54 protein-coding genes, 2 tRNA genes and 1 other RNA gene (1 of these 57 only partly in view) are annotated in these 55746 nt (G+C 71.9%); 22 read left to right on the forward strand and 35 right to left on the reverse strand.

The genetic code is table 11. The annotated features are described in order from the left end of the window. From ABCS02_RS31960 to ABCS02_RS31975, 4 genes are all read left to right on the forward strand, one after another. Window positions 1-887 (forward strand): VOC family protein (locus tag ABCS02_RS31960; RefSeq protein ID WP_345839759.1); only part of this gene is annotated, 887 nt, incomplete at its 5' end. Beyond that, window positions 884-1900 carry an alpha/beta hydrolase gene (locus tag ABCS02_RS31965; RefSeq protein ID WP_345839760.1) on the forward strand — a complete coding sequence of 339 codons (1017 nt, stop codon included), beginning with the start codon at window positions 884-886 and terminating at the stop codon, window positions 1898-1900. The genes ABCS02_RS31960 and ABCS02_RS31965, both read left to right, overlap by 4 nt. Window positions 1901-1914: 14 nt before the next feature. Continuing rightward, window positions 1915-2511 (forward strand): isochorismatase family cysteine hydrolase, encoded by a 597-nt coding sequence (locus tag ABCS02_RS31970; protein ID WP_345839761.1) that lies wholly within the window; start codon window positions 1915-1917, stop codon window positions 2509-2511. Window positions 2512-2543: 32 nt separating this feature from the next. After that, window positions 2544-3086, forward strand: a complete 543-nt coding sequence (locus ABCS02_RS31975) for a DUF2127 domain-containing protein (protein ID WP_345839762.1) — start codon at window positions 2544-2546, stop codon at window positions 3084-3086. On the opposite strand, the gene ABCS02_RS31980 is transcribed toward ABCS02_RS31975, so the two are convergent. Next, window positions 3065-3140: transfer RNA gene (locus tag ABCS02_RS31980), tRNA-Lys, on the reverse strand. The two genes, ABCS02_RS31975 and ABCS02_RS31980, sit on opposite strands and share 22 nt — an antisense overlap. A 76-nt stretch (window positions 3141-3216) precedes the next feature. Between ABCS02_RS31980 and ABCS02_RS31985 the strand changes: the two genes are divergently transcribed. Genes ABCS02_RS31985 through ABCS02_RS32000 form a run of 4 tightly spaced genes read left to right on the forward strand, consistent with a single transcriptional unit; the run spans window position 3217 to window position 7668 of the window. Then, window positions 3217-4077, forward strand: coding sequence for an inositol monophosphatase family protein (locus ABCS02_RS31985; RefSeq protein WP_345839763.1), 861 nt, complete (start codon window positions 3217-3219; stop codon window positions 4075-4077). Then, complete coding sequence (locus tag ABCS02_RS31990) at window positions 4074-4634, forward strand: hypothetical protein (RefSeq protein WP_345839764.1); 561 nt, start codon at window positions 4074-4076, stop codon at window positions 4632-4634. Before ABCS02_RS31985 ends, ABCS02_RS31990 begins: the two co-directional genes overlap by 4 nt. Before the next feature lie 19 nt (window positions 4635-4653). Beyond that, window positions 4654-6624: a chorismate-binding protein gene (locus ABCS02_RS31995; protein ID WP_345839765.1), complete on the forward strand. Its 1971-nt coding sequence runs from the start codon at window positions 4654-4656 to the stop codon at window positions 6622-6624. A gap of 30 nt (window positions 6625-6654) precedes the next feature. Then, complete coding sequence (locus ABCS02_RS32000) at window positions 6655-7668, forward strand: MBL fold metallo-hydrolase (protein WP_345839766.1); 1014 nt, start codon at window positions 6655-6657, stop codon at window positions 7666-7668. A gap of 6 nt (window positions 7669-7674) precedes the next feature. On the opposite strand, the gene ABCS02_RS32005 is transcribed toward ABCS02_RS32000, so the two are convergent. Next, complete coding sequence (locus ABCS02_RS32005; protein WP_345839767.1) at window positions 7675-8181, reverse strand: hypothetical protein; 507 nt, start codon at window positions 8179-8181, stop codon at window positions 7675-7677. 8 nt (window positions 8182-8189) lie between these two features. Then, the gene (locus ABCS02_RS32010) at window positions 8190-9305 is read right to left on the reverse strand and encodes an AI-2E family transporter (RefSeq protein ID WP_345839768.1); all 1116 of its coding nucleotides are present in this window, start codon (window positions 9303-9305) and stop codon (window positions 8190-8192) included. An 88-nt stretch (window positions 9306-9393) separates the two neighbouring features. On the opposite strand from ABCS02_RS32010, the gene ABCS02_RS32015 reads away from it, so the two are divergent. Further along, window positions 9394-10974 (forward strand): MFS transporter, encoded by a 1581-nt coding sequence (locus ABCS02_RS32015; protein WP_345839769.1) that lies wholly within the window; start codon window positions 9394-9396, stop codon window positions 10972-10974. 12 nt (window positions 10975-10986) lie between these two features. On the opposite strand, the gene ABCS02_RS32020 is transcribed toward ABCS02_RS32015, so the two are convergent. Together ABCS02_RS32020 and ABCS02_RS32025 are read right to left on the reverse strand one after the other, a co-directional pair. Continuing rightward, on the reverse strand, window positions 10987-11385 hold the full coding sequence (locus ABCS02_RS32020) for a hypothetical protein (RefSeq protein ID WP_345839770.1): 399 nt from the start codon (window positions 11383-11385) through the stop codon (window positions 10987-10989). Between the two features lie 115 nt (window positions 11386-11500). Continuing rightward, window positions 11501-11698 (reverse strand): hypothetical protein, encoded by a 198-nt coding sequence (locus tag ABCS02_RS32025; RefSeq protein WP_345839771.1) that lies wholly within the window; start codon window positions 11696-11698, stop codon window positions 11501-11503. A gap of 120 nt (window positions 11699-11818) precedes the next feature. On the opposite strand from ABCS02_RS32025, the gene ABCS02_RS32030 reads away from it, so the two are divergent. Then, entirely contained in the window at window positions 11819-14398 is a 2580-nt protein-coding gene (locus tag ABCS02_RS32030; protein ID WP_345839772.1) for a LuxR C-terminal-related transcriptional regulator, read from the forward strand. Between the two features lie 17 nt (window positions 14399-14415). Here ABCS02_RS32030 and ABCS02_RS32035 read toward each other — a convergent pair whose 3' ends face one another. Together ABCS02_RS32035 and ABCS02_RS32040 are read right to left on the reverse strand one after the other, a co-directional pair. Next, entirely contained in the window at window positions 14416-15432 is a 1017-nt protein-coding gene (locus ABCS02_RS32035; protein ID WP_345839773.1) for an aldo/keto reductase, read from the reverse strand. Window positions 15433-15459: 27 nt separating this feature from the next. Continuing rightward, on the reverse strand, window positions 15460-16509 hold the full coding sequence (locus ABCS02_RS32040; protein WP_345839774.1) for an alcohol dehydrogenase catalytic domain-containing protein: 1050 nt from the start codon (window positions 16507-16509) through the stop codon (window positions 15460-15462). A 179-nt stretch (window positions 16510-16688) separates the two neighbouring features. On the opposite strand from ABCS02_RS32040, the gene ABCS02_RS32045 reads away from it, so the two are divergent. Further along, window positions 16689-17093, forward strand: coding sequence for an aldehyde dehydrogenase (locus ABCS02_RS32045; RefSeq protein ID WP_345839864.1), 405 nt, complete (start codon window positions 16689-16691; stop codon window positions 17091-17093). Window positions 17094-17100: 7 nt separating this feature from the next. Here the strand turns inward: ABCS02_RS32045 and ABCS02_RS32050 are convergent, their stop codons facing one another. Further along, window positions 17101-17355 carry a nuclease gene (locus tag ABCS02_RS32050; protein WP_345839775.1) on the reverse strand — a complete coding sequence of 85 codons (255 nt, stop codon included), beginning with the start codon at window positions 17353-17355 and terminating at the stop codon, window positions 17101-17103. Between the two features lie 297 nt (window positions 17356-17652). Between ABCS02_RS32050 and ABCS02_RS32055 the strand changes: the two genes are divergently transcribed. Beyond that, window positions 17653-18447: a type II CAAX endopeptidase family protein gene (locus ABCS02_RS32055; protein ID WP_345839776.1), complete on the forward strand. Its 795-nt coding sequence runs from the start codon at window positions 17653-17655 to the stop codon at window positions 18445-18447. 37 nt (window positions 18448-18484) lie between these two features. On the opposite strand, the gene ssrA is transcribed toward ABCS02_RS32055, so the two are convergent. Further along, window positions 18485-18855: a transfer-messenger RNA gene (gene ssrA / locus ABCS02_RS32060) on the reverse strand. 125 nt (window positions 18856-18980) lie between these two features. On the opposite strand from ssrA, the gene ABCS02_RS32065 reads away from it, so the two are divergent. Beyond that, a complete protein-coding gene (locus ABCS02_RS32065) occupies window positions 18981-19634 on the forward strand; it encodes an SIMPL domain-containing protein (protein ID WP_345839777.1) in 654 nt (217 codons plus the stop codon). 10 nt (window positions 19635-19644) lie between these two features. Here ABCS02_RS32065 and smpB read toward each other — a convergent pair whose 3' ends face one another. From smpB to prfB, 4 genes are all read right to left on the reverse strand, one after another. Then, window positions 19645-20121 carry an SsrA-binding protein SmpB gene (gene smpB, locus ABCS02_RS32070; protein ID WP_345839778.1) on the reverse strand — a complete coding sequence of 159 codons (477 nt, stop codon included), beginning with the start codon at window positions 20119-20121 and terminating at the stop codon, window positions 19645-19647. A 163-nt stretch (window positions 20122-20284) separates the two neighbouring features. Then, window positions 20285-21199 (reverse strand): permease-like cell division protein FtsX, encoded by a 915-nt coding sequence (gene ftsX, locus ABCS02_RS32075; RefSeq protein WP_345839779.1) that lies wholly within the window; start codon window positions 21197-21199, stop codon window positions 20285-20287. Further along, window positions 21196-22227, reverse strand: a complete 1032-nt coding sequence (gene ftsE / locus ABCS02_RS32080; RefSeq protein ID WP_345839780.1) for a cell division ATP-binding protein FtsE — start codon at window positions 22225-22227, stop codon at window positions 21196-21198. Before ftsE ends, ftsX begins: the two co-directional genes overlap by 4 nt. Window positions 22228-22288: 61 nt before the next feature. Next, window positions 22289-23398: a peptide chain release factor 2 gene (gene prfB / locus ABCS02_RS32085; RefSeq protein WP_345839781.1), complete on the reverse strand. Its 1110-nt coding sequence runs from the start codon at window positions 23396-23398 to the stop codon at window positions 22289-22291. A 98-nt stretch (window positions 23399-23496) separates the two neighbouring features. Here prfB and ABCS02_RS32090 point away from each other — a divergent pair, with 98 nt between their 5' ends. Continuing rightward, entirely contained in the window at window positions 23497-24735 is a 1239-nt protein-coding gene (locus ABCS02_RS32090) for an MFS transporter (RefSeq protein ID WP_345839865.1), read from the forward strand. A 164-nt stretch (window positions 24736-24899) separates the two neighbouring features. On the opposite strand, the gene ABCS02_RS32095 is transcribed toward ABCS02_RS32090, so the two are convergent. Then, the gene (locus tag ABCS02_RS32095) at window positions 24900-25889 is read right to left on the reverse strand and encodes a PHP domain-containing protein (protein WP_345839782.1); all 990 of its coding nucleotides are present in this window, start codon (window positions 25887-25889) and stop codon (window positions 24900-24902) included. Between the two features lie 79 nt (window positions 25890-25968). Here ABCS02_RS32095 and ABCS02_RS32100 point away from each other — a divergent pair, with 79 nt between their 5' ends. Genes ABCS02_RS32100 through panB form a run of 4 tightly spaced genes read left to right on the forward strand, consistent with a single transcriptional unit; the run spans window position 25969 to window position 28829 of the window. Continuing rightward, window positions 25969-26709, forward strand: a complete 741-nt coding sequence (locus ABCS02_RS32100) for a DUF2520 domain-containing protein (RefSeq protein WP_345839783.1) — start codon at window positions 25969-25971, stop codon at window positions 26707-26709. 1 nt (window position 26710) lies between these two features. Next, window positions 26711-27559: a pantoate--beta-alanine ligase gene (gene panC / locus ABCS02_RS32105; RefSeq protein WP_345839784.1), complete on the forward strand. Its 849-nt coding sequence runs from the start codon at window positions 26711-26713 to the stop codon at window positions 27557-27559. An 11-nt stretch (window positions 27560-27570) separates the two neighbouring features. Continuing rightward, complete coding sequence (gene panD, locus ABCS02_RS32110; protein WP_345839785.1) at window positions 27571-27951, forward strand: aspartate 1-decarboxylase; 381 nt, start codon at window positions 27571-27573, stop codon at window positions 27949-27951. Continuing rightward, the gene (gene panB, locus ABCS02_RS32115; protein ID WP_345839786.1) at window positions 27948-28829 is read left to right on the forward strand and encodes a 3-methyl-2-oxobutanoate hydroxymethyltransferase; all 882 of its coding nucleotides are present in this window, start codon (window positions 27948-27950) and stop codon (window positions 28827-28829) included. The genes panD and panB overlap by 4 nt, the downstream gene beginning before the upstream one ends. A 205-nt stretch (window positions 28830-29034) precedes the next feature. Here panB and ABCS02_RS32120 read toward each other — a convergent pair whose 3' ends face one another. The 7 genes from ABCS02_RS32120 to ABCS02_RS32150 are packed head-to-tail and all read right to left on the reverse strand — an operon-like array spanning window position 29035 to window position 33435. Beyond that, a complete protein-coding gene (locus ABCS02_RS32120) occupies window positions 29035-29448 on the reverse strand; it encodes a pilus assembly protein TadG-related protein (protein ID WP_345839787.1) in 414 nt (137 codons plus the stop codon). A gap of 5 nt (window positions 29449-29453) precedes the next feature. Beyond that, the gene (locus ABCS02_RS32125) at window positions 29454-29915 is read right to left on the reverse strand and encodes a TadE family protein (RefSeq protein ID WP_345839788.1); all 462 of its coding nucleotides are present in this window, start codon (window positions 29913-29915) and stop codon (window positions 29454-29456) included. Then, the gene (locus ABCS02_RS32130; RefSeq protein ID WP_345839789.1) at window positions 29890-30276 is read right to left on the reverse strand and encodes a TadE/TadG family type IV pilus assembly protein; all 387 of its coding nucleotides are present in this window, start codon (window positions 30274-30276) and stop codon (window positions 29890-29892) included. The genes ABCS02_RS32125 and ABCS02_RS32130 overlap by 26 nt, the downstream gene beginning before the upstream one ends. Window position 30277: 1 nt before the next feature. Further along, the gene (locus ABCS02_RS32135) at window positions 30278-30466 is read right to left on the reverse strand and encodes a hypothetical protein (protein WP_345839866.1); all 189 of its coding nucleotides are present in this window, start codon (window positions 30464-30466) and stop codon (window positions 30278-30280) included. Window positions 30467-30512: 46 nt separating this feature from the next. Then, window positions 30513-31430 (reverse strand): type II secretion system F family protein, encoded by a 918-nt coding sequence (locus ABCS02_RS32140; RefSeq protein ID WP_345839790.1) that lies wholly within the window; start codon window positions 31428-31430, stop codon window positions 30513-30515. Continuing rightward, window positions 31427-32287 (reverse strand): type II secretion system F family protein, encoded by an 861-nt coding sequence (locus ABCS02_RS32145; RefSeq protein ID WP_345839791.1) that lies wholly within the window; start codon window positions 32285-32287, stop codon window positions 31427-31429. The genes ABCS02_RS32140 and ABCS02_RS32145 overlap by 4 nt, the downstream gene beginning before the upstream one ends. Then, window positions 32284-33435, reverse strand: a complete 1152-nt coding sequence (locus tag ABCS02_RS32150) for an ATPase, T2SS/T4P/T4SS family (protein ID WP_345839792.1) — start codon at window positions 33433-33435, stop codon at window positions 32284-32286. Before ABCS02_RS32150 ends, ABCS02_RS32145 begins: the two co-directional genes overlap by 4 nt. Window positions 33436-33508: 73 nt before the next feature. Between ABCS02_RS32150 and ABCS02_RS32155 the strand changes: the two genes are divergently transcribed. Further along, window positions 33509-33590, forward strand: a tRNA-Leu gene (locus ABCS02_RS32155). On the opposite strand, the gene ABCS02_RS32160 is transcribed toward ABCS02_RS32155, so the two are convergent. Next, window positions 33557-34408: a helix-turn-helix transcriptional regulator gene (locus tag ABCS02_RS32160; RefSeq protein WP_345839793.1), complete on the reverse strand. Its 852-nt coding sequence runs from the start codon at window positions 34406-34408 to the stop codon at window positions 33557-33559. The genes ABCS02_RS32155 and ABCS02_RS32160 overlap by 34 nt on opposite strands. A 139-nt stretch (window positions 34409-34547) precedes the next feature. On the opposite strand from ABCS02_RS32160, the gene ABCS02_RS32165 reads away from it, so the two are divergent. Together ABCS02_RS32165 and ABCS02_RS32170 are read left to right on the forward strand one after the other, a co-directional pair. Beyond that, window positions 34548-35297: an SDR family NAD(P)-dependent oxidoreductase gene (locus ABCS02_RS32165; RefSeq protein ID WP_345839794.1), complete on the forward strand. Its 750-nt coding sequence runs from the start codon at window positions 34548-34550 to the stop codon at window positions 35295-35297. 128 nt (window positions 35298-35425) lie between these two features. Continuing rightward, window positions 35426-36067, forward strand: coding sequence for a winged helix-turn-helix domain-containing protein (locus tag ABCS02_RS32170; protein WP_345839795.1), 642 nt, complete (start codon window positions 35426-35428; stop codon window positions 36065-36067). 19 nt (window positions 36068-36086) lie between these two features. On the opposite strand, the gene ABCS02_RS32175 is transcribed toward ABCS02_RS32170, so the two are convergent. From ABCS02_RS32175 to ABCS02_RS32235, 13 genes are all read right to left on the reverse strand, one after another. Further along, the gene (locus tag ABCS02_RS32175) at window positions 36087-37484 is read right to left on the reverse strand and encodes a glycoside hydrolase family 30 beta sandwich domain-containing protein (RefSeq protein WP_345839796.1); all 1398 of its coding nucleotides are present in this window, start codon (window positions 37482-37484) and stop codon (window positions 36087-36089) included. 9 nt (window positions 37485-37493) lie between these two features. Beyond that, complete coding sequence (gene araA / locus ABCS02_RS32180) at window positions 37494-39014, reverse strand: L-arabinose isomerase (protein ID WP_345839797.1); 1521 nt, start codon at window positions 39012-39014, stop codon at window positions 37494-37496. A 29-nt stretch (window positions 39015-39043) separates the two neighbouring features. Then, complete coding sequence (locus ABCS02_RS32185) at window positions 39044-40666, reverse strand: FGGY-family carbohydrate kinase (protein ID WP_345839798.1); 1623 nt, start codon at window positions 40664-40666, stop codon at window positions 39044-39046. Next, window positions 40663-41391 (reverse strand): L-ribulose-5-phosphate 4-epimerase, encoded by a 729-nt coding sequence (locus ABCS02_RS32190; protein WP_345839799.1) that lies wholly within the window; start codon window positions 41389-41391, stop codon window positions 40663-40665. Before ABCS02_RS32190 ends, ABCS02_RS32185 begins: the two co-directional genes overlap by 4 nt. Window positions 41392-41466: 75 nt before the next feature. Continuing rightward, window positions 41467-42468 carry a LacI family DNA-binding transcriptional regulator gene (locus ABCS02_RS32195; protein WP_345839800.1) on the reverse strand — a complete coding sequence of 334 codons (1002 nt, stop codon included), beginning with the start codon at window positions 42466-42468 and terminating at the stop codon, window positions 41467-41469. Between the two features lie 11 nt (window positions 42469-42479). Next, the gene (locus tag ABCS02_RS32200; protein ID WP_345839801.1) at window positions 42480-44900 is read right to left on the reverse strand and encodes a glycoside hydrolase family 2 TIM barrel-domain containing protein; all 2421 of its coding nucleotides are present in this window, start codon (window positions 44898-44900) and stop codon (window positions 42480-42482) included. Between the two features lie 72 nt (window positions 44901-44972). Then, window positions 44973-45869 (reverse strand): biopolymer transporter Tol, encoded by an 897-nt coding sequence (locus ABCS02_RS32205; protein ID WP_345839802.1) that lies wholly within the window; start codon window positions 45867-45869, stop codon window positions 44973-44975. Further along, the gene (locus ABCS02_RS32210; RefSeq protein ID WP_345839803.1) at window positions 45866-46897 is read right to left on the reverse strand and encodes a Gfo/Idh/MocA family oxidoreductase; all 1032 of its coding nucleotides are present in this window, start codon (window positions 46895-46897) and stop codon (window positions 45866-45868) included. The genes ABCS02_RS32205 and ABCS02_RS32210 overlap by 4 nt, the downstream gene beginning before the upstream one ends. Beyond that, on the reverse strand, window positions 46894-50337 hold the full coding sequence (locus tag ABCS02_RS32215) for a glycoside hydrolase family 3 C-terminal domain-containing protein (RefSeq protein ID WP_345839804.1): 3444 nt from the start codon (window positions 50335-50337) through the stop codon (window positions 46894-46896). The genes ABCS02_RS32210 and ABCS02_RS32215 overlap by 4 nt, the downstream gene beginning before the upstream one ends. Next, a complete protein-coding gene (locus ABCS02_RS32220; protein WP_345839805.1) occupies window positions 50334-51179 on the reverse strand; it encodes an ATP-binding cassette domain-containing protein in 846 nt (281 codons plus the stop codon). The genes ABCS02_RS32215 and ABCS02_RS32220 overlap by 4 nt, the downstream gene beginning before the upstream one ends. Then, on the reverse strand, window positions 51176-52972 hold the full coding sequence (locus ABCS02_RS32225) for a dipeptide/oligopeptide/nickel ABC transporter permease/ATP-binding protein (RefSeq protein ID WP_345839806.1): 1797 nt from the start codon (window positions 52970-52972) through the stop codon (window positions 51176-51178). The genes ABCS02_RS32220 and ABCS02_RS32225 overlap by 4 nt, the downstream gene beginning before the upstream one ends. Next, a complete protein-coding gene (locus tag ABCS02_RS32230) occupies window positions 52969-53910 on the reverse strand; it encodes an ABC transporter permease (RefSeq protein WP_345839807.1) in 942 nt (313 codons plus the stop codon). The genes ABCS02_RS32225 and ABCS02_RS32230 overlap by 4 nt, the downstream gene beginning before the upstream one ends. 67 nt (window positions 53911-53977) lie before the next feature. Beyond that, a complete protein-coding gene (locus tag ABCS02_RS32235) occupies window positions 53978-55501 on the reverse strand; it encodes an ABC transporter substrate-binding protein (RefSeq protein WP_345839808.1) in 1524 nt (507 codons plus the stop codon). A gap of 79 nt (window positions 55502-55580) precedes the next feature. Here ABCS02_RS32235 and ABCS02_RS32240 point away from each other — a divergent pair, with 79 nt between their 5' ends. Continuing rightward, window positions 55581-55746: the 5' end (the start) of a TetR/AcrR family transcriptional regulator gene (locus tag ABCS02_RS32240; RefSeq protein WP_345839809.1), read on the forward strand. It continues 476 nt past the right edge of the window; the window shows 166 of its 642 coding nt (coding positions 1-166); its start codon is at window positions 55581-55583; its stop codon lies off the right edge, out of view.

A 55746-nucleotide genomic window follows, 5' to 3' on the forward strand; every position in this document is an offset into this window, starting at 1 on the left:
CGGTTATGCAGTTGGGTTATGTGTCGATCGGTGCTTCTGACACGGTGGCGTGGCGTGATTTCGCGGAGAAGTTTCTTGCGGTGGAGGCGTCGTTCGCCGGTGAGGTGGGTGGGGATCTGTTGCTGCGGATGGATGATCGGCGGTTGCGGTATCTGATCCGTCCGACGGGTGAGGACGATATTCGGGAGATCGGGTGGGAGGTCGCGGACAGTGTGGAGCTGGCCGGGATCCGGGACCGGTTCGTGGAGCGGGGGATCCCTTTGTTGGAGGGGGAGTTCGATACGGCGTCGTTGTTGGCGCCGGATGAGTTTCTCGTGTTCGAGGATCCGGCGGGGGTGCGGGGTGTGGTGTACACGGCGCCGCTCGCGGCGCAGGGTCCGGTGCGGTTGCAGCGGGGGCATCAGGGTTTCGTGACCGGGGATTTCGGTGCGGGGCATGTGGTGATGCTGGTGGAGCCGTACACGGAGGTGTTGGACTTCTACACGAACGTGTTGGGTTTCCGGGTCAGTGATTACATGCGGAACGAGCAGGTGCGGTCTTGTTTCCTGCACTGCAATCCGAGGCATCATTCGTTGGCGATCGCGGGGTTGAAGAGCCCGAAGCTGTTGAACCACATCATGTTGGAGTGTCGTGCTCTGGAAGATGTCGGGATCGCGATGGACGAGGCGAAGAAGAACGGGATGCCGATCACGGGCGAGCTGGGCAAGCACGCCAACGATCTGATGACCTCGTTCTACGTGAACTCGCCCTCCGGGTTCGAGATCGAATACGGGTGGGGCGGCCGGATCATCGACGACGAGACCTGGACCACCGCGTCCTACGGACCCGGAAACCAACAGATCTGGGGCCACGCACGCCAAAAAGCCCACGAAAGCGTCGTGAAATGACTCTCACCGAGGAAGGCCTCATGCCCGTGCCGGGCATGCTGAGCCGGTGGGTTCGCCTCCCGGGCGGCACGAAGGCGCACTACATGACCTCCGGGGAGACGGGGCCCGCCGTGGTCCTGCTGCACGGCGGCATCGCGGGCTCGTCCGGCACCGCCGGCTTCCGGTTCATGGCCCCGTTCCTCGGCGCGCACGGCTTCCGTGTCTACTGCCCCAGCCAGCCGGGATACGGGCTCACCGAGGACCCCGCGGAGTTCTACACGGCCGACGAGGCCGGGCACGTGGACTTCATCCACGACTTCACCTCCGCGCTGTGCCTCGACCGCTTCCACCTCGGCGGCAATTCGATGGGCTCCAACAACACGGTCAACTACGTGGTCGCGCATCCGGAACGCGTCCTGAGCTTCGCGCTCATCCCCGGCGGGGTCGGTGACCTCGTGGACATGCGGGAGACGTTCAGCCCCAAGAACAACATCGAGTCGCGCGGGTGGAAGGACGGCACGGGCTTCGACGGCACGGCGGACTCGATGCGCCGCTCGATGACCTCGGTCGTGCTCGATCCCGCGAAGGTCACCGACGATCTCGTCGAGATGCGCACCGCGGTGGGCCAGCGCAGCCGCGAAGCCTACGAGCGGTACATGGCGAACATCATGCCGCGGCTGACCGGCGAGCGCATCGACCCGAACTACGAGGCGCGGATGCGGACCAAGGGGCGGCTGGACGAGATCACGATCCCCGGCATCTATGTCTGGGGGACGCAGGATGTGCTGATGGCGCACGACGTGGACGGCTACCGCCAGGAGGACGCGCTCCCCCGCGTGCAGTTCTTCTACCCGGAGAACGCCGGGCACCAGGGCCAGAACGACCAGCCGGAGCTGTTCAACGACGTCTTCCTGGAGTTCTTCCGCGACGGAAAGGTGAGCTGGGAGACGGCGCAGCGTGCCGGCATCTCGCAGCGCAGAGCGCCGAACCCCGACATCGTGGCCGCGCCCGCGGCCGCGCCGAGCCCGAGATGAGGAGTGATCACGCCATGACCGGCTATCCCGTGGACGCGCTGCTCGTGGTCAACGTGCAGAACAGCTTCTGCCATCCGGACGGCGCCATGTACGAGCCCGCGCGACCGCCGCTGCACGACGTCGAGCACGTCCTGCAGAACATCGCCGCGGCCCTGGCCGCCGCCCGCGCCGCCTACACACCGGTGTGCTTCGTGCGACAGTGCTTCCAGCCCGGCTACGCCGACTTCGGCCATCGGATGCCCCGGCTGCGCGACCAGCTCGCGATGCGCGGCGGCCTCCTGGCGGGCAGCTGGGACGCGGATTTCGTCGACGAGGTATCCCCGAACCCCGCAGACCTCGTGATCGACGCCTGCCGGGCAGACGCGTTCTACAACACCCCGATGGAGTCGCTGCTGCGCAGCATGGCCGTACGCCGACTGGCGGTCGTCGGCGTGACGACCAACGGCGCGGTCGAGACGACCGCGCGGTCGGCGGCGCTGCGCGACTTCGACGTCACCGTGCTCGCCGACTGCACGACGAGCAGAACCGCGCAGGATCGCGACACCTCGCTGGAGCTCCTGGCGGCGTACGAGATCGCCGACGTCGCGCTCGCGAGCCCCGACCTCTTCTGAACCGGGCCCCTGACCGTCGTCGGGAGGATGCGATGAAAGAGCGCCTGCTCGACCTGGCGTTCCTCGTCGGCGTCCTTCTCAAGGGCATCGACGGGCTGGTCGAACTGATGGGCGGCGCGCTCCTGCTGTTCACGACCCCCAGCGAGCTCACCGGCGCCGTCAACGCGGTCACCGCCGAGGAACTCGCGGAAGACCCGCACGATCTGATCGCCAACCTTCTGGTCAACGGCATCTCGCATCTCCACGCCAGCGCCGTGTGGTTCGTCACGGCCTATCTTCTGCTCCACGGCGTGGTGAAGATCGCGATCGTGATCGCCCTGCTCGTCGGCTCGCGTCGGGTCTACCCATGGGCGATGGTCGCGCTCAGCGCGTTCCTGATCTTCCAGCTCTACGAGCTGGTCGCGAAGCCCTCGATCGGTGTCGCGATCCTCACGGTCTTCGACGCCGTGATCATCTGGCTGACCTGGCGGGAGTGGCGGCGCAACCGTGAGCTACGCGTCACCTGGCGCGAGACCGTCGCCTGGATCTTCCGGCGACGGCCCGCGGTAGGCAATGGTGCGCCCCCTGGGACTTGAACCCAGAACCCATTGATTAAGAGTCAATTGCTCTGCCTATTGAGCTAGAGGCGCGAACCGACGGACCACGTTACCACCCGCGCGCGGGCGCCCGCGAATCGAGCCGGCGGGGCCCGGGTATCCTCGATCCATGCCCGCAGCCTCGGACGAGCTCGACGTCGCAGCGCCCTTCGAGGGGGATCTCACCGACGATCTCGCCCTCGCGCTGCGGCTCGCGGATGCCGCGGATGCTGTCTCGATGGCGCGCTTCGACGCGCCGGGGCTCGACATCCGCCTCAAGGCCGACGCGTCGCACGTGACGGAGGCGGACCTCGCCACCGAGCGCGCGATCCGGGGCATCCTCGCCGCCGAACGACCCGGCGACGGCGTCTTCGGCGAGGAGTTCGGCGCCGAGGGCACGACGGCGCGGCAGTGGATCGTCGACCCGATCGACGGGACCGCGAACTACCTCAAGGGCATCCCGATGTGGGCGACGCTCATCGCCCTGGCGATCGACGGCGTCCCCCGGGTCGGGGTCGTGAGCCAGCCCGCCATCGGCCGACGGTGGTGGGGCGCGACGGGCCTCGGCGCGTGGACGAACGGCGCCGACGCGCCCCGACGCCTCGCCGTCTCCGCCGTCTCGGACCTGTCCGCGGCGAGCGCGAGCTTCCAGAGCATCGGCCAATGGGACGACGCGGGCGAGCTCGACGCGCTCCTCCGGCTGACGCGCGCCGTCTGGCGCGACCGCGGATACGGCGACGCGTGGCCCTACATGCTCCTCGCGGAGGGCCGGCTCGAGTTCGTCGGCGAGTTCGACGTGAAGGAGTACGACGTCGCCGCCCACGTCCCGATCGTCCGCGAGGCGGGGGGCCGCGTCACCGCGTACGACGGCGAGGACTCGATCGCGCGCCGTTCGATCGTGGCGACGAACGGCGTCCTCCACGACGCGTTCCTCGACCTGCTCGGCCGAGGCACGGGCCGTGGCGCGGGCGCGACGGAGCAGACCGGATGACCCGCCGCGGTCTCCTCGCGCTGGCCGCCGGTCTCGCCGCGGCCGCGGGGCTCCTCGCCGGGTGCTCCGCGCCGGGCGCATCCGACTCCGGCGCCGCCCCCACGGCGCCCGCCGCATCGCCGACCTCGACACCGGTCGCGAGCGCGTCGCCGCAGGCCGCCCCCACGTGCGCCACGATCATCACGCCGACCCTCGCCGACACGTTCGCGACGCAGGGCTGGACCTTCCGGCAGGATCCGTTCATCGCCGGCTCGCAGACGATCCCGGGCGGCCTCCTGTGCACGTGGGGCGACTTCTCCGCCGCGAGCGACCGCGTCCAGGTCTTCGGCTGGGCGCCGACGACGACCGCGCAGCAGGACGCGATCCGCGCGGGTCTGCTCAGCCAGGGGTGGCGTCTCGTGGACGGGGCGGGGTCGACCTACCTCACCGCCGATCCGAAGACCTCGATCTCGAAGGACGCGGACGGTTACGGCTCGACGTACGAGTTCGGCGACGGCTGGGTGCGGTTCGCGGACACGAAGCAGAGCCTGCTGCTCGTGGAGTGGCCGCGCTCCTGAGAGCGGGCCGGAGCGCACCGTGTCCTCGATCCTCGTCGTCGACAATCACGATTCGTACACCTACAACCTGGTGCAGGCGCTCGACGCGCTGAGCGGAGTCCGGAGCGACGTGGTGCCGGTCGACCGCTTCCGTCTCGCGGATCACGAGCGCTACGACGCGGTCGTGATCTCCCCCGGTCCCGGGCATCCCGCGCAGCTCCCCGAGTTCGCGGTGTGCCTGGAGCTGCTGCAGCGACGCACACGTCCGACGCTCGGGGTCTGCCTCGGTCATCAGGGCATGATCGTGGCCCACGGCGGCGCGGTCGCCCGGGTCGAGCCCGCGCACGGCGTGGTGGACCGGCTTCGCCACGACGGGAGCGCGCTGTTCGCGGGCGTCCCGCAGGACTCGGAGGTGGTGCGGTACCACTCGCTCGCCGGTGTGCGGGTCCCCCTGGGCCTGCGCGTGACCGCGACCGGGCGCGACGGCCTCGTGATGGCGGTCGCGCACGAGTCGCTGCCGCAGTGGGGCGTGCAGTTCCACCCGGAGTCGATCCTCACGGATCAGGGCCGGCGGATGCTCGGCAACTTCCTCCAGCTCGCGAACGCTCCCGTCCACGCCGCGGCCCCGGCTCCCCCACCGCCCGCCGAGGCCCCCGTGTCGTTCGCGGGGATGACCGCGTACCCGCGCTGGATCGAGCCGGATGCGGTCGCGCCGACGCTCCTCGGGGGGCGGGAGCGCGCGTTCTGGCTCGACAGCGCCGATCCGCGGCCGTGGTCGGGGCGCTTCTCCGCCATGGGGTATCTCGATCAGACCGACCGCAGCGTTGCCGTCGGACCGGCGGCCGACCGGGACGGCGCGCGCGAAACGGTTCCCCGGGCGGGGTTCCTCGCCCGGCTGCGGGAGCTGGAGGCCGACACCTCGGGCGCCGCGGACGGGCCGCCCGCGGTCGGCGGCTGGGTGGGCGTGGCCGGCTACGAGACCCAGGAGCTTCTGCCGGATGCGGCCCCCGGCACGGACGCGGACGGCTTTTTCCTCCGCGTGAACCGCGCGGTCGTGTGGGATCACGAAGCCCGCCGCGTGTACCTCCGGGCTGACACCGATGCCGCCCTCGCGGACCTGCGCGCGGGCCTGGACACCGCCGCGATCGCGCCGCTCCCGGCCCCGGATCCCCTCCCCGACCAGCTCGCGGCATCCGCCCACCACCTCGCGTTCGGGGACTATCGGGGGCGCTTCGAGCGCCTGCAGGAGGCGCTGCGCGCGGGCGACACGTACGAGGCGGTGGCCACGTTCCCCGTCCAGACCTGGACGGATGCGGACCCGCTCGCGCTCTACCGGGCACTGCGCCGCCGGAACCCGGCCCCGTACGCCGCCTACCTCCGCCACGACGACCGGATCGTCCTGTCGACCTCGCCGGAACGGATGTTGCGGGTCACGGCCGGCACCGCCGAGGTGCGCCCGATCAAGGGGACGCTCCCCCGCTCGCCGGATCCGCAAACCGACGCGCTCCACCGCTGGCGGCTGGGAGCCGAGGACACGTACCTGCGCGAGAACCTCATGATCGCGGATCTCGTCCGCAACGATCTCGGTCGCGTGAGCCGGCCGGGATCCGTCGCGGTCACGCAGTTCCTCGGGGTCGAGGAGTACGCGACCGTGTTCCAGCTCGTCACCGCCGTGCAGGGCCGGCTCGACGACGGCGTCTCGGCGATGGACGCTCTGCGCGCCGTCTTCCCCGCGGGCTCGATGACGGGGGCCCCGAAGCGGCGGACGATGGAGCTCATCGCCGAGGTCGAGTCCGCCGAACGCGGCATCTACTCCGGCGCGCTGGGCTGGTTCGGCCCCCAGGGCGCCGACTTCTCGGTCGTCATCCGGGCGTGGACCGGCGCCCGCGGCGACTACCGGATCGGTGCCGGTGGCGCGATCCTCATCGACTCCACCGCCGCCGCGGAGTACACCGAGGCGCTGACGAAGGCAGCCGCCGTCCTCCCGGGTCTGTCCACACAGGTATCCTGACCGACGCGGCAAGGCCGCGGAGGAGGCGGGATGCCCGACGCCACGATCGAGCCGGTCAGCGAGCAGCAGTTCCTCGCCGCGACACGAGGAGGCATGCCGGAGCCCGAGGCCATCGGCGCGGGCCTCTGGTCGCTCCCGATGCCGATGCCCGGCGGATCCCTCGCCTACACGCTGGCCGCGGTCCACGTCGACGCGGGCGGCGCCGTCACCCTGATCGACCCGGGCTGGGACCTGCCGGAGTCGTTCGAGCGTCTCCGGGAGTTCCTCCGCTCGATCGGTCGTGACGTCGAGGACGTTCGGACCGTCGTGGTGACCCACGCGCACCAGGACCACCTGGGGCTCGCGGCCGTCGTCCGCGAGGTGAGCGGCGCCGCCGTGATCCTGTCCGCGCGGGAGAAGCGCTCCGCGGAGGCGTTCGCGAGCGCCTCCCTCGACCCGGTCGCGCTGCTCGCGGACTGGGGCGTGCCGCCGTCGGTCGCCGAGCCCCTCGTCGAGCGACGGCGGGGGCGCGCGAGCCACGTGCCGGAGGTCGACGCCGACGCGGTGCTGCTCGAGGACGGGGACGCGATCCCCGTCCAGGGCGCGGACTGGCGCGTGCTCCTCACACCGGGCCACACCGCCGGGCACCTGTGCATCGTCGACGCGGAGCGCCGCATCCTGTTCTCCGGCGACCACGTCATGCCCACCGTGTTCCCCGGCATCGGCCTCGGCGGACGCCTCGAGACCAACCCGGTCGCGGACTACCTCGCCTCGCTCGACCGCCTGGAGCCGTACGACGACTATGAGGTCGTCCCCGGTCACGGCTACCGGTTCCGCGGACTCCGCCGGCGGCGGACGGAGGCCTCCGACCACATCCGGCGACGGGCCCGGGAGGTCGCCGCCGTGGTGGCGACCGAGCCCGACGCCTCGACGTGGACCATCGCCTCCCGGCTCACCTGGACCGCCGGATGGGAGCGGCTCACGCGCAGCTCGATGCTCCTCTCCGCCCTCGCCCAGACCGAGCTCTACCGCGACTTCGTCACGCAGGAGACGGGCGCCGACTGACCGCGGTCAGTGGCCGACGATCACCTTCACGATGTAGAGCGCGCCGCCGAAGCCCGCGGCGATCGCGGCGCCGACGAGACGGGCCAGCCAGTGGGTGCTCCACCGCGCCACGGCCACCCAGCCGAGCGCGGCGAGGATCAGGGTGTCGGCGATCAGCGCGACCCAGAGCGCGGTGTCGTCCTCGATGACCCGTGTGGTCCCCAGCAACAGGATCACCAGCGGCGCGACGCTCGCGAGCAGCATCCCGGACGAGTTCTTCGCCGCGGCCCCGATGCTCGCGCGGAACCCGGAGGCGCCCTCGCTCCCGGCGAGCCGCGCCAGGGCGCCCGCGTAGACGTGGGCGGCGAAGAAGACGATGACGGTCAGGAAGACGTTGACGAACGTCTGGAGCGCAGTGGCATCCGCCGTTCCGCTCGCCACGAGGACGGCCGAGACGAGGATGAGCCCGTAGATCGCGTCCTCCGCCATCAGCGCGCGCGTGACCCGCGGGCTGATGTGCGCGGAGTCCGTCATCGACGGCCTCACGAGGTCTTGAGATTCTGCTGCGGGACGATCACTTCCCGGATGACCAGCAGGATCGACGCGGTCACCGGCAGCGCGACCAGCACCCCGATCACGCCCATGAGCGTCCCCCCGACCAGGGCGCCGATCAGCACGAGCGCGGCCGGGATCGCGACCGCCCGGTTCATCACCCGCGGGCTGATCACGTAGGTCTCCACCTGGATGTAGATGAGGTACGCGATCGCGAAGATGAGCGCCTGCGTCGGGCTCGTGAACAGCGCGATACCGGTCCCGAGGACGAGGAAGATAACGGATCCGAACAGCGGGATCAGCGTGACCACGAAGGCGATCACGGCCATGAGAGCGGGGTACGGGAGACCGATCGCCCAGTGCAGGACGAAGACGGCCGCCGCGTTCAGCGCGGCGAGGATGACGGAGCCGATGATCGCGCTTCCGACGGACGCCGTGATGCGCTCCGTGAGGTCGGCGAGTCGCGGCCGGTTGTGCGCCGGGGCCAGGGAGTAGAGCGCCTTCTTCGCGGCATCCAGCGAGGCGAGGAAGTAGAGGGTGAGCGCGACGACGATGAAGCTCGCCGACACCCCTTCGACGAGCGAGACACCCGCCGCGAGCAGGCCCTTGCTGACCGCCGCGACCGTCGACGGCGCGGCGATCCACTCCGCCAGCCGGTCGAGCCCGCCCAAGACGGCGGCCTGCGTGTTCGCGTCCAGCCGGTGGAACCAGTCGGACTGCGGCACCGCGGCGATCGCCTGCGGGATGGCGTCGACAAACTCGCCGATCTGGGCGAGGACCGGCGGCAGCACCCAGATGACGAACGCGGCGAACAGGAGGACGAACGCTGTGAACACGATCGCGATGCCGAGGGGCCGCTTCACCCGGTGCCGCTCGAGCAGGCGGACGACGGGATCCAGGCCGAGCGCGAGAAACATCGCGAGGACGATCGACAGGATGATCATCGAGATCGACGTGAACGCGACGCCGAGCAGCAGCGCGCCGAGGACGCCGATCGCGGCGAGGAAGCCTCCGGTCAGCGGATGATCGAGCACCGCATGGATGCCGAGGCCACGGCGCACCGTGCGCGGGCGCTGCCGCCCGTCCCCCGCATCCGCACCGCTCATGCGCGCAGCCTGCACCCCGCGGCGGCGCCCTCGCGTCACCCGAACCGGGGGATCCGAGCCGCGGAGACTCTGTGCTTGGCTTCCGACCATGAGCGCCCCCGACGCGCCGGGACGGTTCAACGGCCGCCTGGCGATCCTTCTGGCCATGGCGATGTTCGTGCTCGTCGTGGACACGTCCATCATGAACGTGTCGATCTCGGCCGTTGTCCGGGACCTCCACACGACGGCGAGTGCCGTGCAGAGCACGATCGCGCTCGAGGCTCTGGTCTCGGCCGCGTTCATCCTCATCGGCGGGAAGGCCGGCGATCTCATCGGTCGCAAGCTCGCGTACATCCTCGGGCTCCTCGGATACGCGGTCGGGGCCGTCGCGATGACCCTGGTGAGCAACATCGCCGGTGTCATCGTGTTCTGGGCGATCATCGGCGGGCTCGGGGCGTCGCTGCTGCTGCCCTCGATGCAGTCGCTCGTCCACGGCAACTTCGCGGGCGTGCATCGCACCCGCACCTACGCCCTGATCGGCGCCTCCGCCGCGATCGCCGCCGCCGTCGGCCCCCTCCTCGGAGGCGTCATCACGACCTTCCTCTCCTGGCGGGTGGCCTTCCTCCTGGAAGCGCTCGTGATCGGCGTCGTGCTGCTCGGGATCCCGCTCGTCAAGGACGTCAAATACACGGGCCCGCGCACGGTCGACCCGATCGGCGCCGCGCTCTCGATCATCGGCATGGGCGGGGTCGTGCTCGGCATCCTGCTCTGGCAGGAGGGCGCCGGATTCGTCGGGCTCACGATCGCGGTCGGTGTCCTCGCCCTCGTCGGGCTCGGCTTCTGGCTCGTCGCGCGCCACCGCCGACACCGCGCTACGCTGCTCGATCCGGAGCTCTTCCGGTCGGCGGGATTCCGCACCGGCGCGACCGGCCAGCTGCTCCAACAGGTGACACTCGGGGGAACGATGATCGTGATCCCGCTCTACCTGCAGATCATCCTCGAGTACAACGCCTTCCTCGCGGGCCTCTGCATCGCCCCGCTCTCGCTGACGATGTTCGCGGTCGCGCTCCTCGCGGGGCGCCGCACCCGAGGCCGCCCGGCGAACAAGATCCTCCTCGGGTTCGCGCTGGCGGGCGCCGGTCTCGTCGTGCTCGTGCCGATCGTGCCGCTCGCCACCAACGGGTGGTACCTCATCGTGCCGCTCATCCTGAGCGGGAGCGGCCTCGGGCTGCTGGTCTCGCAGCTGAACAACTACACGCTCTCCCCCATCCCCGAGGAGCGGGTGAGCGAGGCCGCCGGCGTCAACTCGGCCGCCGGGTCGTTCGGGCTCTCGTTCGGCCTCGCCGTCGCCGGTGCGGTCCTGCTCGCGACCCTGGCGGCATCCTTCACGAGCCTGGCGAACGCGAGCACGGTGCTGAACGCCGAGCAGAAGACGCAGGTGGCCGCGGTGCTCGAGGAGGATGCCGAGCTGATGTCGAACACGGCGCTCGCGCAGGCCGTGGCCCACCAGCCGCCGGACGTGGCGGCCGAGATGCTGCGGATCAACTCCGAGGCGGGCCCGTTCGCGCTTCAGATCGCGCTGCTCGTGCCGATCCTGTCGGCGGGGCTGGGCCTCGTGAACGCCCTGCGTATGCGGCGACTGCCGGACCCGCCCGCAGCCGGCGCCGACGTTGCCGCCGGCGCCGGCTGAGTCACCGCGGTATCAGTCCTGCAGCTCGCGACCGTGCACGAGGAGCGCGTAGATCACGAGCACGTCCACCGCGATGATGATGAGCGACCACCAGGGCTGCGCCGGCAACATGACGAGCTGCCCGAGGGCGCTGAGAACCGCGAGGACGACCGCGACGACGCGCGCCCAGGTCTGGCCCGCGAACAGCGCGAGCGCGGTGAGAACCAGCAGTGCCCCGACGATCAGGCTCCACCAACCCCACCCGTTCACGTTGAACAGCCAGAGGCCTCCACTCGAGGCCACGAAATACTGGTTCGGGCCGATGATCGCCATCAGGCCCTGTAGGACGCTGAACAGCCCCGCGACGATCAGGACGACGCCCGCGAAGACGACCCATCCCACCCATCGGCTGCTCGTTCTCACTGTGCTCATGTCCGTCCCCCTCCGGGTAACGTCCGGGCCGCCGTCTGCGGCCCGTTGACGTCGGAAATCTATGACCAGGCGAGATCGCACGCATCCCCCGGTTCGGGTGACGGCGCGCGGCGGGTCAGAACGGGCCCTCGACGGGATTGACCGAGACGACCTCGACATGGAGCGCGTCGAACATGGCGAGCAGCCCGAAGAGCTGCGACTGGTCCGTGACCGTCCCGGTGATCCGCGTAAGCCCTTGTGCGGTCGCGACCACGAAGCCGTCGAGCGCTGCCCTGAGATCCGGTCCCAGCGCACCGCGGACGACAATGGCCATCCGACGCCCCTCCACCCCCTCATTGTCCGTGCGCCCTCTCGCGGCGGCGTCACCCATGTGGGATGATCCGGACATCGCGGACGTTCCGAACCCGGACAAAGGCCAGGATTCATGAACAGAATGCGCAGGATCCCACCGCACGCCATCGACCGACCTGCACTGCGGCAGCTCCTCGACAGCGGATTGGATGCACCGCTCTCCCTGGTGGTGGCGCCCGCGGGCTCGGGGAAGTCCGTGCTCCTCGCGCAGTGGCTACAGTCGCGCGACGACGTGACCGGCGCCTGGTTCGACATCTCCGCGGACGACGCCGCCGCGGCCGCCTTCGCCGCGCGCCTCCGGGAGACGCTCGTGGCCCTCATCCCGGACTATCCGGCCCCCTCGGCACCCGTCGACACGACGGACGGATGCCTCGGCGCACCGTTCCTGGAGGACTTCGCCGGAAGCCTCGCCGACGCCGGACCGATCGTGCTCGTCTTCGACGACCTCGACCGCCTCGCAGGAAGCCCCGTCCTGACGGATCTCTGGCGGCTCGTCGACCTGCTGCCCCCCAACGCGCACGCGGTCTTCTCCTCGCGCGTCGACCTCCAGCTGGGGTGGAGCCGGCATCGCGTGCAGCACGGGCTGGTCGAGCTGCGACAGCGCGAGCTCGCCTTCGACGACGAGACGACCGCGCTCGTCATCGAGCGGATCGCCGGGCACCCGATCAGCGATCGGGCGCTCGCCGCCGTCGCCGCCCGTACGGAGGGGTGGGCCGTCGGCGTACAGCTCACGGCCCTCGGCCTCCGCCTCTCCGAGGACCCCGACCGCATCGTCGGCACCCTGCTCGAGACCGACCGTCTCGTCGTCGAGTACCTCAGCGCGGAAGTCCTCGACGCGTTGGCGCCCGCCCGGCGCGACGCCCTGACCCGACTCGCGGTGCTCGACGAGCTCTGCGCGGGCCTCGTGGAGCGCGTCGCGGGGGTCGCCGGCGGGGCTGAGTTCCTCGCAGAGCTGGAGCGCGACTCCCTCTTCATCCTGGCCGTCCCGGGGCGGCGCGGGTACTTCCGCTTCCACCCGCTGTTCCGGGATCTGCTGCGATACCGCCTGCGCGCGACGCATCCCGGCGCGGAGACCGCGCTTCTCGAGGCCGCCGCCGACTGGTTCCTCGCCGAGGGCGAGTATGAGCGCGCGATCGACGAACTGCTGCGGGCCAAGAGCTGGGAACGTGCGCTCGCGGAGATCCTGGCCGGCGGGCGGGAGCTCCTCGACACCGCACGGCCGACGACGATCGCGCGATGGCTGCGGCGGATGCCGCCGGACGTGCGCGCCCGCCATGTCGAGGCTGAGCTCCTGCTGGCGCTCCTCGACGAGCGCGCGGGCCACGGCGCGACGGCGGTCGACGAGCTGCGCGCGCTCCTCATCGACGAGCGGCTCACGGTCGGGCAGCGTCAGGTGGCGCTCGCCCACCTGGCCGCGGGCGTGCAGTTCCAGCCGCACGCGGAGACCTTCCGCGATGCCGCGTCGGCCGCGCTGGATCTCCTCGCCCAGGACCCCGACGCGGCTCGGCCGGACCTTCTCGGCATGTCCGGACACCCGGTCCTGAGGTTCACGAGCCGACTCTCGCGGGGGCGCGCGTACCTCTGCCTCGGCGACCTGGTCGCCGCCCGGCGTGAACTGGAGGAGGCCGTGCGGCTCTCGGAGTTCGCGCCGACGTCCAACCACGTCGAGGCCCTCGGATGCCTCGCCCTCATCGACGCGTTCCGCGGCCAGCTCGTCGAGGCGACGCGCCTCAGCGACGACGCGCTCGAGACCGCGCGGGAATCCCGACTGCTGTCCCATCCGTCCCCGGCCGAGGCCTATCTCGCGCGCGCGGTCACCGCCATCCAGCGCGGCGAGCCGGATGTCGGGGCGCTGGCTCTCGCGGAGGCGGCCGTGCGGGCGGCGGCGGACCAGCGCACGCAGCTGCAGTGGATCGCCTACTTCGCCGGCCTCATGATCGAGCCGGTCGCCGAGCGCGCCGTCCTCGCTGCCCCGCACGGCCCCCCACCCCCGCTCGTGCGCCGCGGCATGACCGCCTTCGAGATGGAGCGCGCACGATACGGCGGTACACCGACCGCGCCGCCGGCCGGGGCGACGGAGTGGTCGCCGCTGGCGTTCGAGGAGGTCGCCGCGCTGCTCGCGGAGGAGCGCACGATCGAGGCGCGCGCCCTTCTGTCACGCCTTTCCTTCGACGCGAACCTCGCGCTCCCGGTCGGGGCGGTGGAGTGGGAGCTGCTCACCGGCTGGGTGTGGAAGCTCGAGGGTGACCTCGGGAAGGCCGAGCAGCGTCTGGCGAACGCGCTCGACCTCGCCGCGCCGCAACGGCTCGTGCATCCGTTCGTCCGCGCCGGGGCCGACGTGGTCGACCTCATCGAGCCCCTGCTCGACGCCCACCCCGACTTCGCGCGCCACGTCGTCCGCCGCATCCGTGCGTCGTCGGCGCCCCGTCACGTCGAGCTCGCGGACGAGCTGACGCCGCGCGAACTGGAGCTCCTCGCGTTCCTGCCGACCCGCATGACCACCGCGGACATCGCCGCCCGCTGCTACGTGTCGACGAACACGATCAAGACCCACCTCGCGCACATCTACCGGAAGCTCGAGGTCGCCGGCCGGAAGGCGGCGATCGAACGCGCCGCCGCCCTCGGCCTCCTCGACGTCCCCGACCTCGTGGCCACCCCCTGAGTCCGTGGTGCGGCGCGCTATCGACGCCGCGCAGCCTTCGTCAGCTCCGCCATCCCGTAGCTGTTGTCCTCAGGGTTGAGGGTGACGCCGGGTGCGACGAGCTCGTCGATGCGATCCAGGACCTCGGCCGAGAGCCTCACGTCGAGCGCCGGCAGGTACGAGTGCAGCTGCTCCATCGTGCGCGGTCCGACGATCGCCGCCGTGACCCCGGGGTGGTTGATGACGAAGGCGATCGCCAGCTCGATGAGCGTCAGGGCGTTCTCCTCCGCGAGCTTCGCGAGCTCCTCGACGATGTCCAGCTTGCGCTGGTTCGCCGGGAGGCTCAGGTCGAAGCGCACGCTGGGCCGGGCCGACGAGGTCGGTCGCGACGCGGCATCCTTCCGCCACCGTCCGGACAGCCACCCGCCCGCGAGCGGGCTGTAGGTAAGTGTGCCCATCCCGTGCCGGATCACCGTCGGGAGCACGTCCTCCTCGATCCCGCGGACGAGGATCGAGTACGGCGGCTGCTCGGTCACGAAGCGCTCGAGGTTGCGATCGCGGGAGGCCCACTGCGCCTCCACGATCTGGGAGCCGGAGAACGAGGACGAGCCGATGTAGCGCACCTTGCCCTGGTGGACGAGATCGCTGAGCGCGCCGAGCGTCTCCGCGATGTCGACCGAGAGGTCCGGCCGGTGCACCTGGTAGAGGTCGATCCAGTCGGTCTTCAGCCGCCGCAGCGAGTTCTCGACCTCCTGGATGATCCATCGACGCGAGCCGCCGCGGTGGTTCCGGCCCTCGTCCATCGGCATGAAGAACTTCGTCGCGAGGAACACGTCGTCGCGGCGCCCCTGCAGGGCGTCGCCGACGATCTCCTCGGACACTCCCCCGGAGTAGATGTCCGCCGTGTCGACGAAGTTGATCCCGGCATCCAGCGCCGCGTGGATGATGCGGATGCTGTCCGTGCGATCGTCGTTGCCCCAGGGGCCGAACATCATCGAACCGAGACAGAACGGGCTGACCTGCACTCCGGTGCGGCCGAGCTGACGATACTCCATGAGCTTCTCCTTATCGCGGGGCGGCGACTACGGCGTCACCATGACCTTGAGGGCGGTGCGGTCGTCCATGGCGCGATAGCCCGCCGGCACATCGTCGATGGCGACCGTGCGGTCGAAGACCAGGCCGGGGTTGATCTGCCCCGACAGGACCTGCGGGATCGCCGCTTCGAGGTAGGCGCGGACGGGGGCCGGACCGCCGGCGAGGCGGGCGTTCTTGCCGAACAGCGAGCCGAACCCGATCGGCGCCTCCTCGTACTGGGGAACGCCGACGCGGGAGATGATCCCGCCCGGGCGCACGATCCCATACGCCTGCTCGTAGGCGGGCATGTGCCCGACCGCCTCGAGGACGATGTGCGAGCCCTCGCCGTTCGTGAGGTCGAGGACCTCCGCGACACCTTCCGCACCGCGGGCGGCCACCACGTCGGTCGCGCCGAACCGGATGCCGAGGTCGGTGCGGACCGTGTGGCGGCCCATCAGGATGATCCGCTCGGCGCCGAGCTGCTTCGCCGCGAGCACCGCGGACAGCCCGACGGCGCCGTCGCCGATCACGGTCACCGTCTTGCCCGGCTCGACCTGGCCCATGTGGGCAGCGTGGTAGCCGGTGAGGTACACGTCGGACAGGGTCAGGAGCGACGCGAGCAGGCCCTCGTCCGCGGTCGCGGGGTCGACGTCCGGCACCTTCACGAGCGACCCGTCCGCGAGCGGGACCCGGGCGAGATCCGCCTGCAGGCCGCCGGTCTCCGCGCTGCCGTACCAGCCGCCGTGCAGGCACGAGGTGTGCATCCCCTCGCGGCAGAACACGCAGGTGTTGTCCTGGAACGCGAACGGCACGACCACGAAGTCGCCGGGCTTGATGGTGCGGACCTCGGAGCCGACCTCCTCCACGACCGCGATCAGCTCGTGGCCCATCGGCCGGCCCTCAGCGGTCCTCGGCGCCGAATGGTAGGGGTGCAGGTCCGAGCCGCAGATGCAGGACCTCACGGTGCGGACGATCGCATCCGTCTGATCCACGATCACCGGATCCGGCGCCGTCTCGACTCGAACATCACCAGCGCCATACATGAAAGCCGCACGCATACGTCTACTCCTCGATCGTCGGGATGCCTCCAGCCAACCGCACGAAGCTGGCGCCCGGCAATGTCCGTCATCCCTGGTACTGGCAGACCCTCCCTCGCGGCGGTCTAATAGGGGATAACGGCGGGACTCCCCGCACGGCCGAATCACCGAGGAACGATCTGGAGATCGACGTGGACACGATGGAGATGATGAAGTCCATGTCCATGGACTCCATGCCGGAGGGCATGAAGGCCATGGACATGGGTCAGATGCAAGCCTGCATGATGAGCATGAACGCCTGTTCGATGGCGGCGACGATGTGCGCGGCCAGCGACATGGGCATGGGGATGGACATGGCGAAGTGCTGCGCGATGTGCAGCAACATGGCCGACATGGCCGACGCCGGGATGCGCATGATGATGCGCCCCGTGGGCATGGACATGGACATGATGCAGGCGATGCTCGCGGCCTGCGTCACGATGGGGAAGGCCTGCTCGGCGGAGTGCATGATGCACGCCGAGATGAGCGACATGTGCCGCTACTGCGCCATGGCGTGCGACGACATGGTCGCCAAGTGCGAGGCGCTGATGGCGGCGATGGTCTGAGTCGGACTCAGCGCCGCGCGGTGGTCGCGACGCGACCGTTCGAGAGGACCTCCGCGACCCCGTGGTAGGCCACCGGGTCTCCGGCGGCGAGTCCCACCTCGGGACCCACCAGCTGGAGAGTCGCCACGGTGTCGTCGAGGAACGCGACGACGACGGCGTCGGACTCGACGGCGACCACGATGCCGTCCGTCCACGACAGGGGCGTCGCCTGCGCCATCGCGCGCTGGATGGGGAGGACAGTCGACGTGAACGTCGTGGACATGCGGTACACCTTCTTCCACCGGAATCGAATGCGTCGACTGTACGAGGCATCCGTCCGATGACGAAGCCGGGCGTAACACGCCGTTAAGGAAGCCGCCCGCTCCCCCGTCCTTCCCCTTCACCTGTCGCCTCCGACCTCTGCGGGTGGTCGGTCGCGACAGGTGAGTCGTGGGCTCACCCGTTCACCCGTCGCCACCGACGGCCGCGAACGCCGATTGCGCCAGGTGAGGCCGGCCACCACCACGCCGCCTGACGAACCGGGTCCGCCGCTCCCGCGGGTCGCTGGCAAGCTGTCACCGTGGCCCCTCCCGTCGAGCATCAGCGTGTCGCTCTATTCACCGCGATCCTCGGCCCGATCGTGGTGTTGCTCGCGGGGGCCTCGCTGTCGTTCGCCACGAACCCCGCCGTCACCGTGGTCGTCGTTGCGGGACTCGGCGCTGCGGCGGTCTTCGGGTGGCGACGGCTCCCTCCTCAGCTTCTGGATGCGATCGTGCTCGTCGCGGCGATGTGGATTGCGCTCTTCCTGCCGTCCACCGGGCTCTGGCCCATTCCTGCCGCCCTTGCACTCGTCGCCACCGTCGTGGTTGCCTTCGCGGCGGGAAGACTCCCCCTCTGGCGCGCCTGGCTTCGCCGCGGGCGCATAACGCGCCTGGATGGGCTCTTCTTCCTCGGAATCGTCGCGCTCACGGCCATCGGCCTGTTCCTCTGGCAGCGAGTCACCGACGCCCCGCTCCCCGCTGCGTATGCCCAGCTCGCGGGAGAGTTGCCGCTGCCGGTCGTCGCGATCGGCGCCTTCCTCTTCCTGATCGTGAACGGGGCAATCGAGGACAGCGTCTGGAGCGGAGTCCTGCTCACCGCCGCAGAACGGTCGCTTCCCACTTGGCTCGCCGTCGCGGTCACCGCGGTGTCGTTCGGACTCGCACATGTGAACGGAGTGCCGAACGGTCCCGTCGGCGTCATCATGGTGACGGCCTGGGGCGTGGTCCTCGCAACGTTGCGAATACGCACGGGAGGCATGCTCGCCACATACGTCGCCCACGTGCTCGCCGACCTGACGATCGTGCTGCTGCTCCTGCCATCGGCGGTGCAGTGAGACGGCGCGCGACAAGCTCCTCAGTGCGACAGCGGCGTCGTGGAGATGGGGGGAATCGAACCCCCGTCCATCGCTGGGTCTCCGCGCCTTCTCCGGGCGCAGTCTGTACGAGCGTTCTGCTCGGCCCCGACCTTTGTCACAGACACCTAAGTCGACAGGCCCAGTCTGGAAAAAGTCCCGGATGACGTCCAGACGCCGTCACCCAGCGAGATCCCTAGATGACGTCAAGACCCGTAGCGGGATCAGCTACGGAATGACGGACTCGGGCTCGCTGCTCAGGCAGCGAGGGCGAAGTCAGACTGCGTCTTATTGGCAGTTATTGGTTTGCAGGGGGCGTTAACGAGATAACCCCGCATCCTCGGCCCGCTTCTCGCGAATTCGCAGGCGATGTCGAAACCGATCATCCCCGTGATCCTTCTTCCGAAGGGACCGCTGTCGCACTGTGGAGTTGCCATGCTCGTCTACCGAAGCATCCGAGCCACTCAGCATACAACGGATGCCGCGTCCCGAGCATTCCTCGTAGGCTCGGGGGCATGAGCGAGGTGACGATCACCGTCCGTGGCGAGTACGAGGAGCGGGTCGCTCCGGAGGAGGCCGTCGCCCACATCGTGGTGCGGGCCGAGGGCCCGGAGCGGGCGCCCGTCGTCGACCTGCTCTCCTCGCGGTCGGCACCCATCGGGGCCGATCTGACGGCGCGCCAGGCGCAGGGCGCGCTCCTGCGCTGGTCGAGTCAGCGGATGTTCGTCTGGTCCGAGCGCCCGTGGGCCGACGGCCGCCGGCTCGCCCCCGTCCACCACGCATCCATCGAGCTCGCGGCGGTCTTCGCGGACGCCCCCACCCTCTCCGCCTGGCTCGGGGAGGTCGCCGAGCGCGACGGCATCGACATCGGCGCCATCGAGTGGCAGCTCAGTCGAGAGACCGCGAAGCAGGTCGAGAGCGCGGTCGCCGCGCGGGCCGTCGAGGTCGCCGTCGAGCGCGCGACCGCCTACGCATCCGCGATCGGCTGCACGCACGTCGTCCCGCTGGAGATCGCGGATGCCGGACTCCTCGGCAACCCGGACGGGACGCCCGCCCCGCGGATGCTCCGCGCGGCCGCGATGCTCGCCGACGGCGGCTCCGCCCTCGACCTGCGGCCGGAGGACATCACGGTCACCGCGACCGTGGAGGCCCGCTTCTTCGCCCGTTGAGCCCGCGGGCTCAGTCACCGAGACGGTTGCGGGTGCGCATCGCGCGCTCGGCCTCGCGCTTGTCCTCGCGTTCGCGGATCGTCTGCCGCTTCTCGAACTCGCGCTTGCCCTTCGCGACCGCGATCTCGACCTTCGCCCGGCCGTCCGAGAAGTAGAGCCGCAGCGGAATGAGCGTATAGCCGCCCGCAGACACCTCGTGCGAGAGCTTCACGATCTCCTCCTTGTGTAGGAGGAGCTTGCGCGTGCGCTTGGCGGAGTGGTTCGTCCAGTGCCCCTGCGAGTACTCCGGGATGTTGACGGCGTCGAGGTAGGCCTGTCCCCCGTCGATGAACGCATACCCGTCGGAGAGGTTGGCGCGGCCCTGCCGCAGCGACTTCACCTCGGTGCCGGTGAGCACGAGCCCCGCCTCGTACGTCTTCTCGATGGCGTAGTCGTGGCGCGCGCGACGATTGGTCGCGATGACCTTCTCCCCGCGTTCCCTGGGCATGGCGTGCTCCCTCGATCCCCCGTCATCCTCCGCGAATGACAGCCCCCCAGTTTATCCACCCCCCACGCGAGAACGCGCTTGTGTCCTGGAAATGGCCCCATTTCGGGACATACCCGCGTTCTCACGTCGGAGGTGGACCGGGGGGCGGGCGGAGCGGGGTGGGTCAGGCGCGGAGCCAGCGGCGGATGGCGAAGCCGGCGGAGACCGCCGCGAGCACGACGCCGATCACGATGAGGACCGGGATCACGATGGCGATGTCACCCGCCCCCACCCACGTGGTCACGAAACTCACGCGCGACGTCAGATAGTCGCCGATCCCGAACCGCACGCCGGCCCACACCGCGACGCTCGCGAGGGCCGATCCGATCAAGGCTGCGAACACGCCCTCCAGAACGAACGGGGTCTGGATGAACCGGTTGGATGCGCCGACCAGCCTCATGATGCCGATCTCGCGTCTTCGCGCGAACGCGGACAGCCGGATCGTCGTCGCGATGAGCAGGACCGCCGCCACGAGCATGAGCGCGGCGATCCCGACGGCGACGTAGATCGCGATCGTGAGGGCGGAGAACAGGGGTTCGAGGTACTGCATCTGATCCTTCACCTGTTCGACGCCGGCCTTACCGCTGAACGCCTCGGCGATCACGTCGGACTGGGTCTGGTCGTTCAGGTTGATCCAATACGTCGCGTTGAACTGGTCGGCGGACAGGATGCCCTGATAGCCCGAGCCGAGCTGCTGCAGCGCCGACTGGTACGCGTCCTGGTTGGTCTCGAACCGGTAGTTCTTGATGAACGGCGACAGGGCCGGCCCGTCGAGCTCCGCCTTCACCTGATCGATCTGGTCCTGGGTCGCCGCACCGCCCGTGCAGGTCGGCGTATCGGACACGGAGGAGCAGAGATAGATCCCGACCTGGGCCCGGTCGACCCAGAAGTCGCGCATCTTCACGATCTGCATCTGCATGAGCATCGCCGCGCCGACGAACGTCAACGACACGAACGTCACGAGCACGATCGAGACCACCATCGACGCGTTCCGGCGCAGGCCGGTGAACGCCTCGGAGAGAACGAGACCGAACCTCATCGCGTCGGCCCCACTTCGTCGTCACGTCCGGAGAGACCGAGGCGGTCGGCGAGGCCGAGCTCCTCGAGGTCGATCGGCCCGGTCTGCAGCGGAGCCGGACGGTTCTGCGCGGGCGCGGATGCCGCGGGCCGCAGGGCCTCGGGCGGCGGAGCCGCCGCGGGCTGCCGCGCGGGCGCGGGCTGGGGCGCGGCCGGAGCCTGCGCCGCCGGGGCCTGCGCGGGTGCGGGCGCGGGCTCGACGGGACCGGCGTCGGAGACCTCGCGGTGCAGCTCGAGCACGGCGGTGAGGGCCGCGACCGCGGCCGCGCCCTTCTCCACCTGCGGGGCGAGCCGCGGGATCCCGGACGTGTCGCCGTAGCCGCCGTGCCGCTCGTCGCGGACCATCTCGCCGTCGCGCAGCTCGATCACGCGCCGCTGCATCTGGTCGACGAACCCGGCCTCGTGCGTGGCCATGACGACCGTGGTGCCGTTCGCGTTGATGCGCGCGAGCAGCTGCATGATGTCCGTCGAGGTGGCGGGGTCGAGGTTTCCCGTCGGCTCGTCCGCGAGGAGCACCTGCGGCCGGTTCACGAGCGCCCGCGCGATCGCGACGCGCTGCTGCTCACCGCCGGACAGCTCGTGCGGCATCCGCTTCTCCTTGCCGGAGAGGCCGACGAGCGCGAGCGCCTCGGGGACCGCCTGCTGGATGAAGCCGCGCGATGAGCCGATCACGCGCAGCGTGAAGGCGACGTTCTGGAAGACCGTCTTGGTGGGCAGGAGCCGGAAGTCCTGGAACACGGCGCCGACATGCCGGCGGAAGTAGGGAACCTTGCTGTTGGGCAGGGCGCGCAGGTCGTGCCCCAGCACGATCACCCGCCCCTCGGAGGGGATGTCCTCGCGGAGGATCAACCGCAGACACGAGGATTTCCCGGAGCCGGAGGCTCCGACGAGGAAGACGAACTCCCCGCGCTGCACCTCGAAGTCCACGCCCTGGAGAGCGGGCCGGGAGGTGCCGCGATACCGCTTGGTGACGTTCTCGAACCGGATCATGGCGTGATGAGCCTAAGCGCCGGTTTGCGGCATCCCGGGTGCGACACCCGGGTGTCCCGGGTCAGTCGTCCGTGGGGCGCTTGCGCCAGCGGATGCCGGCGGCGATGAAGCCGTCGAGGTCGCCGTCGAACACGGTCGCGGGGTTTCCGACCTCGTAGCCGGTGCGGAGATCCTTCACGAGCTGCTGCCCGTACAGGAAGTAGGAGCGCATCTGGTCGCCCCAGCTCGCGGTGATCGTGCCGGCGAGCTCCTTCTTTTTGGCGGCCTCCTCCTCGCGCTTGAGGAGGAGCAGGCGCGTCTGCAGGACGCGCATGGCGGCGGCGCGGTTCTGGATCTGCGACTTCTCGTTCTGCATCGACACGACGATGCCGCTCGGAAGGTGGGTGATCCGCACCGCGGAGTCGGTCGTGTTGACGGACTGGCCGCCGGGCCCCGAGGAGCGGAAGACGTCGACGCGGATGTCGCCCTCGGGGATGTCGACCTCGACGGCCTCCTCCATGACCGGGATCACCTCGACCGCGGCGAAGCTCGTCTGGCGCTTGTCGGCCGAGCCGAACGGGCTGATGCGGGCCAGGCGATGCGTGCCGGCCTCGACCGAGAGCGTGCCGAACGCATAGGGGGCGTCGATCTCGAACGTCGCGGACTTGATGCCCGCGCCCTCCGCGTAGGAGGTGTCCATGACCTTCACCGGGTACTTGTGGCGCTCGGCCCAGCGCAGATACATGCGCAGCAGCATCTCCGCGAAGTCGGTCGCGTCGTCGCCGCCCGCCCCGGAGCGGATCGTCACGACGGCCGAGCGGTCGTCGTACTCGCCGTCCAGCAGCGTCTGCACCTCGAGCTGGCCGATGACCCCCTCGAGATCGGCGAGCTCGCGCGTGGCCTCCTCGACCGAGTCGAGGTCCTCCAGCTCGTTCGCGAGCTCGACGAGCACCTCGAGGTCGTCGAGGCGCTGCGCGACGTCGGTGACCCGCTTGAGCTCCGCCTGGCGGTGGCTCAGGGCGCTCGTCACCTTCTGCGCGTTCTCGGTGTCGTCCCAGAGGTTCGGCGCGCCCGCCTCCTCGCTCAGCCGCTCGATGTCGGCACGGAGCGCATCCACATCGACAACGGCCTGGATGTCGGCGAACGTCGAACGGAGCGCTTGGATCTGGGCGGAGGGATCGAAGTCGAGCATGACGATCCAGACTAGCGGGCCGGACCGAGCAGCGGCCCGGACTAACGTGGGTGACCGTGACCGACAGCGCCGCGTCCGTGCTGCGGCGGTTCGCGCCCATGATCTACGGGCCGACGGTGCTGTTCTCCCTCGGCGAGGGTGCGGTCATCCCGCTCATCCCGGTCGTCGCGTCGCAGCTCGGCGGCGACGTCGCCGCGGCGGCCCTCGTCACCTCGTTCCTCGTGGTCGGGCAGCTCTGCGGCAACCTGCCGGCCGGCTGGGCGGTCACGCGCTTCGGCGAGCGCATCACGATGGCGCTCGGCAGCGGCATCGCCGCGATCGGCGCGGTCGGCGCCCTCCTCGCCACGAACCTCGTCATCCTCTCGGCCGCCGTGTTCCTTATCGGCTTCTGCGCCGCGATCTTCGGCCTCGCCCGGCACTCGTTCATGACGACGCGCGTGCCGCTCTGGTTCCGGGCGCGCGCCCTGTCGCTGCTCGGCGGCGCGTTCCGTCTCGGCGTCTTCGTCGGCCCGTTCGTCACGGCGGTCCTGCTCGCGATCTTCGGCGCCGAGCAGGCCGCCATGTGGTTCTTCCTCGTGATGCTCGTCGCGGTGGCGGCGCTCGTGCTGTTCGGGCCCGACCCGGAGCGGCGGGCGGCGGACGCCGACCCGCCCGCGGCGACGGACGCGGACGAGGATGCCGTGGAGGTCGAGGACACCGGCGAGCCGGTGACCGGATCCATCCCGACCGCCGAACGCGTCGGCATCCTGCGCACGATGTGGCGCCATCGCGCGGTCCTCACGCGGCTGGGGGTCGCGGCCGCGTCGCTGTCGGCGCTGCGGTCGGCCCGCCAGGCGGTGCTGCCGCTGTGGGGCGTGTCGATCGGACTCGACGCGCAGACGATCGCGCTCGTCGTCGGCATCTCGGGCGCGATCGACTTCGCCCTGTTCTACGCGAGCGGGCAGGTCATGGACCGCTTCGGCCGCCTGTGGGCCGCGCTTCCGGCGACGGTGGTCATGGCGCTCGGCTTCCTCGCGCTCTCGTTCACGCACGACCTGTCCTCCGCGGCGATGTGGTACGCCATGTTCGCGGCCGTCCTCGGCGTCGGCAACGGGCTCTCCAGCGGTATCCTCCTGACGCTCGGCGCCGACGTTGCCCCGCGCGCCGACCCGGCCCCGTTCCTCGGGTCGTGGCGGACGCTGACGGACGCCGGGGGCGCCGCGGCGCCCCTGATCATCACCGCGATCACCGCCCTGACCTCGCTCGCGGTCGGGACCGGCGCGATCGGGGTGATCGGGCTCCTCGGCGCGGTCGGGTTCATCCGGTGGGTGCCCCGCTTCGTCCCGCGCCGCCGCTGATCCCGCCCCCCTCCCCTCTCCTCCCTCCCTCCCATTCCCGCGAACCCACCCCCTCCTCGCGAGACCACCCCCTTATCGCGTCGTGAAGGCGTGTGTTCGCGAGGAGGAGGTGGTCTGGGGATGGATGGGGCGCGGGGCGCGGGGGGATGGATGGGGGGCGGGGGTCAGCGGGCGGTCCAGGCGAGGAGCTCGCCCAGGGGCCAGGTCGTGACGATGCGCTCGGGCGGGACGCCGAGGCGCTCGGCGCGCTCCGCGCCGTAGTCGAGGAGGGAGAGCTGGCCGGGCGCGTGGGCGTCCGAGTCGATCGAGAAGAGGCATCCGGCGTCGAGGGCCTGGACGATGAGCTCGTCCGGCGGATCCTGCCGCTCGGGGCGCGAGTTGATCTCGACCGCGACGCGGCGCTCGGCGCACGCGTCGAAGACGGCCTGCGCGTCGAACGTCGCGCCCGGCCGTGTGCCGCGCGAGCCCTCGACCAGCCGCCCCGTGATGTGGCCGAGGACGTCGGTGTGCGGGTCGCGCACGGCGCGCAGCATCCGCTTCGTCATCTCCGCCGGATCGGACTTCAGCTTCGAATGCACGCTCGCGACGACGACGTCGAGCTGGTCGAGCATCTCGGGCGTCTGGTCGAGGGTGCCGTCCTCGTTGATGTCGACCTCGATGCCCTTCAGCAGCGTGAAGCCGTCGCCGCGGAACCTCTCCACGACCGCGAGCTGCTCCGTGAGCCGCTCGGCAGACAGCCCCCGCGCGACCGTGAGCCGCGGCGAATGGTCCGTCAGCGCGAGGTAGTCGTGGCCGAGCCTCCGGGCGCTGCGCACCATGAGGTCGATCGACGTCGTGCCGTCGGACCACTCCGAGTGGGAGTGCAGGTCGCCGCGCAGGGCCGCGCGCAGCGCGCTCTTCCGCGCAGGGCCGAGCCGCTCACGGAGGTCCGCGAGGTAGTCGGGGACCTCCCCCGCGAGCGCCTGCTGGATCACCGTGAACGTGGAGTCGCCGATGCCCGGGGTCTTCTTGAGGCGCCCGGGATCCCGCAGCACGTCCTCGTCGAGGGCGGCTACCGTCTCCCCCGCGCGCCGGAACGCCTTCGCCTTGTAGGCGTTCGACCGCTCCCGTTCGAGGAGGTAGGCGATCTCGGTGAGCGCATCGACGGGGTCCACGGGGTCACCCTAGTCCCGTCCCGCGGAACGCCGGGCGGGTGCCGTTCGGGGAGCGGCTAAAATCGGGATCACCCTTCCTATGTCTCCTCTCTCGCTGCCGAACGGTCGCTCCCTCACGAGCGTGAGCGTGGTCGGCCGGGGACGCCTCGGCCCGGTGCTCGCGCGCGCCCTCGTGCGCGCGGGGATGACGGTGCACGGGCCGAGCGGTCGCGGCGAGCCCATCGCCCCCGCCGACGTGGTGCTGCTGTGCGTGCCCGACCGCGAGATCCCGGATGCCGCCTCCGCGGCCGCCGGGCACGGAGCCTTCCTCGGCCACACGTCCGGCGCCACGGCCCTCGACGACGTCGACTTCGGCCTGCATCCGCTGCAGACGTTCGCTGGCGGGCCGGCCGACCTCGACGGGATCGGCTGTGCCGTCGGCGGGCGGACGGCCGAGGCTCTCGACGTCGCGCGCGGGCTCGCCGGCCTGCTCGGGATGCGCGCGTTCGAGATCGCCGACGGCCGTCGCGCCGCCTATCACGCGGCCGCGACGTTCGCCTCGAACTTCCTCGTGACGCTCGAAGCCGCCGCGGAGCGGCTGTTCGCGGCCGCCGCCCCGACGGCGGACGGGCGTGCGCTCCTCGTGCCGCTCGTGCGGCGTACCCTGGAGAATTGGGCAGCGCAGGGTCCGGAGGCGGCTCTCACCGGACCGATCGCGCGAGGCGACCACGAGACGGTCGCGCGGCAGCGCGCGGCGGTGGAGTCGCACGCGCCCGAGCTGCTGCCGATGTTCGACGTGCTGGCCGACCGCACCGGCGCCCTCGCAGGAAGGAACGAGTGACATGAGAATCGTCCGCTCGGTCTCCGACGTGCGTGCCGCCGTCCGCGAGGCGCGTGCGCAGGGCGCCACGATCGGGTTCGTTCCGACGATGGGCGCCTTCCACGAGGGCCATCTGTCGCTCATGCGCGCGGCGCGCGCCGCGCACGATCTCGTCGTCGTGTCCCTCTTCGTCAACCCCACCCAGTTCGGGCCCAGCGAGGACCTCGCGGCCTACCCGCGGGACGAGCAGCGCGACGCGCAGCTCGCCGAGAGCGCGGGCGCCGACATCCTCTTCGCCCCCTCCCCCGCCGAGATGTACCCGGACGGGTTCGCGACCAGGATCCACGTCGCCGCCGTCACCGACGTGATGTGCGGCGCATCCCGCGGGCCGGAGCACTTCGACGGCGTCGCCACGGTCGTCGCGAAGCTGTTCGGGATCGTCGCGCCGGATGCCGCGTACTTCGGGCAGAAGGACGCGCAGCAGATCCTCGTGGTGCGGCGGATGGCGCGCGACCTCGACATCCCGGTGGAGATCGTCGCGTGCCCGATCGTCCGCGAGCCGGACGGGCTGGCGATGAGCTCCCGCAACGTCTACCTCGACGCGCCGGCGCGCGAGCGCGCGACCGCGTTGCACCGCGCCCTCGCCGCCGCCGAGGCCGCGGTCGCGCGGGGCGACGTCACGGCGGACGCGGTGCTCGGCGCCGCCCGCGCGGAGCTCGCCGCGGCGGACATCCAGCCCGAATACCTCGATCTGCGATCGCCCGACGACCTGACCGAGGTCGACGCCGTCGCCCCGGTCGCCCTGCTTGCCGTCGCCGCCCGGGTGGGCGCGGCGCGACTCATCGACAACACGATCCTGGAGAGCCACTGATGCGCCGGACGATGCTGAAGTCCAAGATCCACCGCGGCCGGGTGACCGGCAGCGACCTCAACTACGTCGGCTCGATCACGATCGACCCGAACCTGCTCGAGGCCGCCGACATCCGCGAGAACGAACAGGTGCACGTCGTCGACGTCGACAACGGCGCGCGCCTCGTGACCTACGCGATCGCCGGTGCGCGCGGGTCCGGCGACCTGCAGCTCAACGGCGCCGCCGCGCGGCTCGTCCACCCCGGCGACACCGTGATCGTCATCTCCTACGCGGACGTGGACGACAGCGAGCTCGACGGATTCGCGCCACTCGTCGTCCACGTCGACGAACGCAACGCGATCGTCGCCGTCGACACCGATCCGTCCGAGCTCCGCTCCGGGGAGGGGCGGTGAGCGCCTCCCCCGCGACCCCCGGATCGCGGGTCACAGTCACGACGCTCGCGCGCAAGAAGGCCGACGGCGAGCCCATCGTCATGGTGACGGCCTACGACTATCCGGGCGCGCGCGCCGCGGAGGCCGCGGGCGTCGACGCCGTGCTCGTCGGCGACTCGGGCGCGATGACGGTGCTCGGCTACGACAGCACTGTGCCGGTGTCGGTCGAGGAGATGCTCATGCTGACGGCGGCCGTGCGGCGCGGACTGACCACGCCCCTGCTGGTCGCCGACCTCCCCTTCGGATCGTACGAGGCGTCCGACGAGCAGGCCGTCCGCACCGCGCAGCGCTTCGTGAAGGAAGCCGGATGCGACGCGGTCAAGGTCGAGCGCGGAGGCACCACCGCGGATCGCGCCCGCGCGATCGTCGCCGCCGGCATCCCGGTGATGGGACACGTCGGGCTCACGCCGCAGAGCGTCGGCGCCCTGGGCGGCTACCGGGCGCAGGGTCGCACCGCCGTCGCGGCGCGCGACGTGCACGACGCCGCGATCGCCCTGCAGGAGGCGGGGTGCTTCGCGCTCGTGCTGGAGGCCTTCCCCAGCGAGGCGACCGCGGCCATCATGCCGGCCCTCTCGCTCCCCGTCATCGGCATCGGCGCGGGCTCGGCGACCGACGGGCAGGTGCTCGTCTTCCACGATCTGCTCGGGATCAACGACGGGCACCAGGCGCGGTTCGTGAAGCGGTACGCCGAGCTGGGCGCCGCGATCACCGCGGGCATCGCGGCGTACGCCGACGAGGTGCGCACGGGCGCCTACCCGGCGCCGGAGCACGGCTACGCGATGGCCCCGGGCGAAGCCGAGCGGCTGCGCGCGATGCTGACCGACCCCGGCGGCATCTGAGCCGACCCGTCCGCGCGCGATCGCGCGCACAACTCCTGCAATCCCTGCAACCTGCGGGGTGGTGCCCGCAGAATCACGGGCGACGCTGCCCGCGCCGCCGGCGTTCTGCAGGAGTTCTGCGGGGCCGGCCGGCGTGACGGGCGATCGGCGGGGTGGGGGCCGGCGGTCCGGGGTCGGGTCGGATCGCACCGGCCGGCGTGACGGGTCAGCGGAGGGCCGTGCGGCTCGTCGCGATCGACGCGAGCGTGACCGTCGCGGGGACGAACGCGGACAGGATCGGCGTGCGCCACTGCGCCCGCACCTCCACGCGCGCCGAGCGGCCGTCGGGCGCCGTGGCGGAGGCGAGAACGACGTCCTCCTCCCCCGCGAGGATCGCCTCGGCCTGCGCCCGGACCGCGGCGTCCGTCAACGTCGCGACGGGCGCGCCCTGCTCAAGCGCGATCGTGAACCCGTCGGCGCCCGCGAGCGCCGCGGCATCCGCCAGCTGGTCGAGTCGCTGCTGGGCGAGGTGCAGGCTGGTCGCGCACGTGCAGACGAACACGAGCACGAGCGCCAGCAGCGCGTATCCCACCGCGAGCGGCAGGATGCTGCCGTCCTCGTCGGCGGCGAGCCGGCGCATCCCCCTCACCGTCCGCTCCAGAAGCGGGAGACCTTCTGCGTCGCGCGCGCCTCGACGGGCACGGAGGCGGCCCGGTCGGCGCCGAACACGGGCGGCACGAGCGGGAGCGCGACCCTCGTCGAGACGGTAACGGTCACTGTCGCGCCGGCGCTCGGGCAGGCGACCCCGGCCGGAGCGCACGCGAGGTCGATCGCGATCAGGCCCGGGTCGAGCTCGTACTCCGCCGCGATGCTCGCGAGCTCCCGATGGGCGCGCTCGCTCGCCGTCGCGGCATCCGGAGCGGTCGCGACCGCACGGGCGATGACGCGGGCGCCGGCCTGGACCCCGAGCGACTGCCCCTGGATCTGCCCGAGCGCGACGACGAGGTACGTGATCGGCACGAGGAGCAGCAGGCCGACCACGATGAACTCCAGCGCCGCCGATCCGCGGTCGTCGAGGAGCTCACTCCAGCGTCTCGCGCGGCGCATGGCCCCGCACCTCCATCGCCCCGGCGGGTCCCCACAGACCGATCACCGGCAGCGGTGCGCGGACGACCATCTCGACCGTGTCCGCGTTCGACCGGCCCGTGATTTCGCCCGCGTAGGCCGCGCCGATCGCGCGACGGATGAGCTCCCGTGTGCGGTCGACGCCGGCCCCGACTGTCTCGTCCGCGAGAGCCGCCTGATGCGCGCCCGTGATGGCCGCGTCATGGACGACGTTGCGTACGTACACCGCCACGCCGAGCTGGATCACGCCGAGGGTCAGCGCCGTCAGCAGGAGCCCGACCAGGACGAACTCGACCGGCGCGGATCCCGTGTCGTCGGCCAGGCTCCTTTTCCGAGCCGGCACCTCAGAGGCCCGAGACGCTGTCGATGGCCTGCTGGAACAGGCCGCTGAGCGCCGGACCCGCGAGCGCCCAGATCAGCACGACGATCCCCGACGTCATGAGCGTGATGAGCACCCAACCGGGGACGTCACCGACCTCGTCGGCGACGAGCTCACCCCACCCCGACCGCAGGCGTCGCGTGACGCGCCGCATCCTCTCCCGCATGGCTTCCTCCCCTTCCGGCGCACCCCGCGCCGTGTCAGATCCCGAGACGCAGCATCACCACGCCCGGGAAGATCGCGAACAGCACGCTCAGCGGCAGGATCAGGAACACCAGCGGAAGAAGCATGAGGATCTCCTTCCGCCCGGCCTTCTCGAGGAGCGCGCGTCGCGCTCCGTCCCGCGCGTCCTCGGCCTGGCGCTCCAGCACGGCCGCAAGCGGAGCTCCGCGTTCGAGTGCGGCGACGAGGTGCTCAACGGCGCGCGTCCAGACCGGGAGCTCGAGCCGCGCGGACGACGCCGCGAGCGCATCGGCGAACGGCGTGCCGGTCTGCGCAGCGAGCGTCACGCGCCCGAGCTCGTCCGCGAACACGCCGCCGGTCTCCGCCACGCGGGCGACCGCCTCCCGCAGCCCCTCGCCGGCGGCGAGGCACAGGGCGAGGAACTCGAGCGCGTTCGGCAGCTCCTCCGCGATCCGGCCGACGCGAGCGTTCGCCGCGCGGGTGAGCAGCACGTCCGGCAGCAACGCGCCCGCGGCGCCGCCCACGACCGGAAGCAGGATGCTCGCGACGCCGGCCCCACCCGCGACGGCCAGCGCGACCGCGACGAGCGCACCGGCGAGGGCGCCGGCCGCGGCCCAGGCCAGCTGCCGGGCGCGGAACCCCACGACGTCGAGCGGCCCGTCCGCACGACGCAGGCGTCGCGCGATCGAGGCCGAGCCGCCCATCCTCCGGGCGAGCCGCACCTGCAGCGCGCCCGCGAGGCGGCGGATGTCGCGCTCGGCGACGTGCGTGAGCGGCGTGATCCCGAGCGGGTCCGCGACGTCGCGCACGTACGGCCCGATCCGTCGCACCAGACTCGGCGCGCCCCAGCGCGGCAGGGCCGCGGCGATCAGGATGACGCCCGCCGCGAACCCGCAGCCGAGCAGGACCGCGAACGCCGGCGCGAGCGCGGTCACGACGACCACCGCCGCGGTGCGGGCAGCCGAGCGATGCGGGTCATGAGCCAGGCGGCGACGACCGTGGCGACGGCACCACCGACGATGAGGGCGACGCCCTCGGGACTCGCGTACGCGCGGGCGCCTTCGGGCCGCAGCGCGAGGAGCGCGAGCACGGCCCACGGCGCGATGACGGCGAGCACCGCCGCGCCGCGCACCCAGGACTGGCGCGCCTCGACCTCCGCCCGCAGCGTCGCGTCCGCCCGAACCGACGCGCCCAGAGACCGCAGCACGGGCACGAGCTGCGTTCCGCCGACCTGACGCGCCATCCGGAGCGTCGCGACGATGCGGTCGGCCACCGCGTCCGCGAGCGTCGTGCGCAATCGGTCGAGGCTCGTGTCGAGGTTCCCCGATGCCGCGAGGTCCCGCGCGAAGGACGCGAACGCCGGCCGGAGCGGTGCCGGTGCCGAGGTCGCGAGGGAGGCGACCGCGTCGGCGAGCGGCATCCCGGCTCGGACGGACGCGATCAGGAGGTCGCACACGTCCGGCCAGAGCGCGCGACGCGTGCGGACGAGCCGCCCCGCTCGCGCTCGCAGATAGGCGATGGGCAGGGCGGCGCCGACGAGCGCGGCGAGCAGCGCCAGCACGGGCAGCGGCAGAAGCAGCCACGCGATCGCCGCCCCGACCGCGGCCAGGACGCCGCTCGCGACGACCACGAGGCGCACGGGCAGGGACGGCATGCCCGCGGACTCGACCAGTCGGGCGAGGGCGGGCACCCGTCTCGGGGCGGCGGCCGAGCGGGGCCGCCGCGGCCAGATCCACGGGGACATCGCGAGCAGGAGGCCCGCGGCGAGTGTCACGCCCCAGACGATCGTCACGCGGCATCCTCGCCGTACAGGGCACGAACCTCGACCACATCGTCGACGACCCGGCCGGTCGGCGCCACGACCTCGACGAGCCTGCGACGGCCGGCGCGATCGCGAGCGACATGCGCGACGACGTGCACGCTCGACGCGATCGCCGCACGGACGAAGCCGACGTCGATGTTCCGGCCCGCGAGCAGCGGCAGCGCGGCGAGGCGCACGAGCGCGTCGGCGGCAGAGTTCGCGTGGATCGACGCGGCGCCGGGCACGCCGGTGTTCAGCGCCAGCAGGAGGTCGAGCGCCTCCGCGTCGCGCACCTCCCCCACCACCAGCCGGTCGGGCCGCATCCGCAGCGCCTCCTTCACGAGCCGGCGGAGCGTCACCTCCCCGGTACCCTCGAGGCTCGGCTGCCGCCCCTGCAGCGCCACGACGTCCGGCGCGGTGAGGGCGAGCTCGAATGTCTCCTCGACCGTCACGACCCGCTCGTCCGGCGGGCACTCGGCCAGCAGCGCGCCGAGCAGCGTCGTCTTCCCCGCGTGCGTCGCGCCGGAGACGAGGATGCTGCGGCCCTGCCGCACCGCGTGCCGCAGGGTCTGCGCCGCTTCCGGTGCGACGGAGCCGGACGCCACGAGGTCGCGCAGCCGCCGGTAGCGCGGGAGGAACTTGCGGACGTTGACGGCCCAGTGCTGCCGCGTGATGTCCGGGATGGCGACGTGCAGACGGCTCCCGTCCGGGAGCGAGGCGTCCACGAAGGGCTGGCTGAGGTCGACGCGTCGCCCCGTGGCATGCAGCATCCGCTCCACCAGCTCACGCACGATCGCGTCGGTGAGGACGACCGGCACGCGCTCGGCCACGCCGTCGCGCGCGACGAACACGCGGTCCGGGGCGTTCAGCCACAGTTCCTCGACCGTCGGATCGTCGAGATACGGCTGCAGCGCGCCGTACCCGGCCACCGACGCCAGCACGTCGCGCACGAAGCCCGTCTCGTCGTCGATCGGCGCGATCCCGCGCGCGAGGGCCAGGTCGTTGTGCGCCTGCACCTCGGCGAACGCAATCTGCCGGGCCCGCTCCGGATGCTGCGACGGATCGGACCGCTCCGCCCGCAGCCGCTCCCGGACGCGCTCGACGACGCGCGCGGGAGCGGCGGAGTCTGCGGAGGCCATGCCCAGCATCCTCACATCGTGCCGCCCCGCCGACGGAGGTTATCCACAGGCGCCCGTAGACTGGGGCCCGCTCGCGGGAGTGGTGAAACTGGCAGACACGCAGGATTTAGGTTCCTGTGCCTCACGGCGTGTGGGTTCGAGTCCCACCTTCCGCACGGGAACCGCGCGTCAGAGACGCGAGTGCTCGGAGCTTCTCGTCGCTCTCGCTGCCCTTGTCCGGGTAGTAGAGGACGAGGATGACGTTCTCGACGGGCAGCTTGTCCCGGTGGAGGCGCAACTCGCCGACGAGGGGATGGTTCACGATCGCCGTGCCGCCTTCGAGGTTGCGAACGTCGTGACGTGACCAGAGGGTGCGGAAGCGTTCGCTGCCCAGCGCCAGCTCTCCGACGAGCTCGACGAACCTGGGGTCGTCCACGTCGTCGCCGATCGACGCACGGAACGCGGCGACGATCTCTTCGGCGGCCTGCGCCCAGTCCTGGTGAAACGCCTGCTCCTCGGGGTCGAGCAGGAGCGAACGGAGGCGGTTCTCGCCGGGGTGCAGGCGGAGAGACAGGGTGACCGCGAACTCGTTGGAGGCGAGGACGTCGAAGGTGCGACCCTCGACGAACGCCGGGATGTCGAGGCTGGCGAGCAGTTGATACAGGCGCTCGGGGACCCGCTCCGGCGTGCGTTTCCGGACCCTCCGCGGCTTGGGCGCACCGAGGCCGAGCAGATACTCGCGCTCGAGGTCATCGAGCCGGAACACGCGGGCAAGGGCTTCGAGCACCTGGATCGAGGGGTGTGCGTCGCGCCCGCGTTCGAGACGCAGGTAGTAGTCGGCGCTGATGCCGGCGAGCATCGCGACCTCTTCACGGCGCAGGCCGGGAACCCGCCGGTTCTCGCCGGCGGGGAGGCCGACCTGGGCGGGCGTGACCAGCTCGCGACGGGCGCGCAGGTACGCCCCGAGACGGTTCTGGTTCTCCTCGGCGACCACACCAGCACGCTACTGCCGTCCCCGCCCCGGAGAGGGGGCCCTGTCAGACCCCCGGAACGCGGGGACACTTCCTGGCTCGCGGTGCCGGGCCGATCCTCGAATCATCGACCGATCTCAGATTCGAGCACGAGGAGACACCATGCACACGAGTGGACGCACCATCTTCATCCCTGGCGGCACCTCCGGCATCGGACGGGAGCTCGCCCGCCGCTTCGCCGCGGCCGGCAGCACCGTCATCGTCGGCGGCAGAAATCGCAGCGCGCTCGCCGAACTCGCCGCGGAGGGCTTCGGCACCGTCGAGATCGATGTCGCCGAAAGCGCATCCGTCACGGCCGCCCGCGACGCGGTGCTCGTCGAGCACCCCGCGGTCGACACGGTGGTCACGATGTCGGGCGTCATGATGATGGAAGACCTGCGCGACCCCGCGCACTACACGGCGGCCGAGACGACGGTGGAGACGAACCTGCTGGGGACGATCCGCGTCATCGACGCCTTCACCCCCCACCTGATCGCGCGGGGCGGCGGGACGATCATCACGGTGACCTCCGGGATCGCCTACCTGCCGTTCCCGCCGATGGCGAGCTACGCCGCGTCCAAGGCCGGGGTGCACGCCTACTCCGAGGCCCTGCGGGTCCAGCTCGCCAGCACCGGCATCGAGGTCGTCGAGCTCGTGCCGCCAGCGGTGGCCACGGCGGGTCAGGAGCGCGTGAACCCGCACGCGCTCCCTCTGGACGCGTTCGCCACAGAGGTGATGAGCCTGCTCTCGCAGACACCCACTCCGAAACAGATCCTCGTCGAGGGGGTCCACATGCACCGCTGGGCCGAGAAGAACGGCAGCTACGACGAACTCGTCGCCCAGCGCGCGCGGATGCTCGCCGCCGCCGACTGACATCGGGCGGAGCGGAATGTCGCGGGGCGTCGCACTGCGACGCAGTGCGTCATCCCCACCACGTCCTCGCTCGGTTTCCGGGAGACTCGGGCTTCAACGGTTCGATTCCGGCGAGGCGAGGAGGGGGTATGTCCGGCGACTACGTCACGATCCCGGTGTGGGCGGCGGATGCGGCCGGCCCGGTGCATCCGCACCTGCGCGCGCCGGACGGGCTGGAGGTCCGCGGCTTCGGGATCTACGTCGGCATCGACGAGTCCGTCGCGCATGCGGCGGGCGTGGACGTGGTCGAGCTCGTCGACGGCGTGCGGCGGGCGCTGACCGACATCCCGGGCACGCAGACGTTCGCATCCGTGGTGCTCGCCCCGGAGGGCACGCCGACCGCGCCCCTCGACGTCGTACGCACGGCCCTGGCGGAACCGTCGCACGGCGACGCGACGCCGACGGCCGGCATCGTGGTCGACCTGGCCCGGCACCAGGTGAGCGTCGACGGGCGCGCGCTGCAGCTCCGCTACCGCGAGCAGGCGCTCCTCGACCATCTGATCCGCCACCGCGGCGAGGTGCTGGACCGCCCCGCCCTCCAGGCGGCGCTCCGGGCCGAGGGCGTCGGCGAGGTCTTCGACCGCACGATCGACGTGTACCTGCAGCGGATCCGGCGGCGGATCGAACCCTACGGCGACATCATCCGCACGGTGCGCGGCCGCGGCTACCGCGTCGACCCGCACCCGGATCTGCGCGTGATCGAGCACGCGTCCCCGCCGCGCCGGTTCTGACCGGTTCGCGGGGCGCGACCTACGCCGGCACCACGAACGTGCTGAACGAGTCGGCGGGCAGCACGACGTCGAACCGGCGGTCGTCGATCGCCACCGAGTACGGCAGCTCGTCGGCGCCGTCGTTCTGCACGACCACCACGATCTCACCGTCGGGGTTGCGGAAGGCGAGCTGGTTCTCGTACCCCGACCAGCTGAACGCCTCGAGCCGCACGGCACCGGGCCGCACGAACCCGCTGACGTGCTTCAGGAGCGCGTACTCGTGCGTGTACCGGGCGGTGCCGCTGGCCGGATCGACGACGACGAGCGAGTTCTGCGCCCATCCCCACCGGCTCACGCCGCCCTCGTCGAGCGCGAGATTCCAGTAGACGTATGCGTTCGCGCCGGAGGTGAGGAAGTGGCGCAGCAGCGTCCAGGCGTACCGCGCGAACCGCCAGTCGTTGCGGCCGTCGCCGCACTCCTGCTCGGTCTGGTAGAGCCGCAGCCGCGGGGCCTCCCGGTGGATCGCGGCGATCGCGCCCTTGCCGGCCCACTGGAAGCCCGCCCCCACGATCCACCGTGCCGCCTCCGGGTCGGCGAGAACACGCAACGTCTGGTCGGGATCCGCGCGCTCCTGCGTGCCGAGGAACACCTCGACCCCCCGCGCGGCCATCACCGGGCCGAGCACCGCGACGAACCGGGCGAGCCCCTCGGACGTCCAGGTGCAGCTCGGGAACACCTGCGGCGAGTTGAACTCGTTCTGCGGCATCACGGCGCCGATGCGGATGCCCTCGGCGGCATACGCGTCGACGAAGCGGCCGAAGTAGCGGGCGTACGCGTCGAGGTAGGCGGGCTCGTCGACGCGGAACAGGTCCGTGCCCTCGACCCCGACCTGGTCGGGAGCGAGCCCGTTCTCGACCCCGCTGTCCGGCAGCGGCAGCGCGGCGGCGTAGTGCCCGTTCCGCTTCATCCAGCTCGGCGGACTCCACGGCGACGCCCACAGCCGCAGCTCCGACTGGCGCGCGAGCGCCTCCCGGATGAACGGGACGAGGGTCGCCCGGTCGTGCTCGATGCTGAAATGCTCGAGCGCGAGGTCACCCGGCTCCTCGTCGTACGAGTACCAGTCGGTCGAGAAGTCGTTCGCGCCGACCGGCATCCGGCACACCGTCAGCCCCATGCCCGCCGGCGAGAACAGCTCGTCGAGGATCGCCCGGCGCTCCTCGGACGAGAGCCGTTGCAGGGCCGTCCAGCCGAGCTCGTTGAAGCAGACCCCGAACCCCTCGATCGTCTGCCGCGTCTCGCTCGTGCGCACCATCACCGCCGGCGCGTCCGCCATCGCGCGGATCACGAGCGGACGCAGCTCAGGCGCCGCGGCCTCGCGGAGCGCGGCGTCGCGGGTCGTGACGATCCAGCGGGGAGCGGATGACGCGGGCATGACCATTGCGCCGGTCTACAGCCCGCGGGCGAGCCGGTAGTACGCGGCGTTCGCCCGCAGCTCCGCGGCGAAGCCGTCGATCGTCGTGCCCTCGTCGATCACGAGCAGCTCGGTCTCGAGCATCGTCGCGAGATCCCGGAACGCCTCCACCCCGACCTGGGTCGTCATCACCGTGTGATGCGCGGCTCCCGCGGTGAGCCACGACGTGGTCGAGGTGCGGAAGTCCGGCGCGGGGCGCCACACCGCGCGACCGACCGGCAGCTTCGGCAGCGGATGCGGCAGTGCGACGTTCTCGACGACGTTCGCGACGAGGCGGAACCGGTCCCGCACGTCCGACAGCGCCACCACGACCGCGGGCCCCGGGTCGGCCGTGAACACGAGCCGCACGGGATCGTCCTTGCCGCCGATGCCGAGCGGGTGGATCTCGAGCGTCGGCCGGGCGGTCGTGAGCGACGGCGACACCTCCAGCATGTGCGCCCCGAGGACCAGCTCCGCGCCCGGGGTGAGGTCGTACGTGTAGTCCTCCATGAGGCTCGCCCCACCCGGGAGACCCGCGCCCATGACGGCCGCGACGCGCACGAGGAGCGCCGTCTTCCAGTCGCCCTCCGCGCCGAACCCGTAGCCGTCGGCCATCAGGCGCTGCACCGCGAGTCCCGGCAGCTGCGTGAGCGTGCCCAGGTCCTCGAACGAGGTCGTGAACGCGGTGAAGCCGCCGGCCTCGAGGAACGAGCGCAGGCCGACCTCGATCGCGGCGCCGTCGCGCAGGCTCTGATGGCGCTCCGCACCGGGCCGGAGCTCGGGCACGACGTCGTACAGGTCCAGGTATTCGGCCACGAGCGCGTCGATCTCGGCGGCGGTCGCAGCGGCCACGGCGTCCGCGAGCTCGTTCACGCCCCACGTGTTCACCTGGACGCCGAAGACGTGCTCGGCCTCGGTCTTGTCGCCCTCGGTGACGGCGACGTAGCGCATGTTGTCCCCGAACCGGGCGAGCTTCATCGTCCGCGCGGCCTGGCGGCCGGCGGCGGCCCGCGTCCACACGCCCACCCGCGCCGCGACGGCCGGGTCGGAGACGTGGCCGACGACGGTCGTTCGCGGCACCCCGAGGCGGGCCTCGATGTAGCCGAACTCGCGGTCGCCGTGCGCCGCCTGGTTGAGGTTCATGAAGTCGAAGTCGATCTCCGACCACGGCAGCGCGACGTTCGCCTGCGTGTGCAGGTGCAGCAGCGGCTTCTGCAGCGCGTCGAGCCCCTGGATCCACATCTTCGCCGGGCTGAACGTGTGCATCCAGGCGATCACGCCGACGACGTCGTCGTCCGCGTTCGCGTCGAGCATCGCGCGACGGATGCCGGCGGCGTCGGTGAGCACCGGCAGCCACACGACCTCGACCGGGACATCGGAGGAGGCGGCGAGGCCGCGCGCGACCTCCTGCGACTGGGCGGCCACCTGCGCGAGGGTCTCGGGACCGTAGAGGTGCTGGCTGCCGGTCAGGAACCAGACCTTCCGGGTGGCGAGGTCGGGGACGACACTGCGGGACATGGGATTCCTCTCGGGGCGCGGGGCGCCGGTCACAGGCTGGCGACGGCCGCGCGCTCGATGGCGAGCCCGGCCTCGTAACGGTGGAGATAGGCGGCGAAACCGGCCTGTTCGGCGGGATCCGGAGCCACGGTCAGGGTGCTCGCGTCCGCGAACACGACGCGGCGGAGATAGTCCGCGAGATCGGGCGTGGGCCCGTCCGAGGCCCGGCGCTCCGCGGCGAACGCCGCCAGCACGGCGATCCCCCACGCGCCGCCCTCGGAGGCGGTCTCGGCGACCGAGACCGGCGCGCCGAGCGCGGCGGCGAGCATCCGCTGCACGACCCCGGCGGTGCGGAACACGCCGCCGTGCGCGGACATCAGGTCGATCCCGACGCCCTCCTCGGCGAGCACCCGCATGCCGAGCGCGAGCGCCCCGAACATGCCGTAGACGTGCGCGCGCAGAAGCGTGCCGAGCGTGAACGTGCTGTCCGGGCTGCGGACGACGAGCGGCCGCCCGTCGAGGAGCCCGGCGACCGGCTCCCCCGCGAGGTGGTTGTAGGCGAGCACGCCGCCGGCGTCGGGCTCGGCGGCGGATGCCTCGGCCAGAAGGACCTCGAACACCCGGTCCGCGTCCAGCGGCGTCCCGGCGGCCTCGGCGAAGCGGCCGAACAGCCCCGCCCACGCGGCAAGCTCGGCCGCGCCGTTGTTGCAATGCACCATCGCGACCGGGTCGCCCGCCGGCGTCGCGACGACGTCGAGCTCGTCGTGCACCGCCGTCAACGGCGCCTCCAGCACGACCATGGCGAAGATGCTCGTGCCGGCACTCACGTTGCCGGTGCGCGGCGCGACCGCGGCGGTCGCGACCATGCCGGTGCCGGCGTCCCCCTCGGGCGGGCAGGCCGGAGCGCCGGGCGCGAGTGCCCCGGTCGGATCGAGGTACGCGGCGCCGGCCGCGGTCAGGCTCCCGGCATCCGCTCCCGCGACGAGCACCTCGGGCAGGAGCACGCGGAGCCCTGCGGGCAGCGCGGTGCCGGCGGCCCGCGCGTCGTAGCGGTCGACGAGCGCCTGGTCGTAGTCGCGCGTGGCGGGGTCGATCGGGAACATCCCCGAGGCGTCGCCGACGCCGAGCACCCGGCGGCCGGTGAGCCTCTCGTGGACGTAGCCTGCGAGCGTCGTGACGGCGGCGACCGCGGGCACGTGGGGCTCCGCGTCGAGGACCGCCTGGTGCAGGTGCGCGATCGACCAGCGCAGGGGGATGTTGACGCCCAGCAGCGCCGTGAGCTCGGCCGCGGCCGTCCCGGTCGACGTGTTGCGCCACGTGCGGAACGGCACGAGCAGCTCGCCGGCGGCGTCGAACGCGAGGTAACCGTGCATCATGGCCGAGACCCCGAGCCCGCCCAGTCGCGTGAGCGGCACGCCGTAGTGCGTGCGGACCTCCTCCGCGAGGTCGGCATAGGCGGAGCGCAGGCCCGCGTCGACCTCGTCGAGCGCGTAGGTCCAGCGGCCGTCCTCGAACCGGCTCTCCCACGCGTGGGAGCCGGTCGCGAGCACGACCGAGGGATCCTCCCCGATCAGGCACGCCTTGATCCGCGTCGAGCCGAGCTCGATGCCGAGCACGGCGCGTCCCTCGACGATCGTCGCGCGCGCGGCGTCGTCGGACGACAGAGCACTCATCGGCGGGCGTCCGCGCTCTGCCCGTACACGTTCTGGTAGCGCTGGTAGAGGTGGTCGATGCGATCCTGCGGGATCGGGATCAGCTCGCCGGCCTGCCGCGCGATGTGCACCGAGCGGGCCGCGTCCTCGCACATGACCGCGGCCTTGACCGCGTCGGCCGCCGAGACGCCGATCGTGAACGGACCGTGGTTCTGCATGAGCACGGCGCGCGAGCGGTGGCCGCGCAGCGTCTCCACGATGCCGCGGCCGATCGACTCGTCGCCGATCACGGCGAACGGGCCGATCGGGATGGGGCCGCCGAACTCGTCGGCCATGCCCGTGATGACGCACGGGATCTCCTCGCCGCGCGCAGCCCACGCGACCGCGTAGGTCGAGTGGGTGTGGACGACGCCGCCGACCTCAGGCATGTGGCGGTAGACGTACGCGTGCGCCGCGGTGTCGCTCGACGGGCTCCGCTCGCTGCCGGCGGTGCCCGGCACGATCTCGCCGTCCAGCGTGCAGAGGATCATCGTCTCCGGCGTGAGGTCGTCGTAGGAGACACCCGACGGCTTGATGACGAAGTAGTCGGTGCCCGGAACGCGACCGGAGACGTTGCCCCCCGTCCAGACGACCAGGCCGTAGCGGACGAGCTCGCCGTGGAGGCGGGCGACGTCGGCGCGGACCGCGTCGATCGCTGCGGCGACCTCGGGGCTGAACGCCGGGGCGCGAGTGTCATCGGTGCTCACGATTGCTCCATCGGTTCCGTGGCCGGCGCGTGCCGCCCCCGCAATGTTACCGGTAACACACCCGGATGTCGCGTCTCAGCGCGAGGTCGTCGATGCCCGCACGACGAGGAGCGGCGGCTCCGGAGCGGGCGGCGGGGCCTCGCCGAGCACCGCGGCGATCGCGCGGCGCGCCTCGCCGAGGACGTCGAGCCGGACGCTCGTGAGAGCCGGGAGGTAGAACGCGGCATCCGGGTTGTCGTCGAAGCCCACCACGCTGAGGTCGGTGGGAACCGCGACCCCGTGCGCGCGGAGTCCGGCGATGAGACCGAGCGCCATCTGGTCGTTCGCGACGACCACCGCCGTCGGGCCGTCGGGCGCTGCCACCGCCGCGGCGACCTCGCCGGCGATCCGGGCCGCGGATGCCGCCGACCAATCCCCCGCCCACACTCCCGCCCGCTGCGCTCCGGCGGCCTCGAGCGCCCGCGCGACCCCGTGCCGCCGCGCCTCCGCCTCGAGCCAGTCGGGCGGACCGTGGAGCTCCGCGATCCGGGAGTGGCCGAGCGCGCACACGTGGTGGACCGCGAGCGCCGCCGCCGCGGACTGCGTCTCGGCGGCACCGTCGCCGTGGAGGAACGCGACCGGCACGTCGCCCCGCTCCGCGTCGAGCACGGCCCGGGCACCGGCGTGCGGGGCGAGGACGACGAGCCCGTCCACGCCCTGGTCGAGCAGGTGCCGCACCGCGGCCGCCGTCGAGGCGGGATCGGCGGGGTCGGCGTACGCGGTGGCGATCCAGCGCCCGCTCTCCCGGGCGACCGCGGCGAGGGCCGCGAGTCCGGCGGCCGGCCCGAACATGTCCGTGTCGGAGGCGATCACGCCCAGGGTGCGCGTCGTGCGCGTGCCGAGTGCGCGCGCCGCGTTGTTCATCCGGTAGCCGAGCGCGTCGACCGCGGCGAGCACGCGTGCGCGGGTCTCGTCGCGGATGTGCGGGAAGCCGTTGAGGACGCGCGACACCGTCTGCGTCGACACGCCCGCGGCCTCCGCCACGTCGCGCACGCCCGCGCGACGCGGCGCGCTCCGCTCGCTCTCCGGTGACGACATTCGCTCTCCGCTCAGCCGGCCGCCGGCGCGATCGCCTCGACCCGGACGATCTGGGGGGCGTACCCCTCCGCCTCGGCCGTCACGACGATCGCGCCCGGGCCCGTCGGCCGTACGACCGCGATCGCGCGGCCGTCGAAGGTCCGCCAGGTGGCATCGGCGAAGCGCTCGGTCGTGGACGGCCGTGCGCTCGCCATGCCCGCCAGCTCGCCGGCGCCCGTCACCCGCACCGTGACCGTCGCCTCGGCCGCGGTGACCGGCCGGCCGGCGTCGTCGACGAGCTCGAGCGCGAGGTAGGCGAGGTCGGCGTCGTCGGCGGTGATCCGGTCGCGGTCCGCGGTGGCCCGGAGCCGCGCCTCGCCCGCGGTCGCGAGGGCGGTGCGCCCCGCCTCGACGCCGCCGCGATACGCGATCGCGACGAGCTCGCCGGGGACGTACACGGTCTCGACCACGGCGACGAGCGGGGTTTCCCCCGCCGTTCCGACCCGCCCCACCGCCGCGCGTCCGACCTCCGCGCCGTCGAGCTCCAGCACGACCTCGTCGGCGTCGGCGTACACCTCGACCGTCACGGGCGCGTTCTCGTGCCCCGGCCAGGTCCACGACGACACGCTGTCGCTCCAGGCCCACGGCGACTGCATCGCGATCGTGTGAGCGTGGTGCTCGGGCCGGCGCACCGCGATGTACGGCTCCCGACGGAGCCCGAACACGATCTCGCGGTAGTACGACACCGGGCGCCGGAAGCCGGTGATGTCGAGGTCGCCCGTCCAGGCCGTGAGGAACGGGAACTCGCGCTCGAGCGCGGGCGTGGCATCCGCATCCTCCGCGTAGGCGGTCGCGCCGATGCCGACCTCGCCGAGGTAGTCCCAGCCGGTCCAGGTGAAGTCGCCGATCACGTTCGGGTGCGCGACGACCTGCGGCCAGAGGTCGCCGATCCGCGAGGCGAACGTCTCGCTGCCGACGATGACGCGATGCGGGGCGAGGCGCTGGTCGAGCGCGTAGCGCGACTCGGCGTAGTTCAGCCCGAGCACGTCGAGGGTCGCGGCCGCCTCCTCGATGCGCGCGGTGGCGCGGTCGGTCGCGCTGATCGCGCTGAACGCGTCGCCCGCGTCGTTGATCGTGCCGAGCTGCGCGCGGAGGTCGCCGAGCTCGTCGAGCACGGCGAGCAGCGCGTTGACCCCGTTCGTGACCGGACGCGTGGGATCGAGCGCGCGCACGTGCTCCGCGAGACGGCGAGACCAGCGGGCACCGTGGGGGGTGCCCACCTCGGCGATCTCGTTGCCGATCGAGTAGAGGATCACGCTCGGGTGGTTGCGGTCCTTCGCGACGAGGGCCGCGAGATCCTCCGCCCACCACTGCGGGAACTCCGCGGCGTAGTCGTAGGGGGTCTTGAAGCGCGTCCACATGTCGAACGCCTCGTCCATGACGAGCATCCCGACCCGGTCGCACGCGTCGAGCATGGCCGGCGACAGCGGGTTGTGCGCGGCGCGGATGGCGGTGAACCCGGCGGCCTTGAGCAGCTCGATCCGCCGCTCCTCGGCGCGCGGGATCGCGGCCGCCCCGAGCGGGCCGTTGTCGTGGTGGACGCACGCCCCGCGCAGCAGCACGGGCTCGCCGTTGATCCGCAGGCCCCTCTGCGCGTCGACCGCGATCGTGCGGATGCCGAAGGTCTGCCGCGCCTCGGCGGCGCCGTCGAGCGTGACCCGCAGCGTGTGCAGGGCCGGGTGGTCGACGCTCCACAGCGCGGGGTCCGCGACGAACACCCGACGGCGCAGGATTCCGGTCTCCCCCGGCACGAGGGTGAGCGGCGCCTCCTCGGCGAGCAGCTCCGCGCCGTCCGGACCGTCGACCGCGGCGCGCACGCGGACCGTGCGCGTGAGGGTGCCGGCGTTCGCGACCCACGCGCGCAGCTCGAGGATCGCGCCGCCCTCGTCAAGCAGGACCGTGTCGACGTCAAGGCCGTCCGGCACGACGTGCACGGGCTCGTCCACGTGCAGCACGACCCCGCGGTGCAGGCCCGCACCGGAGTACCAGCGCGAGTCCTCGCCCGCGCGCAGCTCGATCCGGAGCACGTTCTCCGCGCCGTAGCGCAGGAACGGGCCGAGGTCGACGAAGAAGCGCGCGTAGCCGTCGGCGCGGTTGCCGGCCAGCTCGTCGTTCACGAACACCTGTGCGCGACGGAACGCGCCCTGGATCTCGAGCCGCACGGGCCGGCCGGCCCACGCGGCGGGAGCCGCGAACGTCTTGAGGTACGTGTACGCGCCACGGGGGTAGTAGGCCGTGGCGCCCCGGGCCGGTGCGTTAGCGCTGCGGGGCTCGTCGCGCAGCGCGTCGTGCGGGAGCCGCACGGAGGTCGCCGCGACCGGCTCCCCGGCGCCGTCGAACGGGCCGAGCGGACGACGGACCTGCCAGTCGGAGGTGAACGGGATCGCGGTCACGGGTGCTCCTCGCGGGCGGTCGGGGGTTGCGGGGCGCGCCAGGGTCGATCGTGCCCGAGGGAGGCGGAATTCTCAACCCGGAAGCGGGTAGGCCACGTACGCGAACGCCGACGAGTCCGGCGCCCAGGAGTTCACGTTGATCGTGCCCTGGCCGCCGAACAGCGAGGCGACCGTGACCGGCGCGCTCCAGTCGTCCGCCGTCACGAGCCGGAGCTCGACGGGAAGGTCGGCCGGATGCCCGGCCGTCCCGGGCGGGTACGACAGGTACACGATCCGGCTGCCGTCGGGTGCCGCGTGCGGGAACCAGTTGACGCGGTCGTCGCGCGTGAGCTGCTCCCGGTCCGTGCCGTCGATCCGCATCCGCGCGATCTGCGCGTGTCCGTCGAACGCCTCGGTGTTGTAGAGGAGCCACGCACCGTCCGGGGTGAACTCGCTGCCGTCGGATGGCCCCGGGCCGTCGGTCAGCCGGCGGTAGTCCTCACCGTCCACCCCGACGGTATAGATGTCCGCGCGGGCGGCGGCGAACCCGCGGTCGCCGATCGTGACGCCGGTGAACGCGAGCCGGGATCCGTCCGGCGAGACGCCGTGCAGGAAGTGCAGGAGCCCGGGGATCCGCTCCGACGTCACGCGGACGGCGGCACCGCCCGCGGCCGGCACGCGGTACACGTCGAAGTCGTTCGCGGAGACGAACACCTCCGCGCCGGACGGGTGCGGCACGTGGTCGTTGTTGAGCGCGGGCACGCCGTAGAGCGGCACCGCGGTCAGCTCGCCCGCGGGGCTCAGCCGCCAGAGGCCGCCGTCGCCGTTGAGCAGGAGGTCGCCGTCGGGCAGCCAGTTCGGCGCCTCCAGGAGCACGTCGCCGGTCTCGTAGCGCAGGACGGGATCACCTCCGTCGGCATCCCGCGTCCAGACCTGGCAGCGCTGACCGGGGGCGAGCGTGCGCAGCGGCACCTCGACGACGGGTCTCACGCGAGCTGCCGCATCGCCTCGTCGATCGTCTCCAGGATCGACACGGTCTCCTCGAGCGTGTGGATCGGCGACTCCCGCCGCCCCTCGCCGACGAAGCGCGCGAGCGCGTTCGCCTCCCAGGACAGGCCGTTGAACAGGCCGACGAAGGTCGGGTCGCTCCACGACACGCGCGGTCCGCCCCAGCCGTTGCCCGACAGCGTGAAGCCGTTCGGGACGTGGAACGGGCCGTCGAGCTGGATGAATGCCTCGTCGCCGGAGATCACTCCCACGGTCGGGGTCCGGTATTCGAGCGTCGTGGTGAGCGTGGACTGCGCGTCCGGGCCGTGGGCGAGGACGAGGGTCGAGGTCGCGTCGACGCCGGTCTCCGTCATCCGGCCGTGCGCCGTGACCGCGGTGGGCGCGCCGAGGACCATCGAGTCTAGCTGGATCGGATAGATGCCGAGGTCCAGCAGCGCCCCGCCGCCCAGGTCCTTGCGGTAGAGGCGGCTCTGCGGGTCGAACGGGATCGCCTGGCCGTGGTCGGCCGTCACGGCGCGCACGGCGCCGAGCACGCCGTCGGCGAGGAGCTGGCGGATGACGGACGTCTGCGGGAGATACCGCGTCCACATCGCCTCCATGAGGAACACCCCGGCCTCGGTCGCCGCCGCGACCAGCCGGAGCGCGTCCCGGGCGTTCGTCGCCATCGGCTTCTCGATGAGCACGTGCTTGCCCGCGCCGATCGCGAGGAGGCCGAGCGCGAGATGCTCGCTCTGCGGGGCCGCCACGTAGACGACGTCGACCTCCGGATCGGCGACGAGCTGCTCGTACGAGCCGTACGCGTTCGCCGCGCCGTGGCGGGCGGCGAACGCCTCCGCGCGTGCGAGCGTGCGCGACCCGACGGCGTGGAGCCGCTGCGCGGTGTTGGCGCGCAGCGCGCCCGCGAACGCGGCGGCGATGCCGCCGGGCGCGAGCACGCCCCAGCGGAGGACCGGCTCGCCGCTGTTCGGCAGGAAGAGCTCGGGATCGGGCAGCGTGCGGGGCAGCGTCATCGGGGTGCTCCTTCTTTTCGCGCGGCGCGAGCCCGTTCGTCGAGCCATTCGACGAGGCGCGCGACGCTCCTCCGTCCCCCCGGGTCGGCGGGATCGTTCAGGTGGCCGTGCAGCGTGCCGGTCTCCACGATTCTCCGGACCTCGACGCCGGCGGCATCCAGCTGCCGGGCGAAGAGGTCGCCGGAGGAGCGGAGGATGTCGCGGTCGGAGTTCAGGACGAACGTGGGCGGGAAGCCGGTCGGCGCCGAGAGGCCGGCGAACGCGTGGGGGTCGCGCATCGTCCGCAGGGAGCCCGCGTATCCGCGATGCATCCCCTCGAGGATCTCCGCGGGGAAGGTCGTGAGGTCCGGGATCGTGAGGTAGGCCCGCTCCTGCTCCTCGGTGCGCGGCGGGATGCGGGGGTGGACCACGGGGTAGGCGAGGAAGAGCGAGTCGGGCAGCGGCAGGCCCTCGTCGCGGATCCGCGTGGTCGCGCTGGCGGCGAGCGCCGCGCCGGCGCTTCCGCCGCCGAGGTGCACGCCTCCCGGCATCCCGTCGGCCGTCTCGACCGTCCACGTCCACGCGTCGATCACGTCGTCGGTCGGCAGCGGATAGTGCACACCGCCGAGCGACTTCTGGTAGTCGGCGGACACGACCCGGTGCCCCGCCGCGGCCACGACGCGCGCCACCCAGTCCGCCTCCGGCATCTCCAGGTCGCCGAGGGCGAAGGCGCCGCCGTGGATCCACAGGAAGGTCGCGCCGGTGGATTCTCCGAGCGGCTCGTACACGCGCGCCGGAATGGCGCCGTGCCGACCGGGGATCTCGATCGCACGGGATGCCACGTCCCACAGCTCGGGGGCGTAGCTCTCCCGCGCCGGGGCGTACTCCGCGGTCCACCCCGCCTGGGCCTGCTCGATGACTGCTCGCCAGGCGCGATGCGCGCGCGCCACGCGGTCCGCCTCGACGCTGGGCGCGGCGGAACCGCCGATGCCGATCTCGGCGGGCAGCTCGGCCGCGATGTCCTGGACAGACGTGCCGACGTGCAGGATGACGGGGCCCGGCTCCAGCTCCCAGCCCCCGTCGGCGCGGTGTGCGAACGGACGCGTCGGGATCGGGACCGTGACCTCGGATGCCGCTCCGGCGGCCGCGCGGACCACCGCCCAGCCCACCAGGGCACGTCCCGGGCGCTCGATCGCGGAGGACGGCCAGGAGGCGTAGACCTGCACGACCTCCTTCCCGGGGCGGTCGCCGGTGTTCTGCACGGTCAGCCGGATCGCGGCGTCACCGCCGGCGATGTCCCCCTCCAGCCGAGGCTCGCCGAGGCGCCAGGTCGTGTAGCCGCGGCCGGAGCCGAACGCGAACGCCGGCTCCGCGGCCGCCTCCGCCCACGCGCGGTGGCCGATGCCGATGCTCTCCCGGTAGGCGAGCACGCCGTCGACGGGTGTGACGTCGAGCACCGGGACGTCCTCGAGGGATGCCGGCCACGTCGTGGGGAGCCGGCCGCCCGGCTCGACGACGCCGAGCAGCACGTCGGCGATCGCCGCACCGGCCTCCTGCCCGCCGAACCACGACAGCAGCACCGCCGCGACCTCGTCGCGCCACGGGAGGAGCACGGGGGCGCCGGCGTTCACCACGACGACCGTGCGCGGGTTGGCGCGCGCGACCGCGCGCACGAGGTCGTCCTGACGACCGGGGAGCGACAGCTCGGTGCGATCGAAGCCCTCCGACTCCACCTCCGCGTTCGTCCCCACGACGACGACAGCGACGTCGGCCCGGGCGGCGGCCTCCGCGGCGCGCGCGATGAGGGCGTCGGCGTCGATGTCGCGGGGCTCGGTGCCCAGCGTGACGCTGAGCGCTCCGGTGAGCGCGTCCCGCGTCGAGCCGAGGTCGAACGCCGCGACGATCTCCCGCGCGGCCCCGGCGACGAGCTCCAGCGGGGTGGTCAGCGAGCGGGGTGCCAGGAAGGCCGCGCCGAGGCTCGTGTCGCTGTTGTCCGCGATCCCGTCCAGGACGACGACCCCGTCGACCGTGACGCGGCCGCGCTTCGAGGTCGCGAAGCCGAGGTCGACGCTCTCCGTCGTCGTGGGCGTGTAGAGCGTGCGCAGCTCGAGCGTCGCAGCCCGCGTGATCGGGGCATCCCCGCCGAACCACACGAGCCGCGTCGAGAACCGGTCCTCCTCCCCGATGACCGCTCCCGATGCGTCGCGGAAGGTGATCGCCACCCCGCGGCCTCCCGTCCGCGGATTCGTGAGCGCGTCCGGCGAGAGCGCGGCGACGCCGTGCTGCACGATCGCGCCGAGCTCGTGGTGCACCTCGGCGCCGGGCAGCGCCGCTGCGATCGCCTCGAGCGGCGACACGACGCGCTCCGGGACGACCGTGGCGCTCCCGCCGCCCTGGGTGCGGACCGCAGACGCATTGTGCCCGATCACCGCGATGCGGCCGATGCCGGCGGCATCCCACGGCAGCTCCCCCGCGTTGCGGACGAGCACCGCACCCTCGACGGCCGCCTCCCGGGTGAACGCGATGCCGTCCTCGGCCGCGCCCCGCACGATCGCGGTGCCGTCGAGCGCGCCGACGCGCTCGGCCAGCCGCAGGATGCGCAGCACCTTCTCGTCGAGGAGGGCCTCGTCGATCTCCCCCGCGTCCACCGCGGCGGCAAGGGCGTCGCCCCACACCGCGGCGGGTCCGGGCATCGCGAGATCCTGGTCGGCACGGGCGGCCCGCAGATCACGGACCGCGGTCCAGTCACTGACGACCACGCCGTCGAAGTCCCACTCCGTGCGGAGCGGATCGGTCAGCAGGTCGTTCTCGGTCATCGTCGTGCCGTTGACCGAGTTGTAAGCGCTCATCACGGTCCACGCGCCGGCGTCGACGGCGGCCTCGAAGGGGCTGAGGTACACCTCGTGCAGCGCGCGCTCGTCGACCCGCACGTCGACGGTCAGCCGGTCGGTCTCCGAGTCGTTCGCGACGTAGTGCTTCGGGCTCGCCGCCACGCCGTTGTCCTGCAGGCCGTGCACGTACGCGGCCGCGAGCCGGCCGGTCAGGAGCGGATCCTCGCTGAAGGCCTCGAAGTGCCGACCGCCCCGCGGGGAGCGGTGGAGGTTGATCGTCGGGCCGAGCACGACGTGCACCCCCTTGGCGGTCGCCTCGTGGGCGGCGACCGCACCGTAGCGGTACGCGATCTCCGGGTCCCAGGAGGCGGCGAGCGCGGTCCCCGAGGGGAGGTTCACCGACGGCTTGCGCTCGTCCCACTCCTCGCCGCGCACACCCGCCGGGCCGTCCGAGAGCACGATCGCGCGCAGGCCGATCCGCTCGATCGGGGTGGTCGTCCAGAAATCGCCGCCGGAGACGAGCGCCGCCTTCTCCGCCACGGTCAGCCGTTCGAGCAGCGCGACGAGGTGGCGGGGCCACTCCGTCGCCACACGGGCGGGCGATTCGGTGGCGGTCCGGGCGTCGGTCACGCGGCGTTCTCCTCGATGGCGGTGGACACGGTCAGGGCGCGACGCTCGGCGCGCCGGCGCTGCTGCTCGGCGGGATCGGGGACGGGCGCTGCGAGCAGCAGCCGCTGGGTGTACGGATGCTGCGGCTGCGAGGTCACCTCGTCGCCGTCGCCGGACTCCACGATCTCCCCGCGGTACATCACCGCGACGCGGTGGCTGATGTGGCGAACGACCGCGAGGTCGTGCGAGATGAACAGGTACGCGACCCCGGTCAGCTGCTGGATCTCGATGAAGAGGTCCAGCACGCGGGCCTGCGTCGACAGGTCGAGGGCCGAGACCGGCTCGTCGCACACGATCAGGCGGGGCTCCAGCGCCAGGGCGCGGGCGATCGCGATCCGCTGCCGTTGTCCCCCGGAGAACTCCCGCGCCAGGCGTGTGCGCGACGCGTCCGGCAACCCGACGCGGTCGAGGAGCTCCCGCACGCGCTCGCGCGCGTCCCTGCCGCGGACCCCGCGCGCCACGAGCGGCTCGGCGAGGATCTGCTCGATCTGCATCGACGGGTTGAGCGAGGAGTACGGGTCCTGGAACACGACCTGCATCTCCGACGCGAGGTTTCGCCGCGCGCCGCGCGAGAGCCGCGAGATGTCCATGCCGTCGAAGGTGACACTGCCCGACACGATCGGCGCGAGCCCCAGCACGGCGCGGCCGAGCGTGGACTTCCCCGACCCCGACTCGCCGACGAGGCCGACCGTCTCGCCGGGGCGGACGTCGATCGAGACGCCCTTGAGGGCGCGGAACGGCGGACGGCGGAAACCGCCGCCCGGGTACTCCACGACGAGGTCGCGGACATCCAGCAGGGTCATTGCGAGATCCTCTCCAGCGGCGCCTCGACGAGCGGCCCGCGCGCGGGCCCGCCGTCCAGGAGCGAGTCGATCAGTCCACGGGTGTACTCGTGCTCGGGGCGGGTGAGGATCGTCTCCGTCGGCCCCGTCTCGACGAACCGGCCCGCCCGCATCACGGTCACCCGGTCGCAGAGGTCGGCGACGACGCCGAAGTTGTGCGTGACGAGGAGGATCGCCATCCCGCGCTCGGCCTGCAGGTCGCGAAGCAGGTCCAGCACTTCCGCCTGCACCGTCACGTCGAGCGCCGTGGTCGGCTCGTCGGCGATGATCAGCTCCGGATCCGTCGAGACGGCGCCCGCGATCAGGACCCGCTGGGCCATGCCGCCCGAGATCTCGAACGGATACGCGTCGAACGTCCGCTTCGGGTCCGCGATGCCGACGCGCTCCAGCAGCGCGAGCGACCGCTCGACCGCCTCCGCGCGCGACAGCTTCAGGTGCTTGCGCAGCGGCTGCACCAGCTGGGTGCCGATGCGGAACGACGGATCGAGGTTCGACATCGGCTCCTGCGGGATGTACCCGATGCGACGGCCGCGGATCGCCGTGTACTGCCGCTCCGCGGCGGTCGTGAGCTCGGTACCCGCGAAGTCGATCGATCCGTCCGTGATGCGGCCGCCGCGCGAGAGCAGTCCGAGCACGGCGAACGCGGTCTGGGACTTGCCGGACCCCGACTCGCCGACGAGCCCGTGCACCTCGCCGCGACGGACGTCCATGGAGACCCCGTGGACGACCTCGTTGGATCCGGCATCCGTGTCGTACGCGACCCGCAGGTCCCGCACGGAGAGGAGGACCTGCTCGGCATCCGTTCGCACCGGCGCGGCGTGCGCGATGACTGGCCCGGCGGGCTCGCGGACGACGTCCGCTGCGCCACGGCGCCGCTTCCGCCGCGCCGGCGTGCTGCGCTCGACGGCGTCGCGCATCGCGTTGGCCAGCAGCGTGAGCGCGATGCACGTCGAGGCGATCGCGATCGAGGGCCAGATCAGCAGGAGCGGGGCGCGGTAGATGTTCGCGAACCCCTCGTTGAGCATCTGCCCCCAGGTCGGCAGCGAGGAGTCGCCGAGCCCCAGGAACTCCAGCCCCGACTGGATCGCGATCGCGATGCCGATCACGATCGCCGACTGCACGATGATCGGGGCGCGCACGACACCCAGCACGTGCCGGCCGATGATCCGCCCGTCGCTCAGGCCGGAGACCCGAGCGGCGTCGATGTACGGTTCCTGTCGCACGGCGCTCACCCCGGAGTAGACGAGCCGATAGAAGGCGGGCGCGAGCAGGAGGCCGAACACGAGCATCGCCAGCCACAGCGAGGGACCGAGCACCGCGCGGGTCGCGAGCAGCACCACGATGCCGGGGAGCGCCATGATGAGCGACACGACCCAGGAGAAGCTCGCGTCCAGCGCGCCGCGGTAGTAGCCGGCGAGCAGGCCCGCCACGACGCCGAGCACGAGGGCCGTGACCGTCGCCAGCAGCGCGCCCGCGACGCTGACCTGCGTCGCCACCAGGAGGCGGGAGAGGACGTCGCGGCCCGCGCTGTCGGCGCCGAGCAGGTGCGCGGCGCTCGGCGGTGCGAGCACGAGGTCAAGGGATGCCGCGTTCGGGTCGTACGGGGCGATCCAGGGCGCGATGATCGCGATCAGGGCGACGAGGGCGAGGAACACCATCGATACCGCCGCGACCGGTCGCCGCCACAGCCGGCGGAACAGGGACACCCGGCCGCCGGCGGACGTGACGACGGGGGGAACCTCGATGGCGGTCATGACAGCCTCACCTTCGGGTTGAGAGCGGCCTGCGCGAGGTCGATGAGGAGATTGATGATGACGACCAGGATCGCGGTGACCACCACGATGGCCATCACGACCGGGATGTCGCGGTTGCTGGTGGCCTGGACGGTGAGCTGACCGATCCCGGGGATCGCGAAGATCTGCTCGATCACGACCGCCCCGCCGATCAGTCCGATCATCTGCACCGCGAGGATCGCGAGGGCGGGGCCGCCGGCGTTGCGGAGGACGTGCTGGAACACGACCGTGCCCGTCCCGAGTCCGCGCGCCCGCAGCGTGCGGACGTAGTCCCGGGACATCGCATCGATCACCGAGCCGCGGATCTGCTGGCTGACCGCCGCGATCACGCCGAAGGACAGCGCGGCGATCGGCAGGGTGACCGACGCGAGCCAGCCGGAGAACGAAACGGTCAAGGGCACGAACCCGGTGGCTTTGAACCAGTGCAGGTTGACCGAGAACACAAGGACGAGGAACAGCGCGACGAGGAAGCCGGGGACGGCGAACCCGAGCACGGTCACGAACTGCACGCCGGTGTCGACGGCGCCGCCGCGACGCGCGGCGAGCACGCCGAGGACGACTGCGATGATCGCGCTGACAATGGTCGCCCCGATCACGAGGGAGAGGGTGACGGGAAGGCGCGCGGCGATGCTCTCGCTGACCAGCTGACCGGTCGACCAGGACCGGCCGAGGTTGCCGGTCAGCGCGTTCACGAGCCAGTCGAGGTACTGCACGGGCACCGGTCGGTCGAGACCGAGCTCGGCGGCACGCCGTGCGACGGTGTCCTGCGTCGCGGTCGGTCCGACCAGCTGGCGCGCGATGTTCTCGCTGTTGATGTAGAGCGCCGCGAACGCGACGACCGTGATGACGAAGACGAGGATGACGCCCGACACGAACCGTCGGACGATGAACCACAGCATGGGGGCTCCGGAGAGGAATGGTGCCGGGATGGCGGGCACAGCGGCCCACCACCCCGGGGCCTCGGGACTACGACGCGGGGGTGAAGTCGTAGATGTTGGGGTAGACGTTCGACGGCACGCGCACGACGTTGACGCTGGGCGCGGCGACGAAGCTGTTCTGCGCCCGGTACATCGGGGCGAACCACGCGTCCTTGACGAGGTGCGCGTTCAAGTCGGCCGCCGCCTTGGCGCCAGCCTGCTCGTCGCCCACGCGCACCTGCTGGATGAGCGCGGACGAGGTCGCGTCCTGGTAGTGGAACGGGTTGAACATCGCGGTCGGCGCGATCATGAACTGGATGAGCTGCCAGTTGGAGTTCTGCTCCAGCACCATGAACGACGCCGGATACGCCTGCGCGATCATGTTCGGGACCCACTGCTCGGGCGTCACGCTGAGATCATTGACCGTGATCCCGACATCCGCGAGCTGCTGCGAGATGAGCGAGTACGTCGCTGGGGCGAACACCGGCATGCTCGGCATCTGGATCGTGAGACCGTTCGGGTAGCCCGCCTCCGCGAGCAGCTCGCGCGCACGCGCCGGGTCGTACGGGTAGGTCTGGTCGAGCGCCGGGTCGAAGGCGGACGAGGTGGGCGGGAACATCTGCTCCGTGACCGTGCCGAGGCCGCTCTGCAGTGCGCGCAGGAGGCCCTGGCGGTCGAGCGCGTAGTTGATCGCCTGCCGCACGCGGACGTCCGCCAGCGCCGGATTCAACGCGCCGGCGCGGTCGAACAGCAGCAGCCCGGTGACCTCGGTCTCGAGCGGGTAGACCTTCCAGCCGACGTTCTGGATCTCGCCGAGGCTGTCGTTGCTGAGCAGGCGGAGCGCGTCGATCTCGTTCGAGCGGATGGCGTTCAGCCCCGCGGTCGGATCCTGCAGCACGCGGATCGTGAGCTCGTTGTAGTGCTGGAGCGCGGGATTCCAGTAGTTCGGGTTGCGCGTGTACACGTACGAGGAACCGATCACCGTGCGACCGGTGTCGAGGATGTACGGGCCGGAGCCGATCGGGTCCGTGTTCGCGTCGGCGGACGTGGCGAGCGCGGGGCTCCCCACGAGACCGGCGGACCGGGAGAGGTAGTTCAGCATCGCCGGGTCGGGCTGCGACAGGTTCAGGACGACCGTGGAGTCGTCGACGGCCGTGACCGAGTCGAGGCTCGTGAGGTACGAGGCGTCGGGGCCCGAGCCGGCCTTGAACCGCTCGAGGCTCGTCTTCACCGCGGCGGCGTTCAGGGGGGTGCCGTCGCTGAAGGTGACGCCGTCACGCAGGTGCAGGGTCAGCTTCGTGTTGTCGTCGTTGTACTCCCACGACGTCGCGAGGAACGGCGCGAGGGTGCCGTCCGGCTGCGCAAGGAGCAGCGTGTCGTAGACCGCCTGGTAGAAGGGGGCGCGGTCGCCCCACGACGCGTTCGCCGCGTCGAGCGACGCCGGCTGCACGACGGCGCCGAGCGTCAACGATTCGGACGTGCCGCTCTGGGATGCGCCGGCTCCGGCGCATCCGGACACGAGAAGAGCAACCGCGGCGATGATCGACACCGCCGCTGCGCGGGGGAACTTCATTGGTCCACCTTTCGGTACAGGCCCTTGTGGCCGCCGGACAGACTAACACCATCTCTTAGTGATCGCTAAGTTTTGGAAGGTGACCACATCGGAAGACCGCGCTCCCGAGGAGCGCCTCCCCCGCCGGAGAGGCCCGCGCGGGCCGTACGCGAAGTCGGAGAAGACGCGCGAGGCGATCCTGGACGCGGCCCTCGCCGTCTTCGCGGAGGGCGGGTTCCGCGGCGGCTCGCTGCGGGAGATCGCCT

The sequence above is a fragment of the Microbacterium sp. X-17 genome, from assembly GCF_039615055.1.

Excerpts from the sequence above, each read along its gene's own strand:
- ABCS02_RS31965 (WP_345839760.1), top strand. The coding sequence starts at position 884 with ATGACTCTCACCGAGGAAGGCCTCATGCCCGTGCCGGGCATGCTGAGC.
- ABCS02_RS31970 (WP_345839761.1), top strand. The coding sequence starts at position 1,915 with ATGACCGGCTATCCCGTGGACGCGCTGCTCGTGGTCAACGTGCAGAAC.
- ABCS02_RS31975 (WP_345839762.1), top strand. The coding sequence starts at position 2,544 with ATGAAAGAGCGCCTGCTCGACCTGGCGTTCCTCGTCGGCGTCCTTCTC.
- ABCS02_RS31985 (WP_345839763.1), top strand. The coding sequence starts at position 3,217 with ATGCCCGCAGCCTCGGACGAGCTCGACGTCGCAGCGCCCTTCGAGGGG.
- ABCS02_RS31990 (WP_345839764.1), top strand. The coding sequence starts at position 4,074 with ATGACCCGCCGCGGTCTCCTCGCGCTGGCCGCCGGTCTCGCCGCGGCC.
- ABCS02_RS32000 (WP_345839766.1), top strand. The coding sequence starts at position 6,655 with ATGCCCGACGCCACGATCGAGCCGGTCAGCGAGCAGCAGTTCCTCGCC.
- ABCS02_RS32005 (WP_345839767.1), bottom strand. The coding sequence starts at position 8,181 with ATGACGGACTCCGCGCACATCAGCCCGCGGGTCACGCGCGCGCTGATG.
- ABCS02_RS32010 (WP_345839768.1), bottom strand. The coding sequence starts at position 9,305 with ATGAGCGGTGCGGATGCGGGGGACGGGCGGCAGCGCCCGCGCACGGTG.
- ABCS02_RS32015 (WP_345839769.1), top strand. The coding sequence starts at position 9,394 with ATGAGCGCCCCCGACGCGCCGGGACGGTTCAACGGCCGCCTGGCGATC.
- ABCS02_RS32020 (WP_345839770.1), bottom strand. The coding sequence starts at position 11,385 with ATGAGCACAGTGAGAACGAGCAGCCGATGGGTGGGATGGGTCGTCTTC.
- ABCS02_RS32025 (WP_345839771.1), bottom strand. The coding sequence starts at position 11,698 with ATGGCCATTGTCGTCCGCGGTGCGCTGGGACCGGATCTCAGGGCAGCG.
- ABCS02_RS32030 (WP_345839772.1), top strand. The coding sequence starts at position 11,819 with ATGCGCAGGATCCCACCGCACGCCATCGACCGACCTGCACTGCGGCAG.
- ABCS02_RS32035 (WP_345839773.1), bottom strand. The coding sequence starts at position 15,432 with ATGGAGTATCGTCAGCTCGGCCGCACCGGAGTGCAGGTCAGCCCGTTC.
- ABCS02_RS32040 (WP_345839774.1), bottom strand. The coding sequence starts at position 16,509 with ATGCGTGCGGCTTTCATGTATGGCGCTGGTGATGTTCGAGTCGAGACG.
- ABCS02_RS32045 (WP_345839864.1), top strand. The coding sequence starts at position 16,689 with ATGGAGATGATGAAGTCCATGTCCATGGACTCCATGCCGGAGGGCATG.
- ABCS02_RS32050 (WP_345839775.1), bottom strand. The coding sequence starts at position 17,355 with ATGTCCACGACGTTCACGTCGACTGTCCTCCCCATCCAGCGCGCGATG.
- ABCS02_RS32065 (WP_345839777.1), top strand. The coding sequence starts at position 18,981 with ATGAGCGAGGTGACGATCACCGTCCGTGGCGAGTACGAGGAGCGGGTC.
- smpB (WP_345839778.1), bottom strand. The coding sequence starts at position 20,121 with ATGCCCAGGGAACGCGGGGAGAAGGTCATCGCGACCAATCGTCGCGCG.
- ftsX (WP_345839779.1), bottom strand. The coding sequence starts at position 21,199 with ATGAGGTTCGGTCTCGTTCTCTCCGAGGCGTTCACCGGCCTGCGCCGG.
- ftsE (WP_345839780.1), bottom strand. The coding sequence starts at position 22,227 with ATGATCCGGTTCGAGAACGTCACCAAGCGGTATCGCGGCACCTCCCGG.
- prfB (WP_345839781.1), bottom strand. The coding sequence starts at position 23,398 with ATGCTCGACTTCGATCCCTCCGCCCAGATCCAAGCGCTCCGTTCGACG.
- ABCS02_RS32090 (WP_345839865.1), top strand. The coding sequence starts at position 23,497 with ATGATCTACGGGCCGACGGTGCTGTTCTCCCTCGGCGAGGGTGCGGTC.
- ABCS02_RS32100 (WP_345839783.1), top strand. The coding sequence starts at position 25,969 with ATGTCTCCTCTCTCGCTGCCGAACGGTCGCTCCCTCACGAGCGTGAGC.
- panC (WP_345839784.1), top strand. The coding sequence starts at position 26,711 with ATGAGAATCGTCCGCTCGGTCTCCGACGTGCGTGCCGCCGTCCGCGAG.
- panD (WP_345839785.1), top strand. The coding sequence starts at position 27,571 with ATGCTGAAGTCCAAGATCCACCGCGGCCGGGTGACCGGCAGCGACCTC.
- ABCS02_RS32120 (WP_345839787.1), bottom strand. The coding sequence starts at position 29,448 with ATGCGCCGGCTCGCCGCCGACGAGGACGGCAGCATCCTGCCGCTCGCG.
- ABCS02_RS32125 (WP_345839788.1), bottom strand. The coding sequence starts at position 29,915 with ATGCGCCGCGCGAGACGCTGGAGTGAGCTCCTCGACGACCGCGGATCG.
- ABCS02_RS32135 (WP_345839866.1), bottom strand. The coding sequence starts at position 30,466 with ATGCGGCGCGTCACGCGACGCCTGCGGTCGGGGTGGGGTGAGCTCGTC.
- ABCS02_RS32150 (WP_345839792.1), bottom strand. The coding sequence starts at position 33,435 with ATGGCCTCCGCAGACTCCGCCGCTCCCGCGCGCGTCGTCGAGCGCGTC.
- ABCS02_RS32165 (WP_345839794.1), top strand. The coding sequence starts at position 34,548 with ATGCACACGAGTGGACGCACCATCTTCATCCCTGGCGGCACCTCCGGC.
- ABCS02_RS32170 (WP_345839795.1), top strand. The coding sequence starts at position 35,426 with ATGTCCGGCGACTACGTCACGATCCCGGTGTGGGCGGCGGATGCGGCC.
- ABCS02_RS32175 (WP_345839796.1), bottom strand. The coding sequence starts at position 37,484 with ATGGTCATGCCCGCGTCATCCGCTCCCCGCTGGATCGTCACGACCCGC.
- araA (WP_345839797.1), bottom strand. The coding sequence starts at position 39,014 with ATGTCCCGCAGTGTCGTCCCCGACCTCGCCACCCGGAAGGTCTGGTTC.
- ABCS02_RS32185 (WP_345839798.1), bottom strand. The coding sequence starts at position 40,666 with ATGAGTGCTCTGTCGTCCGACGACGCCGCGCGCGCGACGATCGTCGAG.
- ABCS02_RS32195 (WP_345839800.1), bottom strand. The coding sequence starts at position 42,468 with ATGTCGTCACCGGAGAGCGAGCGGAGCGCGCCGCGTCGCGCGGGCGTG.
- ABCS02_RS32210 (WP_345839803.1), bottom strand. The coding sequence starts at position 46,897 with ATGACGCTGCCCCGCACGCTGCCCGATCCCGAGCTCTTCCTGCCGAAC.
- ABCS02_RS32220 (WP_345839805.1), bottom strand. The coding sequence starts at position 51,179 with ATGACCCTGCTGGATGTCCGCGACCTCGTCGTGGAGTACCCGGGCGGC.
- ABCS02_RS32225 (WP_345839806.1), bottom strand. The coding sequence starts at position 52,972 with ATGACCGCCATCGAGGTTCCCCCCGTCGTCACGTCCGCCGGCGGCCGG.
- ABCS02_RS32230 (WP_345839807.1), bottom strand. The coding sequence starts at position 53,910 with ATGCTGTGGTTCATCGTCCGACGGTTCGTGTCGGGCGTCATCCTCGTC.
- ABCS02_RS32235 (WP_345839808.1), bottom strand. The coding sequence starts at position 55,501 with ATGAAGTTCCCCCGCGCAGCGGCGGTGTCGATCATCGCCGCGGTTGCT.